56 protein-coding genes, 1 tRNA gene, 3 pseudogenes and 1 riboswitch (1 of these 61 running past the window's edge) are annotated in these 57,671 nt (G+C 31.7%); of the genes and pseudogenes, 42 read left to right on the top strand and 18 right to left on the bottom strand.

What is annotated here, in order from left to right:
- The 13 genes and pseudogenes from V7Q02_RS05505 to V7Q02_RS05445 form a co-directional block, all read left to right on the top strand.
- Positions 1–53 carry the end of an ATP-binding protein gene (locus V7Q02_RS05505; protein ID WP_333860003.1) on the top strand. 796 nt of this gene lie to the left of the window's left edge, so 53 of the gene's 849 nt are visible here — the last part of the coding sequence; its start codon lies beyond the left edge, outside the window; the stop codon is at positions 51–53.
- Positions 54–79: 26 nt separating this feature from the next.
- Positions 80–439 carry a C-GCAxxG-C-C family (seleno)protein gene (locus V7Q02_RS05500; RefSeq protein ID WP_333860002.1) on the top strand — a complete coding sequence of 120 codons (360 nt, stop codon included), beginning with the start codon at positions 80–82 and terminating at the stop codon, positions 437–439.
- A 36-nt stretch (positions 440–475) separates the two neighbouring features.
- On the top strand, positions 476–832 hold the full coding sequence (locus V7Q02_RS05495) for a NifB/NifX family molybdenum-iron cluster-binding protein (RefSeq protein WP_333860001.1): 357 nt from the start codon (positions 476–478) through the stop codon (positions 830–832).
- Between the two features lie 11 nt (positions 833–843).
- On the top strand, positions 844–1,284 hold the full coding sequence (locus tag V7Q02_RS05490; protein ID WP_333860000.1) for a Fur family transcriptional regulator: 441 nt from the start codon (positions 844–846) through the stop codon (positions 1,282–1,284).
- Positions 1,285–1,287: 3 nt separating this feature from the next.
- The gene (locus V7Q02_RS05485) at positions 1,288–1,734 is read left to right on the top strand and encodes a DUF134 domain-containing protein (protein ID WP_333859999.1); all 447 of its coding nucleotides are present in this window, start codon (positions 1,288–1,290) and stop codon (positions 1,732–1,734) included.
- Between the two features lie 24 nt (positions 1,735–1,758).
- Positions 1,759–2,154: an iron-sulfur cluster assembly scaffold protein gene (locus tag V7Q02_RS05480; protein WP_333859998.1), complete on the top strand. Its 396-nt coding sequence runs from the start codon at positions 1,759–1,761 to the stop codon at positions 2,152–2,154.
- Between the two features lie 192 nt (positions 2,155–2,346).
- Positions 2,347–2,520: pseudogene (locus V7Q02_RS05475) on the top strand (acyl-CoA dehydrogenase family protein); the annotation flags it as partial.
- A 294-nt stretch (positions 2,521–2,814) separates the two neighbouring features.
- A complete protein-coding gene (locus V7Q02_RS05470; protein ID WP_333859997.1) occupies positions 2,815–3,183 on the top strand; it encodes a DUF134 domain-containing protein in 369 nt (122 codons plus the stop codon).
- 122 nt (positions 3,184–3,305) lie between these two features.
- Complete coding sequence (locus V7Q02_RS05465) at positions 3,306–3,653, top strand: FlxA-like family protein (protein ID WP_333859996.1); 348 nt, start codon at positions 3,306–3,308, stop codon at positions 3,651–3,653.
- 532 nt (positions 3,654–4,185) lie between these two features.
- Entirely contained in the window at positions 4,186–5,046 is an 861-nt protein-coding gene (locus V7Q02_RS05460; RefSeq protein ID WP_333859995.1) for a Rossmann-like and DUF2520 domain-containing protein, read from the top strand.
- Entirely contained in the window at positions 5,039–5,881 is an 843-nt protein-coding gene (gene panB / locus V7Q02_RS05455; RefSeq protein WP_333859994.1) for a 3-methyl-2-oxobutanoate hydroxymethyltransferase, read from the top strand. The genes V7Q02_RS05460 and panB overlap by 8 nt, the downstream gene beginning before the upstream one ends.
- A 1-nt stretch (position 5,882) precedes the next feature.
- Positions 5,883–6,761, top strand: coding sequence for a pantoate--beta-alanine ligase (gene panC, locus V7Q02_RS05450; protein ID WP_333859992.1), 879 nt, complete (start codon positions 5,883–5,885; stop codon positions 6,759–6,761).
- Between the two features lie 175 nt (positions 6,762–6,936).
- Positions 6,937–7,776 (top strand): HAD family hydrolase, encoded by an 840-nt coding sequence (locus V7Q02_RS05445; RefSeq protein ID WP_333859991.1) that lies wholly within the window; start codon positions 6,937–6,939, stop codon positions 7,774–7,776.
- A gap of 11 nt (positions 7,777–7,787) precedes the next feature.
- Here the strand turns inward: V7Q02_RS05445 and V7Q02_RS05440 are convergent, their stop codons facing one another.
- From V7Q02_RS05440 to V7Q02_RS05390, 11 genes and pseudogenes are all read right to left on the bottom strand, one after another.
- Positions 7,788–8,081, bottom strand: coding sequence for a hypothetical protein (locus V7Q02_RS05440; RefSeq protein ID WP_442882156.1), 294 nt, complete (start codon positions 8,079–8,081; stop codon positions 7,788–7,790).
- Positions 8,082–8,093: 12 nt separating this feature from the next.
- A complete protein-coding gene (locus V7Q02_RS05435) occupies positions 8,094–8,768 on the bottom strand; it encodes a hypothetical protein (protein WP_333859990.1) in 675 nt (224 codons plus the stop codon).
- A gap of 1 nt (position 8,769) precedes the next feature.
- Positions 8,770–9,096, bottom strand: coding sequence for a PadR family transcriptional regulator (locus tag V7Q02_RS05430; protein WP_333859989.1), 327 nt, complete (start codon positions 9,094–9,096; stop codon positions 8,770–8,772).
- Between the two features lie 205 nt (positions 9,097–9,301).
- Positions 9,302–10,567, bottom strand: coding sequence for a SpoVR family protein (locus tag V7Q02_RS05425; protein WP_333859988.1), 1,266 nt, complete (start codon positions 10,565–10,567; stop codon positions 9,302–9,304).
- Between the two features lie 5 nt (positions 10,568–10,572).
- Positions 10,573–11,784, bottom strand: coding sequence for a sporulation protein YhbH (gene yhbH, locus V7Q02_RS05420; protein ID WP_333859987.1), 1,212 nt, complete (start codon positions 11,782–11,784; stop codon positions 10,573–10,575).
- A 4-nt stretch (positions 11,785–11,788) separates the two neighbouring features.
- Positions 11,789–13,711: a PrkA family serine protein kinase gene (locus tag V7Q02_RS05415; protein ID WP_333859986.1), complete on the bottom strand. Its 1,923-nt coding sequence runs from the start codon at positions 13,709–13,711 to the stop codon at positions 11,789–11,791.
- 469 nt (positions 13,712–14,180) lie between these two features.
- Complete coding sequence (locus V7Q02_RS05410) at positions 14,181–14,663, bottom strand: MarR family winged helix-turn-helix transcriptional regulator (RefSeq protein ID WP_333859985.1); 483 nt, start codon at positions 14,661–14,663, stop codon at positions 14,181–14,183.
- Positions 14,635–16,224: a DHA2 family efflux MFS transporter permease subunit gene (locus tag V7Q02_RS05405; protein WP_333859984.1), complete on the bottom strand. Its 1,590-nt coding sequence runs from the start codon at positions 16,222–16,224 to the stop codon at positions 14,635–14,637. The genes V7Q02_RS05410 and V7Q02_RS05405 overlap by 29 nt, the downstream gene beginning before the upstream one ends.
- A 14-nt stretch (positions 16,225–16,238) precedes the next feature.
- Positions 16,239–16,892 carry an HlyD family efflux transporter periplasmic adaptor subunit gene (locus V7Q02_RS05400; RefSeq protein WP_333859983.1) on the bottom strand — a complete coding sequence of 218 codons (654 nt, stop codon included), beginning with the start codon at positions 16,890–16,892 and terminating at the stop codon, positions 16,239–16,241.
- Between the two features lie 16 nt (positions 16,893–16,908).
- Positions 16,909–17,889, bottom strand: coding sequence for an efflux RND transporter periplasmic adaptor subunit (locus tag V7Q02_RS05395; protein ID WP_333859981.1), 981 nt, complete (start codon positions 17,887–17,889; stop codon positions 16,909–16,911).
- A 544-nt stretch (positions 17,890–18,433) separates the two neighbouring features.
- A pseudogene (locus tag V7Q02_RS05390) lies at positions 18,434–18,867 on the bottom strand (hypothetical protein).
- 671 nt (positions 18,868–19,538) lie between these two features.
- On the opposite strand from V7Q02_RS05390, the gene carA reads away from it, so the two are divergent.
- From carA to V7Q02_RS05375, 3 genes are all read left to right on the top strand, one after another.
- Positions 19,539–20,588 (top strand): glutamine-hydrolyzing carbamoyl-phosphate synthase small subunit, encoded by a 1,050-nt coding sequence (gene carA, locus V7Q02_RS05385; RefSeq protein WP_333859980.1) that lies wholly within the window; start codon positions 19,539–19,541, stop codon positions 20,586–20,588.
- Between the two features lie 62 nt (positions 20,589–20,650).
- Positions 20,651–23,869, top strand: a complete 3,219-nt coding sequence (carB, locus tag V7Q02_RS05380) for a carbamoyl-phosphate synthase large subunit (RefSeq protein ID WP_333859979.1) — start codon at positions 20,651–20,653, stop codon at positions 23,867–23,869.
- Positions 23,870–24,043: 174 nt separating this feature from the next.
- A complete protein-coding gene (locus V7Q02_RS05375; protein ID WP_333859978.1) occupies positions 24,044–25,240 on the top strand; it encodes a M20 metallopeptidase family protein in 1,197 nt (398 codons plus the stop codon).
- A 60-nt stretch (positions 25,241–25,300) separates the two neighbouring features.
- Here V7Q02_RS05375 and V7Q02_RS05370 read toward each other — a convergent pair whose 3' ends face one another.
- Both V7Q02_RS05370 and V7Q02_RS05365 read right to left on the bottom strand, forming a co-directional pair.
- On the bottom strand, positions 25,301–26,518 hold the full coding sequence (locus V7Q02_RS05370; RefSeq protein ID WP_333859977.1) for a sensor histidine kinase: 1,218 nt from the start codon (positions 26,516–26,518) through the stop codon (positions 25,301–25,303).
- A gap of 3 nt (positions 26,519–26,521) precedes the next feature.
- Positions 26,522–27,199, bottom strand: a complete 678-nt coding sequence (locus tag V7Q02_RS05365; RefSeq protein WP_333859976.1) for a response regulator transcription factor — start codon at positions 27,197–27,199, stop codon at positions 26,522–26,524.
- A gap of 266 nt (positions 27,200–27,465) precedes the next feature.
- Between V7Q02_RS05365 and V7Q02_RS05360 the strand changes: the two genes are divergently transcribed.
- From V7Q02_RS05360 to ald, 7 genes are all read left to right on the top strand, one after another.
- The gene (locus V7Q02_RS05360) at positions 27,466–28,434 is read left to right on the top strand and encodes a glycosyltransferase family 2 protein (protein WP_333859975.1); all 969 of its coding nucleotides are present in this window, start codon (positions 27,466–27,468) and stop codon (positions 28,432–28,434) included.
- Positions 28,418–28,849 (top strand): GtrA family protein, encoded by a 432-nt coding sequence (locus V7Q02_RS05355; RefSeq protein WP_333859974.1) that lies wholly within the window; start codon positions 28,418–28,420, stop codon positions 28,847–28,849. The genes V7Q02_RS05360 and V7Q02_RS05355 overlap by 17 nt, the downstream gene beginning before the upstream one ends.
- A 15-nt stretch (positions 28,850–28,864) precedes the next feature.
- On the top strand, positions 28,865–31,024 hold the full coding sequence (locus V7Q02_RS05350) for a glycosyltransferase family 39 protein (protein ID WP_333859973.1): 2,160 nt from the start codon (positions 28,865–28,867) through the stop codon (positions 31,022–31,024).
- Positions 31,025–31,147: 123 nt separating this feature from the next.
- The gene (gene hemA / locus V7Q02_RS05345) at positions 31,148–32,395 is read left to right on the top strand and encodes a glutamyl-tRNA reductase (protein ID WP_333859972.1); all 1,248 of its coding nucleotides are present in this window, start codon (positions 31,148–31,150) and stop codon (positions 32,393–32,395) included.
- A 23-nt stretch (positions 32,396–32,418) separates the two neighbouring features.
- Complete coding sequence (gene hemL, locus V7Q02_RS05340; protein WP_333859971.1) at positions 32,419–33,687, top strand: glutamate-1-semialdehyde 2,1-aminomutase; 1,269 nt, start codon at positions 32,419–32,421, stop codon at positions 33,685–33,687.
- Positions 33,688–33,863: 176 nt separating this feature from the next.
- On the top strand, positions 33,864–34,319 hold the full coding sequence (locus tag V7Q02_RS05335; protein ID WP_333859969.1) for an Lrp/AsnC family transcriptional regulator: 456 nt from the start codon (positions 33,864–33,866) through the stop codon (positions 34,317–34,319).
- Between the two features lie 15 nt (positions 34,320–34,334).
- Positions 34,335–35,450, top strand: a complete 1,116-nt coding sequence (gene ald / locus V7Q02_RS05330; protein ID WP_333859968.1) for an alanine dehydrogenase — start codon at positions 34,335–34,337, stop codon at positions 35,448–35,450.
- Between the two features lie 48 nt (positions 35,451–35,498).
- On the opposite strand, the gene V7Q02_RS05325 is transcribed toward ald, so the two are convergent.
- Positions 35,499–37,112: a hypothetical protein gene (locus V7Q02_RS05325; protein WP_333859967.1), complete on the bottom strand. Its 1,614-nt coding sequence runs from the start codon at positions 37,110–37,112 to the stop codon at positions 35,499–35,501.
- Between the two features lie 171 nt (positions 37,113–37,283).
- Here V7Q02_RS05325 and V7Q02_RS05320 point away from each other — a divergent pair, with 171 nt between their 5' ends.
- Entirely contained in the window at positions 37,284–38,138 is an 855-nt protein-coding gene (locus V7Q02_RS05320; RefSeq protein ID WP_333859966.1) for a DegV family protein, read from the top strand.
- Positions 38,139–38,386: 248 nt separating this feature from the next.
- Here V7Q02_RS05320 and V7Q02_RS05315 read toward each other — a convergent pair whose 3' ends face one another.
- Positions 38,387–38,557, bottom strand: coding sequence for a hypothetical protein (locus tag V7Q02_RS05315; RefSeq protein WP_333859965.1), 171 nt, complete (start codon positions 38,555–38,557; stop codon positions 38,387–38,389).
- Positions 38,558–38,736: 179 nt separating this feature from the next.
- Positions 38,737–38,931, bottom strand: coding sequence for a hypothetical protein (locus tag V7Q02_RS05310; protein ID WP_333859964.1), 195 nt, complete (start codon positions 38,929–38,931; stop codon positions 38,737–38,739).
- A gap of 8 nt (positions 38,932–38,939) precedes the next feature.
- Between V7Q02_RS05310 and V7Q02_RS05305 the strand changes: the two are divergent.
- Positions 38,940–39,146: pseudogene (locus V7Q02_RS05305) on the top strand (methionine ABC transporter permease); the annotation flags it as partial.
- Between the two features lie 59 nt (positions 39,147–39,205).
- Here V7Q02_RS05305 and V7Q02_RS05300 read toward each other — a convergent pair.
- Entirely contained in the window at positions 39,206–39,967 is a 762-nt protein-coding gene (locus V7Q02_RS05300) for a cell wall hydrolase (RefSeq protein WP_333859963.1), read from the bottom strand.
- Between the two features lie 2 nt (positions 39,968–39,969).
- Positions 39,970–40,110: riboswitch (cyclic di-AMP (ydaO/yuaA leader) on the bottom strand.
- Between the two features lie 179 nt (positions 40,111–40,289).
- Here V7Q02_RS05300 and V7Q02_RS05295 point away from each other — a divergent pair.
- The 6 genes from V7Q02_RS05295 (at position 40,290) to V7Q02_RS05270 (ending at position 46,792) form a co-directional block, all read left to right on the top strand.
- Complete coding sequence (locus tag V7Q02_RS05295) at positions 40,290–41,441, top strand: DUF116 domain-containing protein (protein WP_333859962.1); 1,152 nt, start codon at positions 40,290–40,292, stop codon at positions 41,439–41,441.
- 115 nt (positions 41,442–41,556) lie between these two features.
- Positions 41,557–44,199 (top strand): DNA polymerase I, encoded by a 2,643-nt coding sequence (gene polA / locus V7Q02_RS05290; protein WP_333859961.1) that lies wholly within the window; start codon positions 41,557–41,559, stop codon positions 44,197–44,199.
- Between the two features lie 24 nt (positions 44,200–44,223).
- Positions 44,224–44,823 carry a dephospho-CoA kinase gene (coaE, locus tag V7Q02_RS05285; RefSeq protein WP_333859959.1) on the top strand — a complete coding sequence of 200 codons (600 nt, stop codon included), beginning with the start codon at positions 44,224–44,226 and terminating at the stop codon, positions 44,821–44,823.
- 44 nt (positions 44,824–44,867) lie between these two features.
- Positions 44,868–45,446, top strand: coding sequence for a lytic transglycosylase domain-containing protein (locus V7Q02_RS05280; RefSeq protein ID WP_333859958.1), 579 nt, complete (start codon positions 44,868–44,870; stop codon positions 45,444–45,446).
- A gap of 92 nt (positions 45,447–45,538) precedes the next feature.
- Positions 45,539–45,623: transfer RNA gene (locus V7Q02_RS05275), tRNA-Leu, on the top strand.
- Positions 45,624–46,090: 467 nt separating this feature from the next.
- Complete coding sequence (locus V7Q02_RS05270) at positions 46,091–46,792, top strand: transposase (protein WP_333859957.1); 702 nt, start codon at positions 46,091–46,093, stop codon at positions 46,790–46,792.
- A gap of 51 nt (positions 46,793–46,843) precedes the next feature.
- Here the strand turns inward: V7Q02_RS05270 and V7Q02_RS05265 are convergent, their stop codons facing one another.
- Complete coding sequence (locus V7Q02_RS05265) at positions 46,844–49,396, bottom strand: LuxR C-terminal-related transcriptional regulator (protein WP_333859956.1); 2,553 nt, start codon at positions 49,394–49,396, stop codon at positions 46,844–46,846.
- 281 nt (positions 49,397–49,677) lie between these two features.
- Between V7Q02_RS05265 and V7Q02_RS05260 the strand changes: the two genes are divergently transcribed.
- From V7Q02_RS05260 to V7Q02_RS05210, 11 genes are all read left to right on the top strand, one after another.
- On the top strand, positions 49,678–50,973 hold the full coding sequence (locus V7Q02_RS05260; protein WP_333859955.1) for an aminotransferase class I/II-fold pyridoxal phosphate-dependent enzyme: 1,296 nt from the start codon (positions 49,678–49,680) through the stop codon (positions 50,971–50,973).
- An 11-nt stretch (positions 50,974–50,984) separates the two neighbouring features.
- A complete protein-coding gene (locus tag V7Q02_RS05255; protein ID WP_333859954.1) occupies positions 50,985–52,658 on the top strand; it encodes an AMP-dependent synthetase/ligase in 1,674 nt (557 codons plus the stop codon).
- Positions 52,659–52,661: 3 nt separating this feature from the next.
- A complete protein-coding gene (locus V7Q02_RS05250; protein ID WP_333859953.1) occupies positions 52,662–52,889 on the top strand; it encodes an acyl carrier protein in 228 nt (75 codons plus the stop codon).
- Positions 52,889–53,560 carry a 4'-phosphopantetheinyl transferase family protein gene (locus V7Q02_RS05245; RefSeq protein WP_333859952.1) on the top strand — a complete coding sequence of 224 codons (672 nt, stop codon included), beginning with the start codon at positions 52,889–52,891 and terminating at the stop codon, positions 53,558–53,560. The genes V7Q02_RS05250 and V7Q02_RS05245 overlap by 1 nt, the downstream gene beginning before the upstream one ends.
- A gap of 30 nt (positions 53,561–53,590) precedes the next feature.
- A complete protein-coding gene (locus V7Q02_RS05240) occupies positions 53,591–54,427 on the top strand; it encodes an SDR family oxidoreductase (RefSeq protein ID WP_333859951.1) in 837 nt (278 codons plus the stop codon).
- A 609-nt stretch (positions 54,428–55,036) separates the two neighbouring features.
- A complete protein-coding gene (locus V7Q02_RS05235) occupies positions 55,037–55,291 on the top strand; it encodes a type II toxin-antitoxin system Phd/YefM family antitoxin (RefSeq protein WP_333859949.1) in 255 nt (84 codons plus the stop codon).
- Positions 55,255–55,542, top strand: coding sequence for a Txe/YoeB family addiction module toxin (locus V7Q02_RS05230; RefSeq protein ID WP_333859948.1), 288 nt, complete (start codon positions 55,255–55,257; stop codon positions 55,540–55,542). Before V7Q02_RS05235 ends, V7Q02_RS05230 begins: the two co-directional genes overlap by 37 nt.
- 366 nt (positions 55,543–55,908) lie before the next feature.
- Positions 55,909–56,163, top strand: coding sequence for an acyl carrier protein (locus V7Q02_RS05225; RefSeq protein ID WP_333859947.1), 255 nt, complete (start codon positions 55,909–55,911; stop codon positions 56,161–56,163).
- An 88-nt stretch (positions 56,164–56,251) separates the two neighbouring features.
- The gene (locus tag V7Q02_RS05220; protein WP_333859946.1) at positions 56,252–56,569 is read left to right on the top strand and encodes a PadR family transcriptional regulator; all 318 of its coding nucleotides are present in this window, start codon (positions 56,252–56,254) and stop codon (positions 56,567–56,569) included.
- The gene (locus V7Q02_RS05215) at positions 56,562–57,149 is read left to right on the top strand and encodes a DUF1700 domain-containing protein (RefSeq protein ID WP_333859945.1); all 588 of its coding nucleotides are present in this window, start codon (positions 56,562–56,564) and stop codon (positions 57,147–57,149) included. The genes V7Q02_RS05220 and V7Q02_RS05215 overlap by 8 nt, the downstream gene beginning before the upstream one ends.
- Positions 57,146–57,313 carry a hypothetical protein gene (locus V7Q02_RS05210; protein ID WP_333859944.1) on the top strand — a complete coding sequence of 56 codons (168 nt, stop codon included), beginning with the start codon at positions 57,146–57,148 and terminating at the stop codon, positions 57,311–57,313. The genes V7Q02_RS05215 and V7Q02_RS05210 overlap by 4 nt, the downstream gene beginning before the upstream one ends.
- Positions 57,314–57,671 lie beyond the last annotated feature (358 nt).

The raw sequence follows: 57,671 nt of genomic DNA, 5'->3' as shown, positions 1-57,671 counted from the left end.
CCTGTAAGGCCATTAAAGAAATGTGGGTTAACATAAAGAAAAACATTTATTAAAAATTTAAAAATGGAGGAATATATAAATGAAAAAAGCAGTGGACTTTTATAAAGAAGGGTATAATTGTGCAGAATCTATAATAAAGGTGGTAAATGAGGAAAAGAATTTAAATATTCCCGTATCAATAGCAAGTCCTTTTGGAAGAGGGATGACTGTGGGAAGCAGTTGTGGAGCAATAACAGGGGCACTTATGGCTTTAGGTGCAATAAAAGGAAGAAAGGAAGCAGTAGAGCCTAATCAGGCAAGGGATTATACAAAAAAAATTATGGGCAAAATAAAGGAGAAGTATGGAACATTTCAATGTGCAGAATTAAAGAAAAAAGGTGTATCCTGTGCTGAAATCATTGAATATACCCATGATGTTTTAAAAGAATATATAGATTAATTTTATAATAACACATATTTTAAGGAGGATATAATTATGAAAATAGCAGTTGCAAGTGAAGGAAAATGTATAAGTGGACACTTTGGACATTGTGAGGGATTTACAATTTATCAGGTAGAGGATAAAAAAATAAAAAATGAAGAATTTAAACCTAATCCAGGACATAAACCAGGATATTTACCGGTATTTTTAAAGGAACTTGATGTAAATGTGATAATATCAGGAGGAATGGGTGCTGCTGCCCAAGAGATTTTCAATGAAAATGGAATAGAGGTTGTGGTAGGAGTAGAAGGTTTAAGCAGTGATGCTGTAGAAAAATTTATAAAAGGTGAACTTAAATCCACAGGCAGTGTATGCACTGAACATGCCCATGAAGGTCACTGCAGCGAATAATATTTAATAATATGGATAAAGATCTTTCATTATATAAGAAATTAATTAAAAATAAAGGATATGAGTTCACTATACAGAAGAGGATTTTACTTTTAGAGATGATAAATGCTAATACCCATTTATCTGTAAAGCAAATTTATGAAAGAATTAAAGATAAAAATATTGGCCTTGCTACAGTATACAGAAGCTTAAAAATATTTAATGAGCTTGGTATAGTAAAAAAAATCAATATTGATGATATCAATTATTATGAGATAAAAATTTTGAGCGGAAAGCCTTTCCATATACATTTTAAATGTAATAAATGTAATAGTATAATAGATATAGATGATTTGGAGTTGGATCTTTCGTACATTAAATTAAATAAAAAAATAGAAGAGGAAAATAATTTAGAAATACATGATGTAGATATCACATTAACGGGACTGTGCAGTAAATGCAAAGGAGGATAAAACATGGCAAGACCGATAAAGTTTAGGAAAGTAGAATTTTTTCCTAAAAGCACCTATTTTGTACCTTGGGGAAAGGCTAAATGCAAAATCAGTGAAATAGTTTTAAAAGTGGAAGAACTTGAGGCTATGAGGTTAAAAGATATTGAAGAATTAAATCAGGAAGAGTGTGCCGGAAAGATGCAAGTGTCCAGACAGACTTTTCAAAATATAATTGATAGTGCAAGAAAAAAGGTGGCTATAGCTTTGACACAAGGGAATGCTATAAGAATAAGTGGGGGAAATTATACAACTAATTTCTGCAAATTCAAATGTTTTGATTGTGGTGAACTATATGAAGTGAATTATGAACAGGACAGATTTTCTTGTCCTGTTTGTGGTTCACGAAGAGTTTTATGTAGTAAAAAATCAGATTTTTGCACAAAATGGTGTAAGAATAACAAATGTGAGTAGTATATTTTTAGGGAGATGAGGAGTATGTTTACAAGTGAATATACAGATACTGTTATTGATCACTTTATGTGTCCTAGAAATGTAGGTATCATAGATGGTTCAAATGGTGAAGGAAAAGCTGGGGATGCATCCTGTGGAGATTCATTAAATATATATATTAGAGTAGAAAATAATATAATAGAAGATATCAGCTTTTTAGTTTATGGATGTCCTGCGTCTATAGCTACAAGTAGTGTAACAACAGAACTGGCAAAGGAAAAAACCTTAGAGGAGGCATTGGCTATTAAGGAAGATGATATAATAGATGTCCTTGGAGGATTACCGGAACATAAAAAACATTGTTCTAATCTTGGTGTTAAGGCTTTAAGAAGTGCCATTGAAGATTATCTCCATAAATGTAAAAAATCAAGTGATTCTTAGGCTCAGGTGGAGTTTACTTATAAGGAATACGCAATCTGAATCTTAGAGAACTATCCAGGGTGCAGCAGTGCTTATCCCACATTTTAAAGAAGATGGGGATGTTAGCTAATTACAGCCTTCGGATAAAATATTTAAAAAGGTGAGAAGTAAAAGCTGGGCTATATAGTAATTTAAGGCATGTAACGATATAATTTATTTATAATAAATGCTGATTATGCAGATACCTATGTGATATTTGCAGTTACAACTCCTGGTTTGGGAACTAAAGGGATAAGTGCCTTTATTATTGAAAAAGATATGGATGGATTTACTTTTGGTACTCATTATAATAGAATAGGCATACGTTCTTCTGCTACTGAAGAAATTTAATGGAACATTTTATCTTGCCATTGGTATATTAGGACAAGTTCAACATTTAAAAGGCATTGAAAATGCCGGAATTATATCGGCTATAAACATAGAAGAAGATGCTCCTATATTTAAGAGTGCACATTATGGTATCGAGGAGATTTATATGAAATTGTACCGCTGCTTATTGAGGCTTTAAAATAGAATTTATAATTTTTTAAGAGGTGATTGTTCACCTCTTGCTTTAGTATGTAAAAAAATCAGGAATTGCATTATAATATTCTAGTATGATAAAACTAAAGAGGTGATAAAATGGCAAGACCTAGAAAATGGAGGAAAGTCTGTACATTGCCCCAAATTGATAAATTTGGACCTGTAGATATATCAAAAGATATAAATGAATACGTAACAATGACTGTAGAAGAATACGAAACCATAAGACTTATGGATTTGGAAGGATTAAATCAACAAGAAAGTGCAAGTGTAATGGGGGTGGCACGTTCTACTATACAAAGGATATATGATGATGCCCGAAAAAAGATAGCAAAAAGCCTTGTAGATGGAAAAATATTAAAAATAGAAGGAGGAAACTATAAACTGTGCAGTGATTTTAATAATAAGAAAATCTGTAGTGAGTGTATTTGTAATAAATATAGACAATGTAACGAATATGCTAGGTAAGATACTGAGAACATTATTTACTTTATTTTTTAGTAAGAACGTGAATTTTAAGGAAATATTAATATTAATATGGTAAATTTGCATAAAGTAATACAATAATGAAATTTTTAGGAGGTATTAATATGAGTATTTCATCAATTTCTTCCACGTCAATAAATACAACTGTAACTTCATACAACAGCAGCAGTGATACAAGTCAATTGGAAAAACAGGCAACTAGCATAAAACTACAAATACAAGAAGAAAGTGCAAGTGACGATGATGAACAAACAAAACAGGCTAAAATTCAGCAGTTACAGGCACAGCTGCAGCAAATTGAATCACAAATTCAGCAAATACAATCACAAAAAGCATCAAAAACTCAAAACTCTATGGATACTATAGGGTCAGAGAAAATAGAGAATAACAATACAGGAAAAACCAATAATGGCAAGAATAATTCCAATAACATAGTGGATGTATTTGCTTAAGGTATTTTATGAAAATATTGTTTCATGAATTTGGATTTTTAAATTAATTATAAATTTTTTAAATATTAAAGGCTCTGATATTACAGGGCCTTTAAATGATAATATTTAGTTTTAAATATTATGCATGTATATGTTTTAATATTAATATTAATTTTTATTTAAATTTTACAAAAAATAATATAGTCAATTGTATAAATTAGTGGAATGAAAATAATTGATTATCAATTTAATAAAACATATAATGAAATAGGGGGCTTTGTGGAAACAATTAAAAAGTAGAAAAACAGAGAGAGTTGTTAAAGAAGGTAATAGAAAAATATGATGATTGTAGTAAAAGAAAATAGGAAGAAAATATAAGTACTTGAACACAAATTTAATGTATGCTAAAATAACTTTGGGTAGTATCATTTTGAGCTGCACCATAAGTGTTGATAAATTATTTTCTGCTCATATCAATTTTTGAAAGAGACAGGCTGCGATTTGATTTTTAAATTTTGTTTGTATTTTTGTATTGTAAAGAGATGGTGATGCCATGAAATTCAATATTGGTTTTATTGGAGCTGGTAGGGTAGGAGTAACCTTAGGCAAGTATTTTTCACTTAATGGGTTAAACTTGAAGGGCTATTACAGCAAAAGTGGAAGATCAGCAAAGGAAGCTGCTGATTTTACATCCAGTAAGTATTATGAAGAATTAGAAACTTTAATAGAAGATTGTAATGTTATTTTTATAACAACCCCTGACGATATTATACAAAAAATATGGAATAAAATAAAAAAATACAAACTAAAAAATAAAATAATCTGCCATTCAAGTGGTTCATTGTCCTCTTCAATCTTTTCAGATATTGACACTTTAGGAGCATTCGGATATTCTATCCATCCCATGTGTGCTTTTTCAGATAGATTTAATACTTATAAAACATTATATAAAATTTATTTTTCCATTGAAGGGCATGATGCCTATATCACAACCTTAAAAGAGCTTTTTGAAGAAATGGGTAATAAAATTATTATATTACACAAGAGTAAAAAACCCTTATATCATCTTGCTAATGTGACAGTTTCTAATTTAGTACTTTCTCTTTTAAATATAGGATGTAAGTATCTAGAAGATTGTGGTATTAACGAAGATGATGCAATTACTGCTCTTATGCCTTTGATTGACAATAATTTAACTAACATAAAGAACAAGGGTTTTATAAATGCATTAACCGGCCCTGTAGAACGTGGAGATATAGAAACTATAAGACATCATCTCGAGGTCATACCGGATATGCATAAGAATTTATATAAAGTGTTATCTTTAAACCTAGTGAATTTATCAGAAAAAAAACATATGGGAACAAAATGGGATAAAATAAAAAATGAACTTGGAGGTAATGAACATGACTAAAAATAATGTTTCTACTTTTGTAAATGCAAAGCATAACAATGAAAAGATTACAATGCTTACTGCCTATGATTACTCTATGGCTAAGCTTATGGATGAGGCAGGTATAAATGGTATTTTAGTGGGAGATTCACTAGGTATGGTATGTCTTGGCTATAAAGATACCTTAAGTGTTACTATGGAAGATATGCTTCATCATATTAAGGCGGTTACAAGAGGGGCAAAAAATGCACTGGTTGTTGGAGATATGCCTTTTATGTCCTATCAAACTTCTGTATATGATGCAGTAAAGAATGCAGGTAGGATAATTCAAGAAGGACTAGCGGGAGCTGTGAAACTTGAAGGTGGTGTTTCGGTGTATGAACAGGTGAAAGCTATTGTAAAGGCTCAAATTCCTGTAATGGGACATATAGGTCTTACTCCTCAATCTGTTAATGTATTTGGAGGATTTAAAGTTCAGGGTAAAGATGAATCCAAGGCTAAAAGTATAATTGAAGATGCAAAAAGACTTGAAGAGGCAGGAGCTTTTTCAATTGTTTTAGAAGGAATACCTTATAAGCTGGCTAAAATTATTACAGAAACAGTATCTGTACCAACCATTGGAATAGGTGCAGGGAAGTATTGTGATGGACAAATACTGGTATATCAGGATATGCTTGGTTTGTTTTCTGATTTTAAACCTAAGTTTGTCAAATCCTATGGAAATGCAGGTGCAGTTATAAGAAACGCATTTAAGGACTATATTACAGAAGTTAAGGAAGGAGTTTTTCCTGATGAAGAATATAGTTTTAAAATAGATGATAGTATTATAGACAAATGCATTAAAGAAGGTGTATAAAATGGAAACGGTTGTATTAAAAAAACACTATAATATAAAAAGAGTACAGAGAATAACTGAAGCGAGAAATCAGATAAAAAAGTGGAAAAGAGAGGGTTTTACTATCGGTCTTGTACCTACTATGGGGTTTTTACATGAAGGACATGAAAGTCTTATAAAAAGAGCATCAGAAGAAAATGACAAAGTAGTAGTTAGTGTATTTGTAAATCCTACACAATTTGGTAAAAATGAAGACTTAGGTTCTTATCCAAGAGATATAAAAAGAGATGAAATTTTATGTAAACAAGCCGGAGCAAATTTAATATTTAACCCTGAACCTTCGGAGATGTATTATAAAGATGCAAGCACTGTTGTAAATGTAGGTGGTTTAACAGAAGGCTTATGTGGTGCTAAAAGACCTGTTCATTTTGGAGGGGTGTGTCTTGTAGTTTCAAAATTATTCAATATTGTAACTCCCGATAGAGCTTATTTTGGGGAAAAAGATGCACAACAGCTTGCGGTTATAAAGAAAATGGTGAAAGATTTAAATTTTGATATAGAGATAGTGGGATGTCCTATAGTAAGGGAATTTGATGGTCTTGCTAAAAGTTCCAGGAATACTTATCTTTCTTTAGAAGAAAGAAAAGCAGCATGTGTATTGAATAAAAGTCTTATTTTAGCAAGAAAAGCTTTAAATTCAGGAGAAAGAAAGGCAGCCAGAATAAAAGATATTATTAGTGAAAAGTTGGGTTCAGAAATTTTAGCAAAGATAGATTATATTGAAGTTGTGGATAGTTTGACTTTGAAGCCCGTAGAGAATATAGAGTCGTCTATTCTAGTTGCAATTGCAGTATATATAGGGGAAACCAGGCTCATAGATAATTTTACTTTTAAAGCGTAGATTAGAGGTTTATTTGTTTTTGGATATTAGGATGATTGTATTTTATATCTTAATATCCTTTTTTTTACATTATAAAATATTTAATATATGTAGAATAATTACTTATACTAGAATATAATAAAAAATATAAATTAATCAAATATATATGATTTAATTAAAATGGAGGAAAATAGATTTGACTTTATATATTTCAGATTTAGATGGAACATTATTAAATTCAGAACAAGTTATAAGTGAGTATTCTATTAAAGTTATAAATAAATTAATTGGACTTGGAGTGAAGTTTACCGTTGCTACTGCAAGGTCCTATGAGGCCTCAAAAAATATATTAAAGCCTCTCAATTTGAATTTGCCTATTATTTTAAATAATGGCTCTTTTATATATGATCCATTTTCGGATAAAAATATTAGAGAAAATTATTTAGATAAAGGCATAGTTGAGTTAATTTTAAGACATTACAGTTTAAAAAAAATTTTTCCTTTCGTGTCTGGAATAGATTTTAAAGGTAATAAAAAAGTATTTTATAAAGGGATTTTTAATGAAGGGCAAAAAATATATATAAATTCACGAAAAAGGCAAAAAGACAAGAGACTTACTATGGTAGAAGACTTTTCAAAGCTTGAAGAATACAATATTATAAATATATTTGCCATAGAAAAAGGAAGTAAATTAGATTATTCTTATAGGTTCTTTAAAAATTCTATAGATGCCACCTGTCATTATACAGAGGAGATTTATTCAAAAGGTTTTTTCTGGCTGGAAGTTACAAATTCCAGTGCCAATAAAAGAGATGCGGCAGAGTTTTTGAAAAATTATTTAAAAATTAATGAACTTATTTGTTTTGGAGATAACTTGAATGATAAGCCTCTTTTTGAATTAGCAGATAAGAAATATGCAGTTGAAAACGCCTATAAGCCACTTAAGGATATTGCTACAGGAATTATTCCTTCTAACGATAAGGATGGAGTGGCCAGGTTTCTTTATCGCGAATATGAAAATTTTAAAAGGTGTTGATACTATCTGACTTAATTTTGCCGCAAAGCATTCTGCATTTGCATGACGATTTCTGGTTGAATATCTAAAGTATGGTGTGCCGGAAGTATATACTTTATCGAAAGCATAGCAACTTTTTCTAAAGAAATGAGATAGATTCTGGATTCAGTGGAAGGGTAGTTTGCAAATAACGTGCCTTTCTTTGTAAACCAAATATCCGGTAAAAAGATACCCTCTTCTGTCCGGGTCAAAGAAGCTATGCAATTGCTGATATTTAATTTGAATACTGTTTTACTAAGGAGGGTTTTATGGCTATTCTCTTTCATAGAATAAGATAATTAAATATTTGCCAGTATTCTGTGGGCCACATAAAGGGCCAGTACAACAGTGCAGGCAATGAAAATGTTCACGGTAAAGAGGGTCGCTCGTCCAAACCACGCAATAAGCAAAAAGACCGCTATCAATCCGCCACTAATTAAAAATACTTTCAAGCGATCGCCTTTTTTCGCTTTTCCAATTTCAAATGAATTTTTCATAATAACCTCTACAATAACAAAAGCCGTTGCAATAATAATACCGGTGCAAATAACGCTCCCAAGGGAAAAAGAAATATAGAAACTCAGCGGTTTTCGGGTAACAAGATTGAAGATCAGGGCAATAGTTTCATTAGAAAATACAATGTTGATAACACCAAGAAGGGACAGACACCAGCAGATAATATCAAAAAAGTCGATTACTTTCTGTTTTACAGTTTCTGGAGGCAAGCTAGCAATCACATCATCACAAAATGCCTGATAATCCTCCCCAATGACGGAGTGGATATTTTCTCCCCTTTGTTGTGCGGAAAGCACCATTTCTATTAAATCCTGACGTACAAGCTCCTGATTGTATTTTGAGATATTGGCTCCGCGCAGATAGCATATCATATCGGTGAAGGCTTCTTTGTTTTCGGAGCTTATACGTTTATCTAAAGCATTGTTGATTTCATTCAATTTCTTGGCTTTTTTGTTCATATCACTTTCCTCCTCTTTGAAATAATTTATTTACTGCGTTTTCAAGCTCAAGCCAGCTGGAATAAAATCGGTTTATTTCTTCTTTTCCGGTTTGTGCAAGGGAAAAGTATTTCCGCTTTGGTCCCACGGGTGATTCTCGATACTGTGCGTTAATAAGTCCGTTTTTTTCCAGCCGCAGCAAAAGCGGATAAATTGTTCCTTCTGAAATATCTGAAAATCCATATTCCTGTAGATTTTTAGATATCTCATATCCATATGTTTCCTTATGGCTGATTACTTTTAAAATGCAGCCTTCCAGTATTCCTTTCAACATTTGTGACGGAATCATCTTTTCACCACCTATTATGTATTGCAATATAGAGTAACTATAGTGTAATGCATGATAGTAAAAATGTCAACACCTTTTAAATTTAACTTTTGGGGTTTGTTGTATACATACAAATCGGAATAAATAGAATTTTAACTAAATAGAAAAATTAGGAATGTACCTTGATTTGTTTTATACAAACCCAGGTACATTTCCTTCTTTTTAATTATCTTAAAGTTGTATATGAGATTTTTTTGTTTTCATTACAGGAAACCTGTACATTTTCATCTTTTATCTTTGTATTTAATTTAATTGGATAACCCCAAAGTTCATAAATATATTTCAAAGTAGCCTCCATATAATTAGAATTTAATTCCCTTCCTTCATAAATATGATTCAATATAAGAGAGGTATCTTTTTTTGATATACTATCAACTACAATATTGGGAATTAAATTCATACCGCAGAGATCACAAAGAGTATTTCTAATTTTCAGCCAGCCCTCTCCATCTGGAATTTCTCTTACTACATAATCATCTCCTCTTTTGCCATATTCAAATAAGTTTAATTCATAACATAATTCCTCTGTAAGGTATCTTCTTATAAAAGATTCATCACGCTCCAGCATCCGCACTTCAAATATCTTATCTATTCCGTATTTTTTTTCTAGGTTTTCAAACATTTTAAAGCCCACATAATAAGGATTTATAGTTCCCATAGTGGGGGCTATGACGTCATTATGTCTTTTTATAAATTCTACATAGAGGGAAGCTGTAAGATTAAGCTGATTTAAAATTTTATAGTGCCAGTAACTTGCCCAACCTTCATTCATAATTTTTGTTTCAATTTGAGGTATAAAATACAAAGTTTCATTTCTGACCACATTTAAAACATTTTTTTGCCATTCTTCCAAAGTACTGTGGCTTATTATAAATGCTATAATATCCTCTTTGCATTCTTCTTCTGTTTTTTTAATTCCAGGGGCTCTTACTGTCTGAAATCTTATGGAGTGGGCAGCATTTAGGATTTTTTCCACCTCATCATAACCAATACTAGGGTCATTTACATATTCTCTTATCATATCTGCATGATTTTTAAACATTTCTATAGTATAAGAAGCATTAGTGGCTTCTTTAAATAATCTGTTATTTTTAAAAAAGTCATTATGTCCATATACATGGGCCATGGTGAGAATTTGAAGAAGTAGTGTATTATCCTTCATCAAATAGGCAAGGCAAGGATTTGAGTTTATTACCATTTCATAAGGGAGACCTGTAAGATTATACTTATACAGTGATTCTGATCTGTCATAGGCCTTTCCAAAGCTCCAGTGGGGGTATCTAGAAGGCATGCCTACATAGGCTTCATAGGCTATCATGTCCTTATAATTTATAATCTCAAATTCTTGGGGGTAAAAGTCAAGACCTGATTCTTCTGCATTAGACTCTATAATATAATCCCAGGTTTCTAAGTCTTTATTTGTATATTCCATAGAAATCACCTCTCTTCCAATTCTTTATTTAGTATTTTTTTAAGGGATTTCCAAAGATCCTGTTTTTCGTGAATGGTAACCACGGTAAAGTTATTATCAATGATTTTATTTTGAAAAATGTGTTTTATGCTGCTTCCATAGGGACTTGGAATAATTTCAGCATAGCTAAAAAGATTGCATACTTTGCATAGAGCCCTAGCATACTTTAATGCCAGGCTGTTATCCTCACTCCAATTATCTCCGTCACTAACATAGAAAGTATAAACATTCCAGTAGGCAGGATTGTAATTTTCTTCAATCACTTCTAGAGCTTTTTTTAATCCGCTGGATATATAAGTTCCACCAGATTCTACCTTGTGGAAGAATTCATTCTCTGTAACTACTTTAGCAGAAGTGGAATGAGATATAAATTTTACTTCTACGTTGTTGTACTTCATTTTTATAAATCTGTATAATACAAAGAAAAAAGATCTGGCTAGAAATTTTCTGGTACTATCCATGGAACCTGATGTATCCATTACACAAATAATTGCAGCATTTAGTTCCAATTTTGGTTTCTTTTTTACCCTGAAATATCTTAAATCATCTTCTTTAAATGGAAATCGGGATTTTATAGTTGTATCTTTTAGAAGTTGGTCTTTAAGTTCAGGTTCTGATTCTTCATGAATTTCACGTAAAGCCCTTTTAGTACTCTGCTGTCTTTTTAGCTTTTCTACTACAGTTCTTTTTTTAGCAAGTCTTGGGTTTATTCCTCTTCTCTGATAACCGGATTTTTTAGGAGAATTTTTAGAGAGAACCTGTGAAAATTTCTTTTTGTCCATTCGAGGAAGTTCAAGATCTTCCATCAGGTAATCTATAACATCTTCTATGGTAACTTCTATTTCATACATATCCTCTCCTTCTTGATTACCTGCACCTTGATTACCCTTTCCATCTCTGTCTTTTATGGCTTTTCCAATTCTATCTCCTTTTTTTTGTGAACCATCTCCGCTGCCTACTCCAGAACTATTGCCCCCATATATAAATTGATATTCTTTTATACCTTTTATAGGAATTTTGACTTTTTTATTCTTACTTTGACCTATGATGCTTTCTTCAGATATTATATCCGCCAAGTTATCTTTTATTGATTTTTCTACCAGTTGTCTGTGACGTCTTCTATCTTCTAAAGATCTGTCATGGTGATCGTGAGCATCGAATTCTCTGAAAATAGCCATAAGATCAATCCTTCCACAAATTGTTGGCAGCATACTTTAAAATAACGTCACAGCAGTGATCACAATAACCAGTTGCTTTTAATTCTTCCACCATGGAATTATATTTTACATCCTGTTCTTTATCTCTTACTCTGGATTTAGTTATAATTCTGGATAATTCTTTTACTGAGGCTGTAAGTTTCTTCTCAATAGCCTCTTTAAGTGGTTCATAGGAAGTATATTCGATTTTACCTCCATTTCTTATAATATAGAACATATAGGAGGTAACATCTGTTCTAAAGCCTTTAGAAGAACTTTCAGAAACTCCTATATGCTGTTCTATGGATCTCATGAAGGTTTCATCAGGCTCAAGTTCTTCTCCAGTGGAGCGATCTTTTATTTTATTCTTATTTACATAAGCTTCTGCATGATCCAAATAATTGTCAAAGAGACTTTCTGCCTGTTCTTTAAAGCTGTGTATAAAGGCTCTAGTCACTTCTTTTTCAAGCAATTTATTATATTCTTTTCTTATGGTATCTTTTAAAAAGGTGAGATATTTCTTTTTGTCATCCTCTGCTATATCTAAATCCTTAACCGCCTTTATAAGGCTTTCCATAACGCTTAGAGGATTTATACAATTATATTCTGAACTTGAAAGAGCATGATCCAGGGCTTTTATAATAAATCTTGTGGATATGCCTGTCATACCTTCTCTCATACCTGCTTCTTCCTTTAATTCTGAAAAATCAATTTTTTTAGTACTGCCTTTTTCTACTATATCTTCTCCGTTGTAAATTTTTAATTTTGTCATAGGATCCACTTTATTTGAAGGTGAAAGTCTGGACAAAATAGCAAACATAGCTGCAATTTCCATGGTATGTGGTGCTATATGGGCATTAAATTGGCTTCTACCAAGTATCTTTTTATATATTTTTACTTCCTCGTTTAATTCCATACAGTATGGAACTTCTATTTTTACTATTCTGTCAAGAATTGCTTCATTGGTATGATCGGATTTAAACTTATTCCATTCTGATTCATTGGAATGTGCCAAAATAATTCCGTCAAAATAAATCATTGATCCTTTTCCAGGAGATGGAACAGATTTTTCCTGGGTAGCAGTAATTATGGTATGGAGATATTCCACATCATTTTTAAATACTTCTATAAATTCAACTAATCCTCGATTTCCCACGTTAAACGCACCATTTAAAGAAAATATTCTAGGGTCATCTTCAGGATAGATATCCATTTTTGATATGTCAATGGAGCCTGTGAGTACGGAGGTGTCTTGATTGTTTGGATCAACAGGTGGTACTACACCAATTCCTTTTCTTGAACGAATAGAAAAGTCAGTAGTTACTACCGGAAATTTTTCATATTGTCCATTATATTCATGTTTAAGTCTGTATTTACATATAGGGCATAAATCACCTTCGATTTCTACATTTAACATTTTTTCAAAGTCGGGCTTTAAATGATTAGGTATTAAATGAAGAGGTTCTTCCCTCATAGGACAACCTTTAAGTGCATATATTGGCTCTGATGTTTCCAGTGCTTTCTTCACTGATTCCACTAAGGAAGATTTTCCAGCACCTACAGGCCCTACCAGATAAAGTACTTGTCTTGATTCTTCTCCTTTCATTGCAGCAGAATGGAAATAATTAACTAGTTTCATTATTACTTGATCAATGCCAAAAAAATCATTTTTAAAAAAGTTATACTTTCTTATAGGTTCGTTTCCATGTAATTTTTTAACTTTGGGATTTTCTTCTGGGTTCAATACCTCATATTTTTTATCTATTATAATATCATACATTCTCTTATGGGCTAATTTCACTATTTGAGGATTATCTTTTACGATTTGTAGATATTCTAAAAAAGTGCCTTCAAATTCATGTTTTTTTCTCAATTCTCTATCTTTTTCAATTATATCTTTAAAGTTCATATTCTCCTCTCCTTTTTACTTTATCTATTACATACTACGCATGATAAATATTTATTATGTATAATAATGATAACTATGAAATTTAAATTAAATTAATTAAGTAAATATGTCCAAGGTATATTCCAATCAGTTGTTATATTAAAAAGGAGTATATATTATTAGATTTTCAAAGATTTGGTTTGAATTAGAATTAAAATAGTCGTTTTTATATAATTGCAATTAGATAAGTGAATACTTTTATAATTTAAGTATTTAATTTATAAAATGATGGGTTTGTTGCAATTATTATATTGCTTTCTTGCATTATTGTCAATGTATTTATTATAGGTAAATTATTACTAGGTATAATGGGGATTATTAAATTATATGAAGATTAAATTTTTTTGGCACTTATAATCAAATATTTAAAGATAAAAATATAACTGGAAATTGTATTTTCCAGTTATACGAAAGAATTAGATGATAGAAATTATTTGCAATTTTTTTCATTTAATAATAAAATAAAATTTTCAAGTGCATGAATAATCTTTTCTACACTGTCTGGATCCATACTTTTTAGAGTATTAGACAGACAGTATGCAATAAAATGTTCTTTCATTCTGATTATATCGTTATTATTTTTGAAGTCTTCAGAAAGAGAGAGTTTTACAGTTCTTCTGTTATTTTTAGGTATTTCTCTTACTACTACACCCTGGCTGACTAATCGGTTTACTATACCTGAAACTGTGCTCTTGGTGAGCATTAAGTGGTCACTTAATGCGTTAAGGGTTATGTCAGGTGTTTTATATAAATGGAATATGACAGTAAGCTGGGGAGTCGTGAATCCATATTGTTGTGCTATTTTTTTGAATTTGCACCTAAAGGTTTTATGGATAGTTTTAAAAATATTAATTATTTTATCAGATTGACTGGTTATCAGTTCATCATTCCAGCATGATGCTTCCTTCTTCATTGCGATTCTGTTCACCTTCCTCATTTTTTATTTTAGGTATTTTTTTATTCCTCATCATTAAAGTTAAAATTATGGCTAAAATTACCACAACGGAAACTACAGCGAGGGAATAAGCCATGGCGTCTATGGTAGCCTGACCTTGAAGCATTTTTGAAAGTGTAGATATTGCAGAAGATTTAGCTGTCTTTAAAGACTGTCCCTCATGCATATAGGCTTGTGTCAATGTGTTTATAGTTTTATTAGAGGCTGCATTGTAAACATTTATTTGTTCGGATAGTTTCAAATAGTTATAATTGGTTTTACTCTGTATTATAGCTGACATTATAGTTACGCTGAGAGAGCCTGATATTTGTCTTATGGTATTAGAAATTGCGGATGCCCTACCGATTAAATTTTTGGGAACTGCGTTCATTCCAGCGGTACTGACAGGCATCATGGCAAGTCCGATTCCAACTGCTCTGAGACATAATACAAGGGTAATCATTCCTCTGCTAGAGTTCATATTTATTAAAGTTGAAATATGATAAGAACTTAATCCTAATATTATTATACCAGGTATTACGACGGGTCGTGCGCCAAATCTGTCAAATAAATTACCACTTATAGGCATTAAAAGTCCTGTAACCAGAGCAGCTGGCAGCATAATTAATCCCGTTTCCATTGCGGTATACCCTCTTATATTTTGTAGAAATAGAGGTAATACATACACTCCCCCCATTAATGCCAGTGTTAAAATGGAAACAATAATTTGACTTATACTGAAATCAAATAATTTAAAAACACGTAAATCAAGCAGTGGATCTGGATGGGTAAGTTCATTTATTACAAACAAAATAAGACTTAAACATCCTAAAGTTAAAAATATAGGATATTTTACATCTGACCAGTTGATGGAAGTCCATTCACCTAAAACATACAGCAGACTTACCACACCTGTTGTAGAAGATAGGAACCCTATTATATCAAAGGATTTCAACTGTTTTTTCTTTGAATCTTTTAATAAAATAGCGGCCAGTAATGTACCTAATATGCCTATAGGTACATTTACATTGAAAATAAGTCTCCAATCCATTTTTTCAATGATATATCCTCCAAGAGTTGGTCCTATGGAAGGAGCTGCCATAGCTGCTATTCCCCAGATTCCAAGAGCCAGACCTATTTTTTCTCTTGGAAATATTTCATATATCATGGACATTCCAACAGGCATTATCATGCCTCCACCTAGGGCCTGAATAATACGGAAGCATATCATTGAAGTGTTGTTCCAGGCAAGTCCACACAGCATGGAACCTAATGTGAACATTGTAAGTGCAAACATATATATTTTTTTAGAGCCAAAAACATCTTGAAGATATCCAGTAAGAGGTATAATTGCTCCAAGTGCCAGAGTATATGCTGTAAGTATCCATTTTGAATCATCCATGGATACCCCAAAAACAGCCATCATTTTGGGAAGGGCTATGTTAACTATACTGCTGTCTAGTATAGACATAAATGTACCAATTACAACTACAATTAGTGCCAGCCAGCTGTATAGGGAATCATGATTATGTTCTTCCATTATATGTCACCTCATTACTTTACATGGATTTTGACAACAGCATTGGTACCCGGAAGTATTTTATTATTAAATTTATTAATGGAAATTTTCACAGGTATTCTTTGAACCACTTTTGTAAATGTACCACTAGTTGAAGAAGGTAGTATGGATAGTGCAGATTGGGAGGCTTCTCCTACAGACTTCACTTTTCCTGTAAATTTTTTTGAGCCATATTGATCTATAGTAATGGTAACAGGTTGACCAATTCTTACTTTACCTAATTTTGTTTCCTCAATATTGGCGGTTATGTAAAGTTTATCTGGATCTATTAAGGTAGCCAGCGTCTGACCAGAGGACCAGATTTCACCGATAGTTCCCTGCTTTTTGATAACTATGCCGTCAATAGGGGATCTTATTAAAGATTCATCTACACTTGAATCAGGAAGATTCAGCATTTCCTGGCGTGCCAGTATTTGATTTTTTATAACTGTATCTCCTTCTTCGATATCAAGTTCCAATAATTTTCCACTGATCTGTGGAGTTACATTAACTAAATCTGCACTCACTGATGCATCATCAGTGGAAACATAATAGGTATTTTCATACCAATAATAACACCCGATACTTCCAAGTGCAGCTATAATTACTAACAATAATCCAATAATTAATATCTTGCGCTTTTCTTTCATAGTTTACCCTCTTTCCTTATTTATCTAGGCCAATTTCTGCAAACATTCCAGGTTTTAGATTTGTATCTTTATCTGTTAAAGTAACTTTAACCAAAATATCTCTACTTTGGGAATTCAATGTGGAATTTATAACGGCAATTTTACCGTGAAATTCTTTATCCGGTATTTCAGATACTTTAACAATTACAGATTGTCCTTCGGAAATTTTGTTTGTTATGTCTGCTGGAGCATAGGCATTAACATATAAATTGCTGGTATTGATTAAGGAAACAAGTACCTTATCCGTGGATGCTACATCTCCTACATTGATATTTCTTGCATTTACTATTCCTGAGATGGGGGCTGTAATAATGGCATTATTAAGTGATGTTTGAGCAGTTTTTAAAGCTGCTTGAGCTTGGGTTATCTGAGCTTGATAAACATCTATAGAAGATTTTGTAGGGCCGTTGTTTAACATATTAAGTTGTTCTTGGGCAGTTTTATATTGTGCCTCTGCGGCAGATAATTGTTGATTGGCCGTATCTAATTGTTGTTGGGTAGCCGCTTCTTCATTTAACAGTGCTTGTATACGATCGTAATTTTTCTTTGTTGTCTCGTAGGATTGAGAGGCACTGTCCAGGCTAGCTTGAGCTTGGGCTAATTGTTCCGGGCGAGTACTGTTTTGTGCATTTGTCAAATTAGCCTTTGCAGTGTTCAGTGCAGCTTGTGCTTGATCAACCTGACCTTGAAGATCTGTTGTATCTAATTTTATAATAATATCACCTTCTTTTACTGTTGAACCCAAGTCTACCAATATTTCAGAGACTTTTGCTGAAACTTTTGAGGTTATATCCGCTTCTTCATTTGTTGCAATTTTACCACCCATTAGAAATTGGGTATTGGTATTTTCTTTGATGGATTTGGTAGTTTTACTGGTAATGGTACTTGTACTAGTAGCAGAGCTACAGCCGCTTAAGAGTATTGCTGTTACTAGACAGGATAAAATAAGTCCTTTCATTTTTATCTCTCCTCCACATAATGTTTGTATAAATACTGTTCGTATATTAACAATATTTATTATATGATCATTTAGTTTCATATTCAACATAATTATTCTAGAAATTTAATATGTAGTGATGGGGAGGTTCAGGAGGGTTTTGGCGAAATAAAATAATCTATTTTAAAGAAATAGATTAGAGTGTAAACTATTTTTAATTTTAGATATGGAAACTCTAGCAAGTTATAAGTGAGCTTTATTTAACAGAAACTGCTTGTCTTTTTTTGCAGTTTCTGTTGAGTATACTTATGTTAGCTTTTTATTTGCCGATAATTTCGGATGAAAAAGTATTTTTAGTGAATTTAGTGGATTTTGCTTTCTTAATACCAAATATGTAGTAACAAGTTATTAAAATAGCAAACCAAATAGGTGCAACTATAAGAGCAATAAGTGTATCCTTATTAAAAAACATCATTATAACTACGAAGGCTAAAAATGCCAGAATAATCCAATTTAAGTAAGGGTAACTAAATACAGGAAAATGAAATTTTTTACTTCTTCAGGGCTAAGTCTTTTTCTGAATTTGATTTGAGCTTACTAAAACTATTACCCATACCCAAATTGCTCCGAAGGTAGCAACACTTGTAACATAAGTAAATACCTTACTAGGAACAAAATAATTTAGGACAACTCCTATTAAAAGGAAAAATGCTAAAATTACAATTTCTGTTATTGGAACATGAGATTTATTAAGTTCACTGAATATTTTTGGGGCAGAACCCTGCAGGGAAAGATTATAGAGCATACACCTTGTGCTAAATATACCACTGTTGCAGGAAGATATGCCGTGGTTAACACTACGAAGTTTATGATGCCTGCTGCTGCCGAAATACCTAACTTATTAAAAGTAAGTACAAAGGGGCTTCTTATTGTACCAAAGCTGTTCCATGGATAGAGACACATTATTACAAAAAGTGCACCTACATAAAATACAAGTATCTTCCAGAAAACTTTGTTGATTGTAGAAGGTATGGTTTTTTCAGGTTATGAGTAATTATACACATACATATTATTAATAAAATACTGGTATTTTTCTTGGTTTTTAAGATATGTTTTTACAACTTATGTAAAAATTATCATGTTTATTGTGTAAATATTTATCCTAATATTAGATTCATAATTAATATATTTATATCATTATATTTAATTTATTAATATTTTTAAGTCTTAATAATATATATATAAATATTTTTTAGTTGTCAATCCTTTATTATAAACTTAGTTAAGTTAATAATATAATAAAAGTTTACTTGCATATATTTCTTCAGATGTAAAGGTTCTATTATTAATAATAATAAAAGATAATGGTAAAAGACCTTATATTAAAAAATTCGTAAGTACTTGACATGGAAATGTATTTTAATTAGAATAAGACATAAGAATCAAGTGAAAAATACACTTTAAATTGGTCCTGTGAGGCCAGAAAGGGGTATATATCTATATGTATGGGTATAGTTGTTTATTAAAAAAAATGAAATATTTTATATTAAAAACTGGATATAGGTAATAGAAAAATTATTTTAAATGAGAGTTTTTCTATTACCTTTTTTGTATATTAAAGATTAATTAAGTGTGTTTTTACAGGTAAAAATACAGGAGGTATAGTATATATGAAAGCAAAACTTATATTAGAAAATGGACATGTATTTCATGGGGAAGCTTTTGGTTATTTAAATGATAGTGTAGGAGAAGTAGTTTTTAACACGGGGATGACAGGATATCAAGAAATACTCACAGATCCGTCTTATTATGGACAAATTGTTACTATGACATATCCCCTTATAGGAAATTATGGAGTGAATTTAGAAGATGTGGAATCTGATAGTCCCAAGGCAAAGGGATTTATAGTTAAGGAAAAATGCAGTTATTCCAGTAATTTCAGGGCAGAGTTAGAACTTGAAGATTACTTAAAAATAAACAAAATAATAGGACTTTCAGGAATTGATACTAGAGCATTGACGAAAATGCTTAGGGTATATGGTACTATGAAAGGAATCATAACCATAGAAAATGTAAACTTTTCTACAGTAAAGGATGTTTTGGAAAGTTTTAGCAATAAGAATGCGGTAAAAGAGGTAACTGTAAAGGAGAGTTACAGTTTAGGACAGGGTAGAAAACATGTGGCTATACTAGATTTTGGTATAAAGAAAAGTATAATACAAGAATTTTTAAATAGGGATTATAAAATAACAGTATTTCCCTCAACTTATAATGCAGAAGATATTCTTAAACAAAATCCTGATTTGATATTTTTATCTAATGGACCGGGAGATCCCTGTGATTTAAAATTAGAAATAGAAAATGTAAAAAAGCTTATAGGTAAAAAACCTATAACAGGTATATGTCTTGGCCATCAGCTTTTAGCCCTGGCACTTGGTGGAAGTACTGCAAAGCTTAAATTTGGACACAGGGGCTGTAATCATCCTGTAAGAAATCTTGAAAGCGGTAGGGTACATATAACTTCCCAAAATCATGGCTATTATGTAGATAAATTACCTGATGATATGGAACTTACCCATATAAGCTTAAATGATGGAACTATTGAGGGAATGAGACACAAAAATATGCCTATATTTTCTATACAATTCCATCCAGAAGCATGTCCAGGTCCTTCGGATAATAATTATATATTTGATGAATTTGATAAATACATACTTTAAAAATTGTGAACTGTGAATTGTGAATCGTGAATTGTGAATTGAAAAGAAGGGAGCAAGGTGATATGCCTTTAAATAAAAATATAAAAAAAGTTTTGGTAATAGGTTCAGGACCTATAATAATAGGGCAGGCAGCAGAGTTTGATTATTCTGGAACTCAGGCTTGTGAATCACTTAAAGAAGAAGGAATTGAGGTTGTACTTGTAAATAGTAATCCTGCTACCATAATGACAGATAGAGAAGTAGCAGATAAGGTTTATATAGAACCACTTACAGTAGAATTTATAGAAAAAGTTATAAAAAAAGAAAAACCAGATAGTGTTTTACCGGGAATGGGTGGACAGACTGCTCTCAATCTTACTGTAGAATTGTATGATAATAAAATACTCGAAAAATATAATGTTAAAATAATAGGCACTTCTATAGAAGCCATAAAAAAAGGGGAAGATAGGGAACTTTTTAGAAATACTATGAATAAAATAAATCAACCAGTGGTAGAAAGCGACATAGTTACAGATATGAAAAGTGGTATAAAATTTGCAGAAAAAATAGGTTATCCTGTTATTGTAAGACCTGCATATACTCTCGGAGGTACAGGAGGTGGAATAGCAGAAAATGAAGAAGAACTCAAAAGTATATTGGAATCTGGACTGGAACTTAGTTCAATAGGTCAGGTACTGCTTGAAAAAAGCATAAAGGGATGGAAAGAGATAGAATATGAAGTTATGAGAGATAGTTTTGGAAATTGTATAACAGTGTGTAATATGGAAAATATAGATCCTGTAGGAATTCATACTGGAGATAGTATAGTCATAGCGCCAAGCCAGACTTTATCAGATAAGGAATATCAAATGCTAAGGACTGCATCGATAGATATAATAAGTGAAGTTGAAATAGAAGGAGGGTGTAATGTCCAATTAGCCCTAAATCCATATTCTTTTGAATATGTGGTTATAGAGATAAACCCAAGGGTTAGTCGTTCTTCTGCCCTTGCATCTAAAGCCACAGGTTATCCTATTGCTAAAGTAGCAGCTAAAATAGCCTTGGGATATGGGCTTGATGAAATAAAGAATGCAGTTACTAAGAAGACCTATGCTTGTTTTGAGCCTTCATTGGATTATGTGGTAATAAAAATTCCTAAGTGGCCTTTTGATAAGTTTCAGGGAGCAGAAAGGGAACTTGGAACTAAAATGATGGCTACAGGTGAAATAATGGCTATAGGAAATAATTTTGAAGCCGCATTTTTGAAAGGGATAAGATCTCTTGAGATAGGAATGTATTCCTTAGACTATAAGAAGTTTAGAGAATTAAGCATGGATGAACTTAAAACTAGAATAGCCTATCCTGATGATGAGAGAATATTTGCTCTTTCAGAATTATTGAGAAGAAAGTATAAAGTTGAAAAGTTATCTCAAATTACAGGCATAGATAAATTTTTTATAAGTAAGTTTAAAGGAATTATAGATGAAGAAGAAAAATTAAAAAACAGCAATATAAGTGATATGAATAAAGAATGGTTTGTGAAGCTTAAGAAGAAAGGATTTTCCGATAAGGGAATGGCAGATATGCTTAAGGTTTCACCAGATGAGGTGTATAGGCTTAGAAAAATATGGAATATAAATCCTGCCTATAAGATGGTAGATACTTGTGCGGGAGAATTTGAGGCACTTTCCCCTTATTATTATTCTACTTATGAAGAGTATGACGAAGTGGAGGTTTCAAATAATAAGAAAGTTATAGTAATAGGCTCAGGACCTATCAGAATAGGGCAGGGCATAGAATTTGACTATGCTTCTGTGCACTGCATAAAAATACTCAGAAAACTTGGTATAGAGACTATAATAATAAATAATAACCCTGAAACTGTAAGTACGGATTTTGATATTTCAGATAAACTTTATTTTGAACCTATAACGGAAGAGGATGTTTTAAGTATATTGGATAAGGAGAAACCCTATGGTGTTATACTCCAATTTGGAGGAGAAACTGCCATAAAACTGGCAGAGTTCTTAAAAGAAAAAAATATAGTTACACTAGGTACCACTGCAGATCAGATAGATATGGCAGAAGATCGGGAAAAATTTGACGATCTCCTTGAAAAGCTGAATATTAAAAGGCCAAAGGGAAAGGGCGTGTGGACTATAGGCGAAGGACTTGAAGAAGGAAGAAAATTGGGGTTCCCTGTGCTTGTGAGACCTTCTTATGTTCTTGGAGGACATGGTATGGAAATAACTTACAGCCAAAAAGAACTTAAATATTATCTCTCCATGGCTTTTAATAAAGATAAGAAAAATCCTATATTGATAGATAAATATATAATGGGCAGAGAAATAGAAGTGGATGCCATATGTGATGGCGAGGATGTACTCATACCTGGGATTATGGAACACTTGGAAAGGGCTGGAGTACACTCTGGAGATAGTATAACTATGTATCCTGCCCAAAATATAAATGATGATATAAAGGAAAAAGTTCTAGAGTATACTGTAAAATTATCTTTAGGTATAGGAATAAAGGGTATGATAAATATTCAATTCATAGAATATGAGGGCAATCTTTATGTTATAGAAGTAAATCCAAGGGCTTCGAGGACTGTTCCTTACATAAGTAAAGTAAGTAATGTACCTATAGTTGATATTGCTACCAGGGTAATGCTTGGGGAAAAACTAAGAGATATGGGTTATGGGGTTGGAATCTTTAAGGAACCTAATATAGTTGCGGTAAAGGTTCCGGTATTTTCAACAGAGAAGCTTCCAAATGTAGAAGTTTCTCTAGGACCTGAGATGAGGTCTACAGGAGAGGTCTTAGGTGTGTCCACTACTCTGGAAGGAGCGCTTTACAAGGGGCTTTTGGCCGCAGGCATGGTTTTTAACATGAAAAATGGAGTAATACTTGCAACTATAGGAGAGCATGATAAACAGGAATTTTTACCTATAGCAAGAGAAATACATAAATTAGGTATTAAATTTATAGCTACGGAAAATACAGCAAAGCTTTTACAAGATAATGGGATAGAAGTAAAAAAGACCAGAAAAATGAAAGAAAAGAGTCCAAATATAATAGATGTTATAAAAAATGAAGAAGTGGATTTAGTAATTAATACTCCTACCAAAGGAAATGATTCTACAAGGGATGGATTTCATATAAGAAGGTTAGCTGTAGAAAGAAATATAGAGGTTATAACGTCACTGGATACTTTTAGAGCTATGACTTATGTGAAAAAGAAAGACATAAATGATGATGAACTGGAAGTATTTTCAGAGTACGAATCAAGTGATTCTTAGGATCAGGTGGAGTTTGCTATAGAGAAATACTTATCTCCATCTGAGCCTTAGAGGAACTTATCCAGGCGTGTAGCATTGCTTATCTCCTACTTTAAAGAAGATGGGAGTGTTAGCAATGGTAGCGTTTGGATAAACTATATCAAAAGATAATGTAAATGGGGGAGGGTTTATGCTATGGAACAGTTATGTGAAGTGGAAGAAATAAAGCATCTGGCTAATAAATATTATTCTGAGGTGGTAAGCTTAAGAAGGTATTTCCACAAATACCCTGAAGTTAGCAAGAAAGAATTTAATACTCAAAAAAAAATAATTGGGGTGCTTCAGGAGCTTGGACTAAATATAAGAAAGGCAGCGGGAACTGGTGTTATTGCAGAGTTAAAAGGAGAAAAACCTGGTAAAACAATAGCCATTCGTGCAGATATAGATGCCCTAGCCATAGATGATGAAATAAGCAAGGAGTATAAATCCAAAAATAAGGGGTCATGTCATGCTTGTGGTCATGATGGACACACTGCTATGCTTATAGGAGTCATAAAAGTATTGTGTAATATGCGTCATAGAATTGAGGGTACTTTAAGGTTTATCTTTCAACCCAGTGAAGAAGAAGTAATTGATGGCTCAGGTGCAGCGGCTATTATAGCAGATGGGGGTTTAGAAGGCGTGGAGGCCATTATAGGGGCTCATCTGTGGCAGCCTATTGAAATTGGAACAGTAGGAATATCAAAAGGTCCAGTGATGGCTGCCAGTGATGAATTTGTCATAATTATTGAAGGAAAAGCAGGTCATGCATCTATGCCTCATCAAACTATAGATTCCATATTAACAGCTTCTCAGATAGTTGTTGCATTAAATACCATTGTAGGCAGAGATATAGATCCTATGAAACAGGCAGTGGTATCGGTGGGTGTATTTCAGTCAGGATATATTTATAATGCCATATCGGGTAGGGCGGTATTAAAGGGAACTATTAGGTCTCTTGATGAAGATGTAAGAAAAGAAGTACTTGTGCATATTAAAAAAATTGTAGAACACATATGTGATATGGCAGGAGCTCATTGCAGCCTTCAAAAAAGTTCATGTACCTATGTGCTTGACAACGATTCTAAAATCACAGATATTGTACTTGAGGCGGGAAAAGAAATAATGGGAGAAGGGGCTCATGAAGTAAAGCCTTGTATGAGCAGTGAAGACTTTTCCTATTATTTACAAAAGGTACCGGGGTGTTTTATTTTTATAGGCATAGGAAATCCTAAAAAGGGGATTATTTATCCCCAACATCATCCTAAATATGACATAGATGAAATGGCACTATTATATGGTATTGAAGTTATGGCGAATGCCGCTTTAAAATTGCTTTCTAAATTAAAATAGAGAAACATTATAATATATTGTAATATAGGTACTTTAATAGTATAGACTTTAAATAAAAAACTATTTAAAAGGAAGTATAACTTTAAATATAGACCCTTTACCTAGGGTACTTGATACAGTTATAGTTCCTTTATGTTCATTAACTATAGATTTTGCTATAGATAGGCCTAGACCAAAGTTACCATCTCTGTTTGAACGGGATTTATCAACTTTGTAAAATCTTTCAAAAATCTTATCTAAATGTTCCTCTGGAATGCCTTCTCCTGTATCAGATACAATAAATTGGATTTTATTTTTTGATGTATGCATCTTTATTTCTATAGAACCATTTTCATAGGTATGTTTTATGGCATTGTCTATAAGAATAGCTGCAAGTTGTTTTATGCGACTTTCATTCCCCGAAAAAATTACATCTTGTTGTATGTTGTAGGAGATATGTATTTTATATTTTATACAAATGGCTTCAAAAGGTAGTATTGACTGGGTAATAACATTACTTAAATTAAAACTGGAAATAGATAATGATGCTTCATGTGAGTCTGATCTTGCAAGAAAAAGTAGTTCCTCTATAAGTTTAGTCATTCTATCTGTTTCAAGTCTAATATTTTCCAACCATTTATTTTGAGCTTCGACGGTTTCGTTTTTGTTATCTAGAACTACGTCCAGATTGGTAGTTATAACTGCCAGGGGAGTACGAAGTTCATGGGAAGCATCTGCAACAAAAGACTGTTGTTTTTTCCAGGCACTTATAATGGGCTTTAAGGAAGTATTTGCAAGAAATAGGCTTATTATAAATACCAATATAAGACTTACTATACAAACTAACACAGATATAATGATTAATCTTCTCAATACCTCGATGTCAAAGGACTTATCCTGAAAAATTATAATAAATCCATATTTTTTTGGTACTTTAAGATATCTCAAATTTAAATTTTTATATATGAGTGTACCTCTTGAGTTTTTATTGTCAATGACATCCTTTATTATATTATGAGATACTTTTTCAGATAATATAAAATTGCTGGAAGTTTCTTTAATAGTACCAACTTTATTTGTTTTAATAAAGAAATTTTCAGAAGATGTAAGTTCTTTATTAGGATATTTGGGTGGTGGCGGTATTTCCTCCATATCTGATGTCTTAATCATACGCATATATGAAGAACGTTCAAAACTTCTTTCCATTAATACATATATGCCTGAAAATATAGTTATTAAAACTAGTCCTGTTAATATTAAATTAATTAAAATCAATTCTATTTTTAATTTTCGAAACATAGTTTAAACCTCTTTTAGACAATAACCTATTCCTCTTATAGTTTCTATGATAACATTACAATTTAATTTTCTAAGTTTTTTTCTAAGATAGGAAAAGTACACTTCAATATTGTTATTCATTTCTACATCAGAATCAGGTCCCCAAACCCTGTCCAATATCTGATCTTTAGTTAATACTTGATTTTTATTGCGAGCTAGAAGTTCTAATAGTTGGGATTCTCTTAAGGTAAGCTTGATTTTGTTTTCTTTATACTGAAGTTCTCCCCTTAATGGATCGAAAGTTAAAGAAGCTAATTGTATTGTTCCGTATTGAATAAAATCTATATGTCTTCTTCCAAGGGCTCGTATTCTTGCCAGAAGTTCCTCCTTGGAAAAAGGTTTTATTAAATAGTCATCTGCACCTTGGTCCAGGCCTTCTACTCTGCTGCTTATAGAATCCATAGCTGTTAATATAATTACAGGAGTGTGTATGCCCTTATTTCGGATATCCTTTAAAATCTCTAGGCCATCTTTTCCAGGAAGCATTCTATCTAATATTATTACGTCATATATATCTGATTCTGCCATTTCCTGTCCCTTAATTCCATCGTAGGCAGCATCTACAGTGTAATTATTTTTTTTAAATATATAAACCAGTGCTTCCGATAACATTATTTCATCTTCAATTAAAAGTAGTCTCACAATAATTCCTCCTTGTTATAAGGTACATATAAAAATCATAATTGGAAAATTTTAAATCGGTGAAAAACTTTTAGTAACAATACTATATATTATATAATAATATACGATAAATTTTTAATATAGACAACATAAAATACATATTTGAGTAAATTATGAAATTATATACTGTATGTTCAAAGTTAATTTACATCTATTAATGGTGTTTTTAAGTATTTTTTAAGGTTTTAATATAAAAATTATATTAAACTAGATATGAGGTGAATTAAATGTATAAAAGTATTATTTACTCTATAATAGTACCTCTATATAATGAGGAACTGGTTATTGATGAAACTTATAAAAGATTAAAAAACATAATGGATTCCACGTTAGAAAGTTATGAGCTTTTATTTGTAAATGATGGAAGCAGCGATGCTACGCGGAAAAAGGTGGAACAAATATGTGTTAAAGATATGAATGTAAAACTTGTTAACTTCTCTAGAAATTTTGGACATCAATGTGCCATAACTGCAGGAATGGAAGTTTCTACGGGAAAGGCAGTAGTCGTAATAGATGCAGATCTTCAAGATCCTCCAGAAGTTATTCTTGAAATGATTAAAAAGTGGAAGGAAGGTTACCATGTTGTATATGGAAAAAGGATAAAAAGAGAAGGAGAATCTTTTTTTAAAAAATTTACTGCTAAAACTTTTTATAGAATTCTCAAAAATATGACTAGTGTTGATATACCTGTGGATACAGGGGATTTCAGGCTGATAGATAGAAAGGTCTGTAATACTTTAAATTCACTGCCTGAAAAAAACAGGTATGTAAGAGGACTTGTAAGCTGGATTGGATATAAGCAGACTTTTGTAGAATTTGTAAGACAGGAAAGATTTGCAGGGAACAGCAAATATCCTATTAAAAAAATGATAAAATTAGCACTGGATGGTATAACTTCATTCTCATATAAACCTCTTGCCTTTTCAGGCTATTTGGGTGGAATATCTTTTTTTATAGGAATATTAATTATGGTGGTAGATATTATTAAACATTTAACGGGAGGAATAAAGATAATAAATTTTGCTTTTTTAATATCCATTGATTTAATTATGTTTGGAGTAATGCTAAGTTGTATGGGAATAATTGGCCAGTACATAGGGAGAATTTTTGATGAGAGTAAGGGAAGACCTAATTATATTATTGAAAGTATTATAAATGATAGAAAGGTTGAGAAAAATCATGATTCAATTAACTAAAACAAAATACCCCATATTTAATCGTATTTTTAATGGCAAACTAAAATATATAAGCCGTTTTTCTGCTACAGGAATACTAAATACTTTAGTAGATTTTTGTGTATTTACTATATGTGAAAGTTTATTTGGTATATATTATACATTAAGTAAAATTATAGGGTACAGCTTTGGAATAATAAATAGTTTTATATTTAATAAAAAATGGACATTTGCCAGTAAAATTTCTAATAAGAAAGTATACTATGAACTGATACAATTTATTGTAGTTAATATTTGTTCTCTTACAATTACTGTAGTGTGCATGAGGTTTTTAGTAAATAACTTTAGTATAAATATTTATATATCTAAAGTAATTGTCACCTTAATAGCTCAAGTTGTGAATTTTTTATTGTATAAACTCTGGGTGTTTAATTAAAGGAGGAAAGAACAGGTGAAAAATATAAAATTTAAAAAAGAAAATATTCTCATAGCATTAATTTTAGTTTTATCTTCTGTGTTGAATCTTTTTAATTTGACCATAGAAGGGTATGGAAATGAATATTATGCTGCTGGAGTAAAAAGTATGATGATGAATTTTAAAAACTTTTTCTTTGTATCTTTTGATCCTACAGGCTTTGTATCTATTGATAAGCCTCCTTTAGGTTTTTGGATTCAGACTATTTCTGCTAAAATATTCGGATTTAGCGGATGGAGTATAATATTTCCTCAAGCCCTTGCGGGAGTTATATCAGTGGGGCTTATTTATTATGTTGTAAAAAGATCCTTTGGAAATATAGCAGCAACTATCTCAGCCCTGTGCCTTGCAATTACACCGGTTTTTGTGGCAGCCAGCAGAAATAACACCATAGACAATCTTTTGGTCATGACACTTCTTATTGTGTGTGTATTTTTTTCTAAAGCTGCAGAAAAGGGACGATTTAAATACCTTATAATAAGCCTGATTTTTATAGGAATAGGTTTTAATATAAAGATGCTTCAAGCCTATATGATTATACCAGCAGTATACGTAGTCTACCTTATTTCCAAAGCTATACCTGTGAAAAAGAGAATAGTCCACCTGGCTGTGGGCACAGTTATACTTTTGATAGTATCCTTATCTTGGGCAATAATAGTAGATTTTGTACCGGCGCAGTACAGGCCTTATGTGGGCAGTAGTACAAATAATAGTGTTATGGAACTTATAATAGGACACAATGGACTTGATAGATTCAGCAAGGGTAGTATGGGAGGAAAACAAAGGCAGGGAGAAGCTCAGAATAAGTATGGGATGCAGAGCGAAATAAGTAATGAAAATAGATATATGGCTAATTTTCCAGGTGGGAGTGGCAATATTCCAGAGGGGATGAAAATACCAGAGGGAGTACAAGGAGTAAGAAGTAACCAGGGTGGTGGAATGGCAGGAAATTTTGGCGGTGAAACTAAAGCTAGTATTACAAGATTGTTCTCCAAAAATGTTTTATCAGATCAAATAGTATGGTTTTTACCCCTTGCCATATTTGGCTTTATTGCAGGAGCGATAGTGGAAAAATTGAAGTTTCCTTTTAATAATAGAAAAAAATTGGATTTAATATTATGGATTTTATGGCTTGTTCCTGAATTTTTGTATTTTAGTTATACAAAGGGAACATTTCACCAGTATTATCTAACTATGATGGCTCCACCCATTGCAGCTTTATCAGGAATAGGACTTACATCTATGTGGAAGCTTTATAAGGATGGGAACAGGAGTATTACAGCATTTTTATTACCAGTTTCCATTATTGTAAATGGTCTTGTACAGCTTTTAATGCTGTCTTATTATAGTAATATATCCTCTGCAGTAAAAGCTATTATAATAGCCTCTTTAGTCATTTGTTTCCTAGCATCTATACTACTTATAGTATATAAATTGATAAAAGAGAGTAATTTAGGGCAAAATGTGAGCATAAGGCTGGTGAAAGTATTAACAACACTTGCCTTCCTGGGAATTCTAATAACTCCTGCTATTGGTTCTGGAGCTGCTGTAAATCATAAGATGAATGGTTCTATGCCTTCAGCAGGATTAGAGCTCCTATCAAATAGTAAATCTGGTGATTTTATGATGGGAAGAGGTTCAGAGAGTAGTGATAATGATAAACTGATAAAGTTTCTTGAAAATAATATCATAAATGAAAAATATTTTCTTGTAGTTTCCAGTGCAACTTCTGCTCAGAGCATAATATTAGAAACAGGCAAAGGGGTAATGGCACTAGGAGGTTTTTCAGGATCTGATAACATACTTACCTTAGATGAATTTAAAACTATGGTTAAAAATGGAGAAGTTAGATATGTACTTACAGGGGGAATGGGAAGAGGTTCCATGGATGATATTATGAATTGGGTAGAGAAAAATGGTAAGATAGTAGCGGAAAATCAGTGGAAAAACATAGTAGATTCCAAGGAGAAAAGAGGATATCTGCATTTTAATATACCTGGATATGATAAAAATACAGATTCAAAATATGACAATAAAAAGGATAATGTAGCTGACAGTAGTAAGAGAAATAGTGGTGGTGGACCAGAAGGTATGAATTCACAGGTATTATATGATTTAAAAGACAGTGTAAAATAATATTTTAGAAGTTTTTTAAAGTAGGCTTTTATTTTAAGGCCTACTTAATATTTTATGTAAAAATATTAAGTTGTTTGGGGATACCTACAATATGTTATAATTTTGTTTAAGAGGATTTTTTGTTTGAAACAAAGTAAATATTTTGTAATTGCAAATGTTGGAGCTGATAAAATGATACAACTTATAGGTATAAAAAGCCAATGTGATATTGGAATAAGACAAAAATTTTCTATTATTTCCGAGGTGTTAGAAGACAAATTAAAGTGCATTAATGAACTTGCTGGAAATGTATTGATTCTGAGTACTTGTAACAGAACAGAAATATATGTAGATTCAGATTTACAAGAAAAAGAGCTTATTGATACTATATTCTATGGTCTGGGTTGGGAGTATGAGTTTATACCATATATTTTTTATGTAAAGCACAAACATGCTGTTAAACATCTTATGGAAGTTAGCTGTGGTTTTCACTCTAAAATTTTAGGAGAAGATCAAATTTTAGGACAGATTAAGAGAGCTTACGAAGCAGCTGTGAAAGCTAAAACTATAAAAGGCAAGCTTCAAAAGCTTTTTCAAAAGGCACTAGCCTGTGGCAAAGAATTTAAGCATGTTTGTGAAAGCTATAAAACACCTGTTTCCATTCCTTCAATAGTGGCAAAAGAAATTCTAAATATGAATATTAAAAAATGTATGATAATTGGTTTTGGAAGGATGGGGAAATTATTACTTAAGTATTTAAATAACTCGAGAGCACAAATTATATATATTGCAGTGCGTGACTTAAGCAAGACCAATGATCTGTATAATAAATATGAGAGGATTAGATTCATACCTTTTAAGAACAGAAAAAACTATTATAATTATGTAGACTGCATTGTAAGCTGTACTTCTGCACCTGATAAAATAATTTCCAAGAGAGATCTTCCCTGTAGAAAATTCACCATATTTGATCTAGCGGTGCCTAAAGATATCAATAGGGATGTATTGGATTTGGGTAATGTGACTCTTTATGATATTGACAGTATAAGTACCATAGATGAAAAAAATAAAATTATAAGAAAAGAAACTATGGCAAAATATAGATATGTACTTGAAAATCATATACAGGAATTTATTAAGTGGGAAAAATTATATGAACTTTCTCCTGAAATACAAAAAATAAAAAGCTATGGTGATGAAATATGTAGCAAAAGAATAACTACATTTAAAAATAAAAAATATACTAAAGATAATGATATTCTTGTAAAAACAATGATAGAAAGTACTGCAAGATTTTATATGAACAGGGCAATAGAGGTAATGAAAGAAGAAAAATTAAAGGGAAGAGAAGAAGAGTGTCTTAAACTCATAAATAAAATATTCTGTAAATAATACAGTAGGTAGGAGAGTATGAAATGAGAAATGATAAAATATTTGAGGAATCAAAACTATATATGCCAGGAGGGGTAAACAGCCCGGTGAGGGCTTTTAAGGATGTTTCACTAAATCCTCCTGTAATAAAAAAAGGCAAAGGTGCTTACATATATGATGAAGATGGCAATGAATACATAGATTTTGTATGTTCTTGGGGACCTATGATTTTGGGACATTGTGATGAGGATGTGGTAAGAGCCATAAAATGTACCAGTGAGGATGCCATATCCTTTGGAGCCACTACGAAAGTTGAATTGGAGCTTTCTAAATATATATGTACCACTGTAGACAATATAGAAATGATTAGAATGGTTAATTCAGGTACGGAAGCTACTATGAGTGCAGTGAAACTTGCCAGAGGGTATACAAAGAAAAATAAAATAGTAAAATTTGCAGGATGTTATCATGGACATTTTGATGACTTTCTTGTAGAAGCAGGATCTGGCGTTATGACAGAGGGTATTCCCGGAAGTGAAGGAGTTCCTAAAGACAGTATAAAAAACACTATTATAGCTGAATATAATAATCTTGAAGATGTGGAAAATATCTTTAAGAAGTTTGGCAGCGATATTGCAGCTGTTATAGTAGAGCCTGTGGCGGGAAATATGGGGGTAATCCCAGGAAAAGTGGATTTTTTGAAAGGTCTTAGAAAACTATGTGATAAATATGAGAGTGTACTTATTTTTGATGAGGTGATGAGTGGATTTAGAGTTGCTTATAAGGGAGCTCAAAGTTTATATGGAATAAAACCTGATATTACTACTATGGCAAAAATTATAGGAGGAGGATTACCCTGTGGTGCTTATGGGGGTAGAAAGGACATTATGGAAAAACTTTCTCCACTTGGATCTGTGTATCAAGCTGGAACTATGTCAGGGAATCCAATTGTAATGGCTGCAGGACTTGTAACTTTGAAGAAACTAAATGAAAATCCTAGTTATTATGTTAAGCTTGAAAAACTAGGCAAAAAATTAGAGGAAGGCTTAAAACAAATATCAAAGGACAGAAATATACCTATGGTAGTAAATAGATGTGGAGCTATGTTTTCTATATTTTTTACCAATGATTCAGAAGTTAAAAATTATAAGGATGCAAGAAAATGTGATACAGTCATTTTTGCTAAATTTTTTCAACATATGCTTGAAAGGGGCATTTATATAGCTCCTTCCCAATTTGAAGCTATATTTTTAAATGTAAAACATACAGAAGAACACATTGATAAATTCCTGCAGGCAGTTAATACTTTTTAAGTTTTTATTTAAAAACCCTTAAAGTATTTAACTTGAATGTACAATTTTATATATATTTATTAAAAAATAAGGTTAAAAAATTTTTAACCTTATTTTTTATGTAATTATATAAAAAGTATTTAATTTTTTTAATATATATATTATAATTTGCTTAATAAATTTAAGAGGGTGATGGTTTGGACAATATTGATATTAAAATACTAAAATTGTTGCAGCAAAATGCTAGAATTTCTATTTCGGAAATGAGCAGTAAGATTAACCTGTCAATACCTGCAGTAAGTGACAGGCTTAAAAAATTAGATGCTTCAAGCTTAATTAAAAAATATACAATAATTATTAACAATAAAAAATTTAATAAGAATCTCATGGTTATAATGTTTGTGAGTCTTGAAAATCCAACATTTATTGATAAATTTATAGAGATAATCCAGGGCGAAAATGAAATTGTTGAATGTCATTATTTAGCAGGTGAGTTTGATTATGCATTGAAAATTATTACAGAAAATACAGAAACTCTTGAAAAAGTTTTAAATAAAATAAAATGTATTAGAGGAGTTCAAAAGACTAAGACAATAGTTACCCTTTCCACAATTAAAAATAACTATTCAATAATACCTGACCAAATTAAATAATAGGGGGAATATATAATGATTATAGGAGTGCCTAAAGAATTAAAAAACAATGAAAACAGAGTAGCTATAACACCAGCAGGAGTACATGCCCTAGTAAGGGATGGACATCAGGTTTTGATAGAAAAGTCAGCTGGAATTGGAAGTGGAATAGAGGATAAAGAGTATCAGGCTGTTGGTGGTAAAATAATAGATACAAATGTGGAAATATTTAAAAAATCAGATATAATAGTAAAGGTAAAAGAGCCAGTAGAAGAAGAGTATAAACTTTTTAGAGAAAATCAGATTTTGTTCACCTATCTTCACCTTGCTGCTAATGTACCTCTTACAGAGTTATTAATTAAAAAGAAAATTACATCTATAGCTTATGAAACGGTACAACTTGATAATGGAAGTCTCCCATTACTTACTCCTATGAGTGAAGTAGCAGGAAAAATGTCTATACAAGTAGGAGCAAATATACTTCAAGAATACAATGGGGGAGCCGGCATATTACTTGGTGGAGTTCCAGGAGTGCTGCCTGGAGAAGTTGTAATTATCGGAGCGGGTAGTGTAGGAACAAATGCTGCTAAAATGGCACTGGGGCTTGGAGCAAAGGTTACAATACTTGATATAAATAAGGATAGATTGGTTTATATAGATGATATATTCAATGGAAGGTTGTCTACATTGGTCTGTAATGAATTCAATGTAGCCCAGATGGTTAAAAAAGCAGATTTATTAGTAGGAGCAGTACTGGTAATAGGTTCAAAAGCACCTAAAATTGTTAAAGAAGAAATGGTTAAAACCATGAAGAAAGGTTCTGTAATAGTTGATGTAGCAATTGATCAGGGAGGCTCTATAGAAACTATAGACAGGGCTACTACTCATGACAATCCATGTTATGAAAAATATGGCGTAGTTCACTATTCTGTATCCAATATGCCTGGGGCAGTATCAAGAACATCTACCTACGCACTTACTAGTTCTACTCTTCCTTACTTAGAGGATATAGCTAACAAAGGAGTAGAAAAGGCAATGAAAGATGATAAGGCTCTTTTAAAAGGTCTCAATGTATATAAGGGCTTTGTAACTTACAAGGCAGTGGCAGATAGTTTAAACCTTGAATACAAATCACCAGAAAGTCTATTTTAATATAGAAAAGAGATGTTTCAAAGGTTATATTGAAGCATCTCTTTTTAGTTAATAAAATTTTATATCAAAAGAATCAGGTCCAAATTCTCTTTCCCTAAAGATCATATCAAGTAATATTTTTATAAGGTATATAAACATTATTATATTAAGTATACAGGTTCCGTCACTTACCAGGGTATGTGAAGCAGTATTTCCAAATCCTCCAAAGAGTATAGAGTAAGTATTAGTGTAAATTGTGAAGGTGTATCCTATAAGCAATGTGAGTAGCCTTTTGTCTTTCAAGTATATGAAAGATAAAATAGATAATGCTGCCACAGGAAATAAATATCTTTCATGCATTCCAGTAGAAAAGGTGAAAACTCCTGAAATTTGGATAAGTGCACAGAAAAAAGCAAATACTTTATTTTTACTTTTAATATATACATACCAGGAAAGGGCTGTAATTATTATAATTGCAATTATTCCCCAAACCTTATAGCTGAATATAAAAAATGTAGTAGAGCTCTCCTTATAATTTCCGCCAAATAAATTAAAAAAGTTAAAAGCATTTACAGAAGCATAAGGGTATTCTGATATAGTATTTTTATATAATTTAAAAATCCATAGTACATTTTGATTAAAGGAAAAAGGCAGTATGACAACTAATGCAGTTACAATACAGGAAGCTGCACATTTAAGAAGAATCTTTAAATTTTTTCTGGCTATGAGTTCAAATAAAAGTACAGGAAAAAATATAATTCCCTGGGGTTTCATAAGTACCAAAGCGGTAAAAAATATGGATGAAAAAATCAATTTTCCTTCTGATAAAAAGAATAAAGATAGAACTAAAATAAGGGTGAAAAAAGAATCTACCTGTCCCCAGAGGGATGAATTTATAAAAACAGCTGGATTGAAAATATAAAAAGCACTTAAAAATATACCCATTTCCAAAGAAAAATACTTTTTAGCCAATTTATATATAATATAGGCTGTTACCATATCTGCTAATATGGAGGGCAATTTTAAAAGTAATGTATAGTAAGAAGTTAGTGAGCTTATGTTTGCCAGTTTCCCAATTAAAAACAGCACATAAATATATAATGGAGGATAGTCAGCTGATTTGGAATTTACATAAAACTGGGATAGACTGTTTGCAGCAGAAGAAGCCCAGCTTCTAAATAAACTTATATCTCCGCTGTATCCTTCCATAATTGAAGATAATGAGATCCTTAAAAATAAACCTATACAAAGAAGTGAAAATATAAGTATTTTTGTGTTTGCACGGCTTATTTTTAGTCCTCTATAACTCCAAAAATAAAAGGCTGTAATACATAGTGCAAAAAATATTATCAAATATAAAGTAAGCAAGGGAGCATATTTGTTATTTGAAGATATAGAACCTCTCTGTTGATTTTTTTCTCTAGGAATTTTTGTATTATTAGGAGTTTTGTTATTATTTGATGAAAAGTTTTTATTGGGTATATTTGAATCAATTCTTCCTGGCGTTTTTTGCTTGTTATCTCTTTGTTTGTTGTTTGGATTGAATTTTTCTATTCTGTTCTCAGAGGTAGTAGTATTGGCTGTATAATTTTTTACATTATAAATGCACAAAAATGCAGATAATAGTATTAAAAGAATTAGAACAACTTTAAGCAGATTTTTTTTGAAAAATATTTTAAGCATACTTTTTGAATCTCCTTTTCTGGAATTGTATTTTTAATCATTTAAGTATATTTTCATTAACAAAACTTAAAATAAGCTTAAAAAGTAATATAAAATTCTGTTAATATAGTTTTAATAATGTTTTATGATATATTATAATCTAAGTAGATAGAAATATGTGGAGGCGTTTTTATGGAGAAAATTGCATTATTAACGGATTCAGCCTGTGATATAGATGAGGAAACTATAAATAAATATAATATAAATATTCTTTCCTTCAGAATTATATATGGGAATGGAGAATACATAGATAAAGTTGAAATTACTCCAAAGGAAGTATATGATAATATGAAAATGGAAATTCCTAAATCTTCACTACCTTCTATGGAATATATGGAAAAAATATACAAAAAATTTGAAGAAGAAAATTATACTCATGTAATTGCCGTAGTTATTTCAAGTGGACTTTCAGGTACATATAATGCTTTGAAAATAATAAGTGAAAAGCATAAAAATTTGTCTACCTATATATATGACTCTAAATCCACCTCTGTAGGAGAAGGAATTATTTTAAAAGAGTGTGGCAAGCTTATTAAGCAGAGTAAAAATTTTGATGAAATTGTAGATACCATCCCAAAAATAAAAAGTAAAATGCATTTCTTTTTTGTTTTTGGTACTTTGGAATATGCCAAAAAGGGTGGCCGCATAGGAAGGATACCTGGTACTATTGGAGAGATATTAGATATAAAGCCTATTGTTTATTTTGATGATAACTGTGGTGTTTGTTGTACTTATGATAAAGTAAGAGGAAGAAAGCGTTCTTTAAATAAAATGGTGGATATGGGTAAACAATTTTTGGATAAAAGCCCTTGTGATGTGTATATAGTGCATGGAAATGCAGCAGGAGATGCACATAGGGTTTATGATATGATTTCACAATTACCTAATGTAAAAGATATACATATGATAGGGCAGATAAGTCCCATAGTTGGAGTATATTCTGGTCCGGGAACAGTTGGGGTATGTTATTTTGAAACAGAAACTTAGCACTTCAAATTTTTGCTATTTTCTATCTACTTTAATTACTTCACATTATTCAAGTCCTGAAACATATACGGTATCAGATTCTCTAGAATTATTTGCAGTAGTTTTATTTATTACTTTTCCTCCAGTGGCAGCATCATATACATATTAAATGCACTAATTTCAGGGCATAAATAAACACTGCCTTTCGATTAATTGAAAAGCAGTGTTTATTCATAAGTGATTCTTAGATTGAATTTAAAATATTTTTTCTAATTTTGTGATTCCTTATTAGTAAAAGTTGTCGAGCTATTTATCATAGCTGTTTCTTGAGTTTCAGTAATGGTACCAACAGTTACTAAAGTATTGAGTTTAGTTTTTAAGAGTTTTGAAGATTTTTCTTTCTCAGCCTGAGAATCTTTATTTTTATTAAAAGTAAACAAATTTTCTATAGCAGTTTCCTGATCCTGTGTTATAGTTCCCGCAGTTACTAATGAATCGAGTTTAGTTTTAAGTAAATTTTTTATATCTTCCGTTTCTGTACTTTTAGTACTGGTTGTAGAAGAAGTGAAAAGATTTAGAACAGCTGTTTCCTGCTCTTGAGTGATAGTTCCATCAGTTATCAGGGTATCAACTTATTCTTTAAGAAATTTTCATTACCTGTCTTACTATTAGTTGAAGAAGAAACTAATAGGTTTAATGCAGCAGTTTCTTCAGCCTGGCTGATAGTGCCAGCGGCTACTAGGGCATCAAGCTTGGTTTTTAAAAAATTTTCTCTGTTCCCTTTTTGGGAACCTTCATTAGCAGTACCTGTCATCTTTAGTACTTGGAATAACCCTTACCGTTATAAGTGTAGTAGGATATTCTGCTATGGTAGGTACTGTAGGGGGAGAGGGACTTGGAAATGTAGCTGTAAATTATGGGTATTATAGATTTCAGACTGATATAATGGTGTATACAGTAATAATACTTGTAATAATTGTCCAATTGCTTCAAACTATTGGAGATATAATATATAAAAGGCATAAGTAAATTAAACTAACTTATGCCTTAATTTTTTTAATTCATTGAGGTTATGTATTGGGATTATACTAATATACAAATATCATTTTGCCAACCCTTAAAGCAATAGGTTTTGACCAGAGCCAGGTATTTGTAGTACTATCATCAAAGTAATATAATGCACCATTTGTTGGATCGGAACCGTAGAGTGCTTCATAAGCGGCATTTTTTGAATCCTGGGAAGCAGGCTTGTCTATCCAGCCATTATATACAGGAGTAAATTGATAATAGCCTCCAGATACCTCATATATTACATCTTTTAGGGTAGATGGATATTTTGGGTTTTGAACACGGTTAAGTACAACAGCAGCTACAGCTACTTTAGTTTTATAGGATTCTCCATCAGCTTCTGCAGTTACTAATCTGGCCAGTAAATCCAAATCACTCTCACTATATGATACTATGGGAGTGGATGGGCTTGCACTTTTAAAAATCCACCCAGCAGGTATATTTAATAATTCACCGGGATAGATATACTTGTCCACATTATTATTGGCAGCAATTAACGTGTTAAGAGATATACCATATTTTTTTGCTATTAAATAAAGGGTGTCTGAAGTTTTTACAGTGTATGTATCAGAATCTACATATAAGACTTGATTTGGATATATGTCACTGCTTTTAAGATTATTATTTTTCATAATAGTATTTGCATCGGTTTTAAATAATATACCTATTTTAAATAGAGAATCTCCCGATTTTACTGTATAATTAGCAGCGTGTACCTTTGTAAAAGATAGTGTGCAGAATGTTAATGCAAACAACAGCATTTTAATTTTTTTTAAATTCATAAATATCCTCCCTAATTAGCCTACGAAGTTAGTTGACAGGTTCGGAGAGGGATTGTCCTACTTTTAAATAAAAAGATTCACCTCAAATAATTGTTATCCACCGCACTTCATTCCAGTTTTGGAAGTTTAGGCTTGTTTTATAGTTGTTATTTTAACAGCATTTTAGGGATATATCCTTATTAAATTGATGGGGATATTGGGTTTAAGATGATGATATGGTTTATAATTCAAAATTTACAAGGTAATGAAATTATTATAAAAGCAAAAACTATTGTTATGAATCTTAAAAAAATTTTTAATTATAATTTAGGAGAAAAAATATATGGGAAATTATGTAACTTATAGTCTTAGAAATAAATTGAAGGATTCTAATGAGTATTATAAATTTATATCTGGCTTCTCGGAAAAAGTAATACAAAAAATCCAAACAAGGGCAAATAATATAATAGAGGATTTTATGGCATATATTCAGAAGTTTGATATAGAACAGTTGAGAAGCAGAGAAGAGTATCAACTGGAGATTCTTATTATAGGAGTATTGTGGAATGTGTATTCAAAAAAATCCATGGATTTATCAAAAATTACTTATAAAATTTTAGTTTTACTTTCGGATATGAGACGGAATTCTTGGATTTTTAAAAAGTATATAGATGGTATAAGGGGAAAAATAGCATATAGATATCTTTTAAAAGAAGGACTTTATAATATAATCTGTATAGAAAATCATTTTGAAAAATTAATAACGTGGCTTAAATCTACAGGGGAATTTAAATTTCAAGTTAGAAGAATGGAAATATGGAATTTGTTTTTTGAGTATAATAATAGTAACTATGTATCCAATGCAGGTAAACGTATTATTGAAATAGCGGATTGGTTCGAGAAGGAATCCATGGAAAATATGAGGAAATATACCTTGAATGTAGATAAATTTTTAATGAATGAATATAAGCTTTATAAAGAGAGAGAAGATAACATATTTTGTGGACGCAGGGAAGTTGAATATCATCTTAATATGGTAGGAGCAGAAATTTTAAATAGGGCCTTTAGAAATACATTTTTAAAAACAAAGGATAAGATAATATTTCTCCCTGCATGTATGTGTTTAAAAACTTATAGTGAATGCAGAAAAAAGAAGACAGATAAGGGCTTTATATGTATGGGTTGTTGTGGAAATTGTAAAGTCAATATATTAAATAAAATAGGAGAAAAACATAATTTTAAAGTTTATGTAGTTCCTCATGAAAGCAGCGTCTTTTCTGGAAAAGGAGACACTATATATGGAGATATAGGTATTGTTGGTATTGCTTGTGTGCTTAATTTAATAGAGGGAGGATTAAAGGCCAGAAATTTGAATTTGGTACCTCAATGTGTTATTCTTGATTATTGTGGATGTAAAAACCATTGGCACAGACATGGTATTGAGACAGATATAAATTATAAAAAATTGTTTGAAATCCTACAAATTTCACCATAAAATATGGCAATAAAAAACTTTAAATGGTAGAGAGTAATCATAGTAAGATGTTATAATAGAGAAGCTTGAAAAATTTAATTTTTAGATATTTAAATAGAATTTTGGAGGTAATTTTATGTCTCGGGAAAAATTATTGATACTAGATGGACATAGTTTAATGAATAGAGCTTTTTATGCACTACCTGACTTGACTAATTCAGAAGGGATTCATACAAACGCAGTTTATGGATTTATAAATATGCTTTTGAAAATGAAAAAGGAAATAGAGCCCAGTCATATAGTATGTACTTTTGACAGAAGTGCACCTACATTCAGACATAATAAATATAGTGAATATAAGGCAGGTAGAAAGAAGATGCCTCCTGAACTTGCAGAGCAGTTTTCTATAGTGAAGGAAATATTAGAACTTTTATCTATAAATATTTTTGAAATAGATGGATTTGAGGCAGATGATCTTATGGGCACCTTATCTGTTTTTGCAGAAAAAGAAGGTATGGAAGTATATATAGTTACAGGAGACAAAGATGCCCTTCAGCTGGCTACAGATTCAGTAAAAATTGTGATAACTAAAAGAGGTATAACACAGAAGGAAATTTATGATAGAAATAGAATTATAAATGATTATGGAATAACTCCTAAGGAATTTATAGATGTAAAGGGGCTTATGGGTGATGCTTCTGATAATATCCCCGGAGTGCCTGGCATAGGAGAGAAAACGGCACTAAAATTGATAAAAGAATATAAAAGCATAGAAGAAGTGCTTCGTAATATAGACAATATTAAAGGGAAAAAGGTTCAGGAAAATTTAAAGAATTATATGGAGCAGGCTGTATTTAGCAAGAAACTTGCTACTATTATTACAGATGTTCCTATAGAAATGGATTTACAATCTATTGAATCTAAAGAACAATACGATAACGAAGGCCTGAAAAGATTATTTGAGAAACTTCAGTTTAAATCTTTAATGGATAAAATACCTGAAGTAGAGAAAAAAGATAAGATAAAAGAGGAAGATTTACATGTGGAATGTGAAGTTATAGATACTTTAAATAAATTTCGTGATTTTATGGATTTTTTGAAAGATGACAATGTGAAAAATAAGCTAATTTATATTAATTTTAAAGTTGTAGAAAAAAACATTTATTCTAGAAATTATATAGACAAAATATTTGTAAATATAGAAGATAAAATATTTGAGATACATTTTAAAGAAATATACGATAAAAATAAAATTGAAACAATAGAAACATCCAAAACATTGTTTGAAAGTTCATTACTAAGGAAGGTAAGCTATGGAGTAAAGATTCCCTGTAGTATATTGCACAGAATTGGAATAGGATTTTCAGGTATAGAATTTGATATGAAGATAGCAGCTTATTTGATAGATTCTGCAAGAAACAACTATGAGTTACCAGAAATTATTAAAGAATATTTGAGCGTGGATATTCCAGCAGAAACGGAAAATAGTTCTATAAAAGAAACTATGGCATTTAAAAAGCTATATTTAGCTTTGAAGGAGAAAATATCTGTTTTTTCCATGGATAAATTGTTATATGAAGTGGAACAGCCTCTTACTTATATATTAGCACATATGGAGTGTGAAGGATTCAAGGTAGATAAGGATAAACTGATTGAATTGGAGCAGAAATTCAAAATAGAAATAGATAAGGTACAAAAGGAAATATATATTTTTTCTGAAGAAGAGTTTAATATAAATTCCCCAAAACAACTGGGTAAAATATTATTTGAAAAATTGGATTTACCTGTTATAAAGAAGACCAAAACAGGATACTCCACTAATGCAGATGTACTTGAAAAGTTACAGGATAAGCATCCTATAATTAAGAAAATAATGTATTACAGACAGCTTACTAAATTATACTCCACTTACATAGAAGGACTAAAGGTAGTAATAGAGGAGGATGGCAAGATTCATTCTAATTTTAATCAAACGGTAACCACTACAGGTAGGCTTTCAAGTACCGAACCCAACCTCCAAAATATACCTATAAAATATGAGATGGGAAAAGAAATAAGGAAAGTATTCATACCAGACAATGAAGAGTGTGTTATACTTTCAGCAGATTATTCCCAGATAGAACTTAGGGTGCTTGCTCATATATCCGAAGATGAAAATTTAATAAATGCATTTATAAATCATAATGATATTCACACTAAAACTGCCTCAGAGGTATTTAATGTACCTTTGGAGGAAGTTACGTCTACTCAGAGAAGTAATGCGAAAGCTGTAAATTTTGGTATAGTATATGGTATTGGAGATTTTAGTCTGGCCAGGAATCTAAATATATCAAGAAAAGAGGCAAAATCTTATATAGATGCTTATTTTGAAAAGTATCCAAAGGTGAAACTTTATATGAACAACATAGTAAAGCAAGCTGAAGAGAATTTTTATGTCACTACTATTTTAAATAGGAGAAGGTTTATACCTGAAATAAGATCCTCTAATAAAATAGTAAAAGCTTTAGGGGAGAGGTTTGCCATGAACACTCCCATTCAAGGAAGTGCAGCGGATATCATAAAAATAGCTATGGTAAATGTTTTTAACAGATTGAGAGACAATAATTTTAAAAGTAAAATAATACTTCAAGTTCATGATGAATTAGTATTGAATGTATATAAAGATGAATTAAAAGATGTAAAAGATATCGTAAAAGAGGAAATGGAAAATGTGTTTCAGTTAAAGGTTCCTCTTGAAGTGGATATAAGTACAGGAGATAATTGGTATAAGGTGAAATAAAATAACTGAAGGTGGGGGAAAAGTATGATTAAAATAGGACTTACCGGGGGGATAGGAAGTGGAAAAAGTACTGTTTCCAATATGCTCAGGAAACAGGGGGTATCTGTAATAGATGCTGATGTTATAGCTAGAGATGTAATGGAAAAGTATATCGTAATAAAAGATAAAATAAAATCTGCTTTTGGAGAAAAATTTATTGACAGCTCAGGAAACCTGAAAAGAAGAGAATTTGGAGACTATATATTTTCAAACAAGGATAAAAAAAATACATATGAGGATATAATAATGCCTTTTATCAAAAAAGAAATATTTGAAGAAATGAATAAGATTCATGAAAAAGGTGAGAAAATTTGTATAATAGATGGAGCCACTCTCATAGAAAGCGGGTTTTATAAGTATACAGATGTAATTATTTTAGTATGGTCCAGTAGAAAAACTCAAATATTCAGGGTAAAGGAAAGAGATAAATTGACAGAAGATCAGATAATTGATAGAATAAATTCTCAAATGACCTTAGAAGAAAAAAAGAAATACGCTGATTTTGTATTGGATAATTCAAATACTTTAGATGAAACAAAAAAACAGTTAAAAGAAATATTGGATAAGATAACTATGAATGTGTAGGGGGTGGAGTGCCTTAACATAGGATATTTAAGGCATAAATAACATTGAAATCTAAAATGAGAATAGTAGCAGTGGTGTTAATAATAATTGCAATATTCAGTGCAAAAAGTATGGTGAGATATTATTTCCCTTTGAAGTATTCCAATTACATAGTGAAGTATTCTAAGGAATACAGTTTGGATGTTTATCTTGTAATTGCTGTAATTAGAACAGAGAGCAATTTTAAAAGATATGTAAAATCAAATAAAAATGCCATAGGCCTTATGCAGATAACTCCAGATACAGCTAAATGGGCGGCGGAAAAGATGAATATAGCTGATTTTAATGAAGACATGCTCTATGATCCTGAATTTAATATTAGAATGGGATGCTGGTATCTGAATGATTTAAAAACTGAATTTAATGATGATATGAAGCTTGTGTTAGCTGCATATAATGGAGGACGGGGGAATGTGCAAAAATGGCTGAAGAATTCAGAACATTCCACAGATGGAAAAAATCTTGACTACATACCATTTCAGGAAACAGATAAATATATTAAGAAGGTGGAAGTGAATTACAGAATTTATAAGTATTTATACAAAGGTGACTTAATGAGTATATTAATAAATATACATTATTAAAATTTGGTTCATAGTTTGTTGATTTTTAGTTGACAGATTTATAAAAAGTAAGTATAATACTATTGTATGTCAGATAAGTGATATAAATAAATGCGAAGGTGGCGGAATAGGCAGACGCACTACTTTGAGGGGGTAGCGAGTAACATCGTGTGGGTTCAAGTCCCATCCTTCGCACCAGAGAATGTACTGAGAAGCAGATTGCTTCTTTTTTTTGTCACAAATCAAGGCTTTTTCATTTCTATAGTTTTGCATATGAAATAGAATTATGTAACCGTAAAAAAATCTCCATGTATATTTCAAATGATATTTTTGATAAAATAAATCCATTATATGGTTCAAGCATGGATGTCCTTGGCTTTCTTTGTACATATCCTTTAGTATTTTCCTTACTGTCTTTTTATCTATATTTAACATTCTGGCAATTTGTGCCTTGTTATATCCTTTCTCAAATAATGTTTTTATCGTTGTTTGCATTGCTACCCCCAGCATCTTGATATTCCCTCCCATGGTCATTCTTTTACCATAGGAGCTTATCATAGTATTTTTTACTGGGGAATTTTCGTTCCAGTTTTCGGGTATTTTTATTGTAGTATTAACACTTGTGCCCGAAACATTAATGCTTCCTGCATTAAGTTTGGTGTGGAGTGCACATCCCACTACTCCTGGCACCTTCACCAAAACCAGACTTTAGATTTGTAGCTTTACAGCGTCTTACAAGGTATAGATTTTCCCTTGTTCACACTTTAATCAATGAAAAAAACAGGGCTTCTAACCTTATATACTTAAAATTTTCTTCCTACAAGTCAGATTGCCCCTTTAGCAATGTCTTTGGTAAAGCATCTACTGATTTAATTGAAAAATATACACCTGATCAAATTGCTAAGCTTTCTTCGGAAGAACTTGTTGAATTTATAGTGTCACAGGGTAACAACAGACTCAAAAATCCTAAAGAAATTGTAAATGGTCTCAAAAAGGCTGCCAATAGAGCCTATAGGCTTCATCCTACTTTGGATGATTCCGTAGGATTATCTCTAACCATGACACTTGAAAATATTCGCTTCTTAGAGAAGCAGCTTGATAAAGAGATAGAAAATCACCTTAAGGCTTTTAGCCATATACTGACTACTATTTCAGGAATCGGTCCTGTTATTGCGGCCGGCGTTGTAGCAGAAATCGGTGATATATCCCGCTTCAAAAATGAAGCTGCCTTAGCCAAGTATGCCGGACTCGTTTGGAATAAATATCAATCAGGTAATTTCTGCGGTGAAGAGACTTGTCTTGCCAAGTGTGGTAACCAATATCTTCGTTACTACCTTATCCCCTTGTCATTACACCATGTGTCTTAATAAAAATTTTATGAAGAACCTAACTATAATTTAACTGAATTCTTGGGTTCATTATACCTTTGTTTTTTTTATGCATTGCATACGATTTTTTACCCCTAACTTTGCATATATATTACCAGTATGGGCTTTTACTGTCCTGAGAGTTATTCCTAGTTTTTCTGCAATCTCTTTATTGGCATAGGCATTAATTATAAGATGTAGAACCTTATTCTCCGTGGCAGTTAGGAGATTTTCGATTGTATCTGAATTTGTAGGAATTACAAAATGTTTAACAGACTCTTTTGTCTGATTGAGGCGATCTTTTGCATAAACTGTTAGTTTGTTTCTTCTTTTATTTTTTCTAAGATACATTTCTAGTAAAGAAATCATCGGAACAAATTCATCTACAAAGCTTCTTACATAGCCTTCCTTAAGTCCTATGGAAAGAGCATTTTCAAGGTGATTTTCAGCAATTTCTTCATTCAAGTCTTTTATTGCTGTAATAGCAAGAAGATTTCGTATTTCAACAATACTATGATTTTTCTTTTGTACCATGGCAAATTTTAAAAGTCGATTCAACAATATAGTGGCATCATTATACTGCTGTTTGTAAATTAAAACCCTACCCAGTACAATCAATTCATATTCCTGTATCTTGATAATATCTTGATAGATATTTAGCCGGCTTTCCTTCATCCATTTATCTATTAATTCTGTATCATTCAAATCAATATAAAGCCTTGCTTTAAAGGCCTTTAGTATATAGCTCCAGTGGGGTTTATGGAATTCTGCTACTTTATTTTCACATTCTTCAATAGCCTTTAAAGCGCCTTGCATATCACCCTGAGTCCGTTTTATTTTTGCTATGGTAATCATTGCAGGAACTAAAGCTCCTGCACAACGAGCATTTACGGCTTCGTCAATGGCGGCAAGCAATTCTGGAAGGGCTTTGTCTAGTTTCCCACTTTCATAAAATAATTCACCTTTAACCAACGGTGCATATCCAGGGTTTGTGCTGATCAGAGTTCTATAATTACCGACAAGTGAATCATACTCAGCAAAATTTCTTTTTAGTATTTTTGTAAATGTATAATATGGAGTACGAAAAATAGAAATATCAAGCAGATTAAAATTCATATATTGTGTACTCATAACATTGTTTATACCGCAGGCGGCAGCTTCCATGATCGTTTGTAAGGTGTTTTCGATATTACCCTGTCGTATAAAGAAATGAGCTTTAACCATCAAATAGATTGTATTGAAGGATTTAGAAAAGGCAGTTTCATTTTTTAGTGCCAGTTGTATTTGTTCCATATACTTCCATGCGTTTTTGAAATCATCTGTCCCAATAAGATATGTTGCTTTTATAAGCATAATCATCAGAGAATTATTAACATATTTGTCTGGCAGCCTTTCAATCCATGAAATAACATTTGAATAGTCTCCCTTTCTTATTGGCACTTGACTATGCTTTTCTATAAGAGGCAGAGCAGCTTCATAATGAGAACCTCTCAAAAAATGATCGATTGCTTCCTTGAAAAAGCCGTGTGCTTTGAACCATTCTCCGGCTTTGTGGTGTAGAGCTTGAATTATGGTAGTATCTCTCTTCAATAGCTTTTTTCTTAGAAAATCTAAAAAAAGAGAATGGTATCTAAACCATATGCCTTCATAATTTAGGGCTATAAGAAAGCTGTTCTGGGTATACAATTCTTTTAGTAATCTATTGCCATCATAATTAGTAATTTCTTCACAAAGAGGTCCACATAGTCTATCCAAAATGGAGACTTTCTCCATAAACTCCTGCTGCTCGTTTGTCCATGTATTATAAACATCTTCAACTAGATAATTTTCTATATATAAATTACTATTTCCAAAATTTTTTATGACATTATGTCTATCCTTTTCATTTTTAAGACACAGAGCTACGGCTACCAGTGCAGCGGCCCAACCTTCTGTATAAAGTTTAATCTTATGAATTTGTTCTTTTTGTAGAAAATATCCTCTTCCTTCATAATATTGGCAGATTTCTTCAGTTTCAAAACGGAGTTCCTCTGACCTAATTCTTACCAGATCCTCCTTTAAGCCAAGCTTTGTTAGCTTCAAAGGAGGCTCAATTCTGCTTATTATTACAATGTGCATGTTTGAAGGCAGATAAGTTATAAAGTAGGATAGACCATTAAGAATATCATGGTTTGTAATTAGATGGAAATCATCCAATACAAGCAAAAAATCTGAGGGAATAATTGATAAATTATCAATTATAATGCTCAGATGGGCATTTGCCTTAAAAAGATCTTGTGATGTAAAAATATATTCTGTAGCTTTGCTGATGCCATTTGAAATGCTGTTTAGTGCAGCACATAAATAACGCCAGAATACAAGGGGGTCATTATCGTCTGTATCAATAGAAAACCAGGCACAGGACAGTGAAATACCTTCAAGCCATTTAAGCACAGCGGTAGTTTTACCGTAGCCTGCAGGAGCTGTTATAATAGTTAGTTTACGACTCAAGGACTCTTTCAGCCTGTGATTGATAACCGTACGTGGCAACAGATGTTTATTTATGTTAGGTATGCTATATTTTGTTTTTAATAACCCAAGATTAGACGGATCTTCTTTTATCATCGAAACCACCTCTTACTATAACTGTCTTAATTCGAGTAAAAAAATCATTATTTTATAATCCATATTATACTATTTTTTTAATGGCACAACAATAGAAATGTATAAAGATTGATATTTTAAGTGCTTGAGGAGTGCTGTGGATCTTACAATATTGTACCAAGGTACAATATTTAGTATTCGAAATTTTTGTTATAATTTATCGAATAAAGCATAGTAAAATACTTTTGTTTAATTAGTTATTAGTATTGAATATAAGAGAGTAATGAAAGGAGAATATAATTTTGAAGAAAATATCTAAAATAAATAAGGATCTTGTACCGGGAGACAAAATAGATTCAAGGAATTATAGCTTGGCAGATTTTATGGAGGTTGAGGACCAGGATATTATGAGCAGGGCACGGATGTTTAAAGAGTTTTCTGAGGATTTGTTTGAAAAAAGGCATGCACAGTACAGACGTGTTTCTTTGAATGGTTCCAGTCCTTTGATGAAAGTCAGAGATCCCTATACTGGTGAAACAAGAGAAATGGTTTATTTGGCTTCCAATGATTACCTTAATTTAACCAGGCACCCTAGAACCATCGCTGCCGGAAGGGCCGCACTAGAAAAATATGGATCAGGTGCAGGGAGCGTGCCTTTATTGGGAGGAACTCTGGATCTTCATATTGAGTTGGAACAGAAGGTAGCAAAATTTAAGGGTTGTGAGTCAGCAATTATCTATACCTCGGGCTTTGGTTCCAATTGCGGCACTCTGCTTTCTATGCTGGGAAAAAATGATATTGCCATTCTGGATATATTGGTACATGCAAGTATCCTTGACGGGTGTAAAAATACAAATACAAAAATCTTCAAGCATAATGACATGAATTCTCTGGAACATGCCTTGTCAAAGGTGAAAGACAAATATAGGACAAAGTTGATTGTTGTAGATGGTGTTTATTCCATGGATGGGGATATTGCCAAACTAGACAGGATCGTTGAGCTTGCAAGAGCCCATGGTGCTTATGTTATGGTGGATGAGGCCCATGCCAGCGGTGTTATTGGTGCAACAGGTCGAGGAACTCCTCAACATTTCCATATAGAAGGAAAGGTTGACATTGTGGCAGGAACTTTCTCTAAGGCTCTGGGTTCTGTAGGAGGTTTTATTGCCGCTAAGGAGGAATTGATTGAGCTGTTGCATTTCTATTCTAGAACCTATATGTTTTCTACAGCTATGACACCTCAGTCAGCAGGCTCTTTGATTGCAGCTATGGAGGTCATTGAGGATGAACCTCAGTTAAGAGAGCAGCTGTGGAGTAATATCCGTTATTTTAAGAAAAATCTTACGGATATGGGTTTTAATCTGGGGAGTTCAGAAACTGCTATTTTCCCAATTATTATTGGTGACGACCTAAAGGTGAAGGAAGTATGCAAAAGACTTCATCAGATGAATATCTATGTAAATCCTGTAGTATATCCAGCAGTGCCGAAAAAAATGTCCAGAATCAGAATGAGTATTATGTCTGCACATACAAAAGAGCATTTGGACAAGGCCTTGAATGCTCTGGAACAGGTAGGCCGTGAGTACAATATTATTTAAGGGGAATATAAATGAAAAATTATCCGCTATATGAAACAGAAGATGTAAAAGATCTAAAAGAATTGGTAGAAAACTGTGCGAAAAAATATGGAGATAAGGTTGCTTTTAAATATAGGAAAGGGAATAAAGAGCTGGAGAAGACCTATGTTGAGTTTTTTGAGGATGTTAAATATTTAGGCACAGTATTTACAAAGAGAAATATCAAGGATTCTCACATAGCGGTAATTGGAGAAAACAGCTATGAATGGATTGTAACATACTTTGCAGCATTAGCAACGGGAAATGTCATTGTACCTTTTGATAAGGATTTAAACCCCAGAGAAATCCTTTGGCTATTGCAGGAAGTAGATTGCAAAGTTTTTGTTTTTTCTGCCGCATATCAGAAAGCAGCAGAAGAGGTGGAAAAAAACATGAAAACTCCTTTCATGTCAATAGTTATGGAAGATAGTAGCTCTAAGTTTATAATCTTCAACAACTTGATAAAGGAAGGGAAAGAAGCAATTTCCCTTGGCAATTCTGAATTCAGCAATATTAAAATAAACAAGGAACAGCTGGCGGCTATCCACTATACTTCAGGAACTACAGGGACTAGTAAAGGCGTAATGCTAACCCATAAGAATTTAATGTCAAATGTAATTGGTGGAGCTAAAAATATTGAGTCATATAATCCATCTGTTCTTATTCTGCCCATTCATCATACCTTTGGTATGACTGCCGGTGTAATAGGCATGCTATATACTGGAACCTGCATATGCATCAACAGCAGCATGAAAAGAATAGCAGGAGATTTGAAAAAATATAAGCCGAAAAGTCTTTTTTTAGTTCCCCTCTATATTGAGTCCCTTTATAATACAATATGGCGAACAGCAAAATCAAATAATAAGGAAAAAACACTGAGAAGCATATGCAGAATAAGTGATGCTCTTTTATGTGTAGGTATAGATTTAAGAAAATATTTCTTTAAAGAAGTACTAGAAAGCTTTGGAGGAGAATTAAAGCTTATGGTATGTGGCGGTGCACATATAGATCCTAAATATATAAAAGGCTTTAGAAGCTTTGGCGTAAATGTTCTTAACGGATATGGAATAACAGAGTGTTCACCTATTGTTGCTGTGAATAAGAATAATTATTATAAGGACGGAAGTGTTGGGACTGTTTTGGACGGCTGCGAAGTGAAGATAGACAATCCCAATGAAGACGGAGAAGGTGAAATCCTTGTGAGAGGAGACTCTGTTATGAAGGGGTATTATAAAAATGAAGGGCTGACTGAAAAAGCATTTTGTGATAATTGGTTTAAAACAGGAGATATAGGTAGGCTGGATAAAGAGGGGTTCTTGTACATAACAGGAAGGTCAAAAAATGTTATTATTCTTAACAATGGCAAAAATATATATCCGGAAGAACTAGAAATGCACATAATCAATATACCATTTGTGAAAGAAGTTTTGGTTTACTCCGAAAAGGATGAGAAAAACAACCAAATGTGCATTGTGGCGGAAGTCTATGTGGATAATGAAGTAATAAAAGACAAAAACCCACAGGATGTAGAAAAAGAGCTTTCTGAAAAAATTGATGAAATCAACAGAAGACTGCCCTACTATAAAAATATAGGCAAATATAAAATAAGAGAAGAGGAATTCAAGAAAACTTCAAGTAAAAAGATTATAAGAGATGGGAGGAACTGAAATATGTTTGAGACAGTTGTTGAAACAATTGCAAAATATAGTGGTATAGAGGCTGAAGAAATACATATGGATAGTCTTCTAATAAATGATCTGGCAATAAACTCCTATACAATGATGGAAATGATATGTGATATTGAAGAGGAGCTTGATATAGATATCCCTGAGGAAGCCATAAAAGAGTTAAGAAGTGTTGGTGATGTGGTTCAATATCTCGAAAAAAATACTAAGTAATGGTTTATTATTTTACTGAGCTTCATAAGCTTGATAAAGAATTTATAAAAAAGGTAATGCCACTTCTGCCAAAGGATAGAAGAAATAAGACTGAAAGGATTAAAAAAGGAAGAGATAGATATCTGTCAATAATTGCATATGTATTATTGTTTTTTGGATTAAAAAAAGAAGGCATCATACTTTCTGATACAAGCTTTCAGTATAATGAATTTGGAAAACCGCATTTTGGTGGAGTTAAACCAGTATCTTTCAATTTAAGTCATTGTAAATTAGGAGCTGCTTGTGCCATATCTAGTGAAACTGTGGGCATGGATATTCAGGAAATTATTCCAATAAATACTTTGATATTGAAGAAGGTATGTTCCGATAAAGAGATTATGAGTATTAAAGGTTCTAAAAAGCCAGGGAGTGAATTTACATTATTGTGGACTAGGAAGGAGAGCTACCTAAAGGCTACTGGGAAAGGCATATCAGAAGCATTTAGGGAAATTAACTTTGGCATTGACAAAAAAGGTAATGTCTATAAAGGCGGATTTTTATTAACCTCAAATATTTATGAAAACTATGTTATAACGGTATGCAGTCTAGAAAGAAAAAGCCAATGCTTTATAGAAGTGTCAATAGAGAGTATGCGGAATTTTATTGATGTGAATCAGCGTCTTAACCAATAAATAAAATATCCTTTTATGAGGGGGATTAAAATGAAAAAGGTATATGGAAAGGTTGTTCTGGTGGTAGGTGCTTCTTCAGGTATAGGGAAGGCTATCGCAGAAACTTTAGCTATGGATGGCTATAAAGTTTATGGTACCAGTCGGAAGTATCAGGATGATTTAAAGACTATACCGGAGACTAATTCAGATAAAGGCTTTATAAAAATGCTTTGCTTGGATGTATGTTCAGAGGAATGCATAAATAAAGCTGTAGTGGATGTAGAACAGAAAGAAGGTAAGGTGGATATTTTAGTTAACTGTGCAGGATTTGGTATAGCGGGCTCTGTGGAGGATACCAGCGATGAAGAAGCCTTTAGGCAATTTAATACGAATTTCTTTGGTGCTCACAGAATCTGTAGAAGTGTGATACCTATCATGAGGAAACAGGGACATGGCCTGATAATAAATATAAGCTCTGTAGCAGGATTGATTACAGTACCTTTCCAATCCTTCTACAGTGCTAGTAAATGTGCCATGGAAGCCTTAATGGAAGGTTTGAGGATGGAACTTAAGCCCTTTGGGATCAAGGTGGTGTTGATAGAGCCGGGAGATACCCAGACCGGATTTACTAACAATAGAGTTTTTGTAAGGGCTTCAGAGGACTCAATTTATAAAGAGGTCTTTAATAGATCTATAGCTAGGATGGTAAAGTATGAACAGACAGGACCATCACCTGAGGGAATAGTAAGAATGGTACAGAAAATCCTAAGTAGCAGCAATCCACCAGTTAGACAGGTAGTAGGCTCTATGAACAAGATTATGGTATTTTTGAAATGGTTTCTGCCAGATCACATAGTGGAATATATTGTAATAAAACTTTATGCTTAGCATATGTTTAATACGTTGGTAGATAAAATAAAAGTTATCTTACCAACGTATTTTGTATTGAGAATAATAATAAACTTGTACATGGAAAGAAAAAAGCCAGAGAAAATATTGAGAAATACTTAAAGTATTATTATAATAACTAAGTTCGAAAAAATAAAATACAATTTTGTATAAATATAGATATGGAAAATCCAAAAAATAATTTAACTACAAATTATATATTGACTTTTACTAGCTGGTCTTGTCATTACACCATGTGTCTTTAATTATTTTTTATAAACTATATTTAATTCATTTTTTATATGATAGCATATACATTGTGAAAAAATTATCATAATGTAAGAGAGAATGAAAAATATTTTCAGTTTTAAATAATTTTTATTACAGAAACTCCGATTGCTTTAATTGGGTAGAAGGAGCATCCTTGTCATGTATTGCAAAGTAAGTTACACAATGTGGAAATTTATATTAGATATCTTATAAGATTTAGACATTAAATTTATATTGTATAATTATGATTCTTATAATAAGTGGTTATAAGAAAATAAATTCAAAAAAAATTGACGTACATAAATATGTACAGTATTATATAAGTAGAGGTGATTATTTATGAGAACTATTCCTGTTACCAATGCCAGACGGGATATATTTAATATAATAGAACAAACTATTGTAAATTCAGAGCCTATACAGATAACCAGTAAAAAAGGTGATGTTGTAATGATCAGCTTGGAGGATTGGTCAGCAATACAAGAAACATTATATCTTTTATCAATACCAGGTATAAGGGAAAGTATTTTAGAGGCAGATAAAGTTCCTTTGGATAAATGGAAAGAAGCAAAGGATATAGGATGGGATATATAATAAAATACTCAAATTATGCCTTGAAAAATGCAAGAAAACTTGAAAAATGTGGACTTGATAAAAAGGCTAAAGAGCTTTTAGCAATTATAAAAGAAAATCCTTACCAAAATCCTCCACCATATGAGAAATTAAAAGGTGATTTAAAAAGAAAGGTATCAAGACGAATAAATATACAGCATAGAATAGTTTATCAAGTCTTAGAAGAAGAACGAATAATAAAAGTGTATAGAATGTGGACACATTATGAGTAAAATTACTGAACTAGGGGTCTCTGTAGTAATGGATCAGAAACGGCAATAGGATTTGATTAATTTCCCAAATTAATCAAATTGAATTTATAAAATGCAAGTAAAAGTGCTAAAAATATATCATCAAAATCGGTAGTTATTCAGAATTTGTTTTTGATAGTAGTTTTAATAACCATTTTACTGGTATTTGATAATCAATAGTTTTTATTGAAATTATTGATTATCAAATACCACGTTTATTTTATCTAATTTATAGAAGATACTTTGCACTTCATAATGCAGATGCTGACATCAGGGCAAAAAGTAGAAAATACATGTTGACACATAATACATCGTATTGTATAGTATAATGTATAAAGATGCTTGGCAATGAGTATGAATATTCATGTTCTTTCCGACTTAGAAAATGAGACTGATAAAGTTAACAATAGAAGTTCGGAAAAAAGGACTCAGAAAATTTTAATTGAGTTATTCAAAAAGATACTGGAAATAGAAAAAGTGGGTATAAGCGATTCTTTTTATAATTTAGGAGGACATTCATTTAAGCTAATAATGTTAATAAATTATATAGAGAAAAAATTTGGAGTAAGACTCAAAATTCAAGAATCAATGCTGATAACGTAAAAAATTTAAAGACATTCCACCTGCACTACCTCTAGAATAATCCTTATAAAGATAATGTAAATTTAATAATGGGTTAGGAGAGATAATAATGAACATACAATTAAAAAAGGGATTACTAGAAATATGTATTCTTGCTGTATTAAAAAAGGGTGACTCCTATGGCTACCAAATTATAAAAGATATTTCTAAATGTATAGAAATGTCTGAATCTACATTATACCCAATTTTAAAAAGGTTAGAAGCAAATGGGTATGTTGAGACATATTCTCTAGAACATAACAGTAGATTAAGAAAATATTATCATATAACTCCTAATGGGAAAAAGCATATAGAAGATTTTTTTTTATATGATTGGAAAAAAATTATGGATATATATTTTTTTATAGGAGGTAAGAGTTTTGAATAAGGAAGAATTTCTAAGCGATTTGATGAAACAGCTATCCTCTTTGGGAGAAACTGAATGTAATAAATTTACGACATATTATGGTGAGATAATTGATGATTATATAGAAGATGGATATACTGAAAGTCAAGCCATAGACAAGATAGGTTCACCTAAGCATATTGCTAAAAATATTATAGAAGATCAAGGAAATATTATATTAAGAGAATCCTCTGTGGGAAGAAAGTTTATTAGGATAGTACTGTTGATTCTTGGATTTCCATTATGGGGATCTATACTTTCAGTAATAATCTTATTAATATTATGCGGATGTATAATAATTTTGTGTATACCTTTGATTACAGGAGTAATAGCACTTGCAGGCTTTGGAGGAGGATTATGGTGTATAGCAGGCTCTTTCTTTTGCCTAAGGCAGGGAGCCTATATTGTTGTTACACAAATAGGATTTGGATTTTTATTATTAGGTATAAGTGTTTTATGTGCATTAATAACACAATTTGCATTTATAAAATTTTTAAATGTTATAAAATTATTTATACAGAAAATCTCCTATACATTTAGAAAGACGATGGTGAGAATATGAAAATTATAAATATAAAAAAAATTTGTTTAAAGTTAAGTTTTATTTTAATACTTACGGGATTGTTTATATCCTTTATAGGATTTGCAATCTCAGGTTTTGATAAAAATGCATATAAAATAAATGGAGAAAGCCACTGGTATAGAACCATCACATTTATAGGATAAATGTGTATACTGTATGGGGTAATAGGGGTTTGTGTAGTAATGGAACAGAAAGCGGCCATAAATATTTTATATTTATGGCCGCTCATTTTATCCTACCATCTCGAATAATAACAACAACCGTTTATAATAGTACAATTTATACTTTCTGAACGTTCACAATTAAAAATTATTCATCTGTATTAGATATCCTATTGTATTTAGACACTAGAAACTTTCTGTCTAAATACAATTAAGACATCTAATATAAATTCCCAAATTGTGTAACTTACTTTGCAGTACATGACAAGGATGCTCCTTCGGATACTGACCTACGGACACCTAATATCCATATAAATGGTAATTAAGATTTGTAGAAAAA

The organism is Clostridium sp., assembly GCF_036781005.1.
In the GTDB taxonomy this organism is placed as follows: Bacteria; Bacillota; Clostridia; order Clostridiales; family Clostridiaceae; genus Clostridium_B.
The sequence above is the reverse complement of the archived record's forward strand: the minus strand, read 5'-3'. Positions and strand labels throughout refer to the sequence as shown.

Excerpts from the sequence above, each read along its gene's own strand:
- V7Q02_RS05500 (WP_333860002.1), top strand. The coding sequence starts at position 80 with ATGAAAAAAGCAGTGGACTTTTATAAAGAAGGGTATAATTGTGCAGAA.
- V7Q02_RS05495 (WP_333860001.1), top strand. The coding sequence starts at position 476 with ATGAAAATAGCAGTTGCAAGTGAAGGAAAATGTATAAGTGGACACTTT.
- V7Q02_RS05490 (WP_333860000.1), top strand. The coding sequence starts at position 844 with ATGGATAAAGATCTTTCATTATATAAGAAATTAATTAAAAATAAAGGA.
- V7Q02_RS05485 (WP_333859999.1), top strand. The coding sequence starts at position 1,288 with ATGGCAAGACCGATAAAGTTTAGGAAAGTAGAATTTTTTCCTAAAAGC.
- V7Q02_RS05480 (WP_333859998.1), top strand. The coding sequence starts at position 1,759 with ATGTTTACAAGTGAATATACAGATACTGTTATTGATCACTTTATGTGT.
- V7Q02_RS05470 (WP_333859997.1), top strand. The coding sequence starts at position 2,815 with ATGGCAAGACCTAGAAAATGGAGGAAAGTCTGTACATTGCCCCAAATT.
- V7Q02_RS05465 (WP_333859996.1), top strand. The coding sequence starts at position 3,306 with ATGAGTATTTCATCAATTTCTTCCACGTCAATAAATACAACTGTAACT.
- V7Q02_RS05460 (WP_333859995.1), top strand. The coding sequence starts at position 4,186 with ATGAAATTCAATATTGGTTTTATTGGAGCTGGTAGGGTAGGAGTAACC.
- panB (WP_333859994.1), top strand. The coding sequence starts at position 5,039 with ATGACTAAAAATAATGTTTCTACTTTTGTAAATGCAAAGCATAACAAT.
- panC (WP_333859992.1), top strand. The coding sequence starts at position 5,883 with ATGGAAACGGTTGTATTAAAAAAACACTATAATATAAAAAGAGTACAG.
- V7Q02_RS05440 (WP_442882156.1), bottom strand. The coding sequence starts at position 8,081 with ATGAAAGAGAATAGCCATAAAACCCTCCTTAGTAAAACAGTATTCAAA.
- V7Q02_RS05435 (WP_333859990.1), bottom strand. The coding sequence starts at position 8,768 with ATGAACAAAAAAGCCAAGAAATTGAATGAAATCAACAATGCTTTAGAT.
- V7Q02_RS05430 (WP_333859989.1), bottom strand. The coding sequence starts at position 9,096 with ATGATTCCGTCACAAATGTTGAAAGGAATACTGGAAGGCTGCATTTTA.
- V7Q02_RS05425 (WP_333859988.1), bottom strand. The coding sequence starts at position 10,567 with ATGGAATATACAAATAAAGACTTAGAAACCTGGGATTATATTATAGAG.
- yhbH (WP_333859987.1), bottom strand. The coding sequence starts at position 11,784 with ATGGCTATTTTCAGAGAATTCGATGCTCACGATCACCATGACAGATCT.
- V7Q02_RS05415 (WP_333859986.1), bottom strand. The coding sequence starts at position 13,711 with ATGAACTTTAAAGATATAATTGAAAAAGATAGAGAATTGAGAAAAAAA.
- V7Q02_RS05410 (WP_333859985.1), bottom strand. The coding sequence starts at position 14,663 with ATGAAGAAGGAAGCATCATGCTGGAATGATGAACTGATAACCAGTCAA.
- V7Q02_RS05405 (WP_333859984.1), bottom strand. The coding sequence starts at position 16,224 with ATGGAAGAACATAATCATGATTCCCTATACAGCTGGCTGGCACTAATT.
- V7Q02_RS05400 (WP_333859983.1), bottom strand. The coding sequence starts at position 16,892 with ATGAAAGAAAAGCGCAAGATATTAATTATTGGATTATTGTTAGTAATT.
- V7Q02_RS05395 (WP_333859981.1), bottom strand. The coding sequence starts at position 17,889 with ATGAAAGGACTTATTTTATCCTGTCTAGTAACAGCAATACTCTTAAGC.
- carA (WP_333859980.1), top strand. The coding sequence starts at position 19,539 with ATGAAAGCAAAACTTATATTAGAAAATGGACATGTATTTCATGGGGAA.
- carB (WP_333859979.1), top strand. The coding sequence starts at position 20,651 with ATGCCTTTAAATAAAAATATAAAAAAAGTTTTGGTAATAGGTTCAGGA.
- V7Q02_RS05375 (WP_333859978.1), top strand. The coding sequence starts at position 24,044 with ATGGAACAGTTATGTGAAGTGGAAGAAATAAAGCATCTGGCTAATAAA.
- V7Q02_RS05370 (WP_333859977.1), bottom strand. The coding sequence starts at position 26,518 with ATGTTTCGAAAATTAAAAATAGAATTGATTTTAATTAATTTAATATTA.
- V7Q02_RS05360 (WP_333859975.1), top strand. The coding sequence starts at position 27,466 with ATGTATAAAAGTATTATTTACTCTATAATAGTACCTCTATATAATGAG.
- V7Q02_RS05355 (WP_333859974.1), top strand. The coding sequence starts at position 28,418 with ATGATTCAATTAACTAAAACAAAATACCCCATATTTAATCGTATTTTT.
- hemL (WP_333859971.1), top strand. The coding sequence starts at position 32,419 with ATGAGAAATGATAAAATATTTGAGGAATCAAAACTATATATGCCAGGA.
- ald (WP_333859968.1), top strand. The coding sequence starts at position 34,335 with ATGATTATAGGAGTGCCTAAAGAATTAAAAAACAATGAAAACAGAGTA.
- V7Q02_RS05325 (WP_333859967.1), bottom strand. The coding sequence starts at position 37,112 with ATGCTTAAAATATTTTTCAAAAAAAATCTGCTTAAAGTTGTTCTAATT.
- V7Q02_RS05320 (WP_333859966.1), top strand. The coding sequence starts at position 37,284 with ATGGAGAAAATTGCATTATTAACGGATTCAGCCTGTGATATAGATGAG.
- V7Q02_RS05310 (WP_333859964.1), bottom strand. The coding sequence starts at position 38,931 with ATGACAGGTACTGCTAATGAAGGTTCCCAAAAAGGGAACAGAGAAAAT.
- V7Q02_RS05300 (WP_333859963.1), bottom strand. The coding sequence starts at position 39,967 with ATGAATTTAAAAAAAATTAAAATGCTGTTGTTTGCATTAACATTCTGC.
- V7Q02_RS05295 (WP_333859962.1), top strand. The coding sequence starts at position 40,290 with ATGGGAAATTATGTAACTTATAGTCTTAGAAATAAATTGAAGGATTCT.
- polA (WP_333859961.1), top strand. The coding sequence starts at position 41,557 with ATGTCTCGGGAAAAATTATTGATACTAGATGGACATAGTTTAATGAAT.
- coaE (WP_333859959.1), top strand. The coding sequence starts at position 44,224 with ATGATTAAAATAGGACTTACCGGGGGGATAGGAAGTGGAAAAAGTACT.
- V7Q02_RS05265 (WP_333859956.1), bottom strand. The coding sequence starts at position 49,396 with ATGATAAAAGAAGATCCGTCTAATCTTGGGTTATTAAAAACAAAATAT.
- V7Q02_RS05255 (WP_333859954.1), top strand. The coding sequence starts at position 50,985 with ATGAAAAATTATCCGCTATATGAAACAGAAGATGTAAAAGATCTAAAA.
- V7Q02_RS05250 (WP_333859953.1), top strand. The coding sequence starts at position 52,662 with ATGTTTGAGACAGTTGTTGAAACAATTGCAAAATATAGTGGTATAGAG.
- V7Q02_RS05245 (WP_333859952.1), top strand. The coding sequence starts at position 52,889 with ATGGTTTATTATTTTACTGAGCTTCATAAGCTTGATAAAGAATTTATA.
- V7Q02_RS05240 (WP_333859951.1), top strand. The coding sequence starts at position 53,591 with ATGAAAAAGGTATATGGAAAGGTTGTTCTGGTGGTAGGTGCTTCTTCA.
- V7Q02_RS05235 (WP_333859949.1), top strand. The coding sequence starts at position 55,037 with ATGAGAACTATTCCTGTTACCAATGCCAGACGGGATATATTTAATATA.
- V7Q02_RS05230 (WP_333859948.1), top strand. The coding sequence starts at position 55,255 with ATGGAAAGAAGCAAAGGATATAGGATGGGATATATAATAAAATACTCA.
- V7Q02_RS05225 (WP_333859947.1), top strand. The coding sequence starts at position 55,909 with ATGAGTATGAATATTCATGTTCTTTCCGACTTAGAAAATGAGACTGAT.
- V7Q02_RS05220 (WP_333859946.1), top strand. The coding sequence starts at position 56,252 with ATGAACATACAATTAAAAAAGGGATTACTAGAAATATGTATTCTTGCT.
- V7Q02_RS05210 (WP_333859944.1), top strand. The coding sequence starts at position 57,146 with ATGAAAATTATAAATATAAAAAAAATTTGTTTAAAGTTAAGTTTTATT.